Annotated in this window: 51 protein-coding genes and 1 pseudogene (2 of these 52 running past the window's edge); 25 read left to right on the forward strand and 27 right to left on the reverse strand. The window is 71.7% G+C overall.

The features are described from left to right. The 5 genes in view from CP980_RS28410 to CP980_RS28430 are tightly spaced (at most 42 nt apart) and all read left to right on the forward strand, a layout consistent with a single transcriptional unit that may run on beyond the window. Positions 1-9,411: the 3' portion of a non-ribosomal peptide synthase/polyketide synthase gene (locus tag CP980_RS28410; RefSeq protein WP_150529349.1), read on the forward strand. The gene continues 8,829 nt to the left of window position 1, outside the view; 9,411 of the gene's 18,240 nt are visible here — the last part of the coding sequence; its start codon lies off the left edge, out of view; its stop codon occupies positions 9,409-9,411. Continuing rightward, the gene (ccrA, locus tag CP980_RS28415) at positions 9,408-10,673 is read left to right on the forward strand and encodes a crotonyl-CoA carboxylase/reductase (RefSeq protein ID WP_150529350.1); all 1,266 of its coding nucleotides are present in this window, start codon (positions 9,408-9,410) and stop codon (positions 10,671-10,673) included. The genes CP980_RS28410 and ccrA overlap by 4 nt, the downstream gene beginning before the upstream one ends. A 42-nt stretch (positions 10,674-10,715) precedes the next feature. Next, positions 10,716-10,925, forward strand: coding sequence for an MbtH family protein (locus CP980_RS28420; protein WP_150529351.1), 210 nt, complete (start codon positions 10,716-10,718; stop codon positions 10,923-10,925). A 5-nt stretch (positions 10,926-10,930) separates the two neighbouring features. After that, positions 10,931-12,205 (forward strand): cation:proton antiporter, encoded by a 1,275-nt coding sequence (locus CP980_RS28425; protein WP_150529352.1) that lies wholly within the window; start codon positions 10,931-10,933, stop codon positions 12,203-12,205. 38 nt (positions 12,206-12,243) lie between these two features. After that, complete coding sequence (locus tag CP980_RS28430; RefSeq protein WP_167535886.1) at positions 12,244-13,230, forward strand: phytanoyl-CoA dioxygenase family protein; 987 nt, start codon at positions 12,244-12,246, stop codon at positions 13,228-13,230. A 141-nt stretch (positions 13,231-13,371) separates the two neighbouring features. Here CP980_RS28430 and CP980_RS28435 read toward each other — a convergent pair whose 3' ends face one another. From CP980_RS28435 to CP980_RS28445, 3 genes are all read right to left on the reverse strand, one after another. Then, positions 13,372-14,550, reverse strand: coding sequence for an acyl-CoA dehydrogenase family protein (locus tag CP980_RS28435; protein ID WP_229906969.1), 1,179 nt, complete (start codon positions 14,548-14,550; stop codon positions 13,372-13,374). Between the two features lie 43 nt (positions 14,551-14,593). Then, positions 14,594-15,739, reverse strand: coding sequence for a CaiB/BaiF CoA transferase family protein (locus tag CP980_RS28440; protein ID WP_150529354.1), 1,146 nt, complete (start codon positions 15,737-15,739; stop codon positions 14,594-14,596). A gap of 122 nt (positions 15,740-15,861) precedes the next feature. After that, the gene (locus CP980_RS28445) at positions 15,862-16,665 is read right to left on the reverse strand and encodes a sulfotransferase family protein (protein ID WP_150529355.1); all 804 of its coding nucleotides are present in this window, start codon (positions 16,663-16,665) and stop codon (positions 15,862-15,864) included. Between the two features lie 305 nt (positions 16,666-16,970). Here CP980_RS28445 and CP980_RS28450 point away from each other — a divergent pair, with 305 nt between their 5' ends. Beyond that, positions 16,971-17,960, forward strand: a complete 990-nt coding sequence (locus CP980_RS28450) for a polyprenyl synthetase family protein (protein WP_167535887.1) — start codon at positions 16,971-16,973, stop codon at positions 17,958-17,960. Here the strand turns inward: CP980_RS28450 and CP980_RS36755 are convergent. Continuing rightward, positions 17,957-18,154, reverse strand: a complete 198-nt coding sequence (locus CP980_RS36755; protein WP_373312870.1) for an integrase core domain-containing protein — start codon at positions 18,152-18,154, stop codon at positions 17,957-17,959. The genes CP980_RS28450 and CP980_RS36755 overlap by 4 nt on opposite strands. Between CP980_RS36755 and CP980_RS36760 the strand changes: the two are divergent. From CP980_RS36760 to CP980_RS28480, 4 genes and pseudogenes are all read left to right on the forward strand, one after another. Continuing rightward, positions 18,124-18,228, forward strand: a pseudogene (locus tag CP980_RS36760) (IS5/IS1182 family transposase); the annotation flags it as partial. The gene CP980_RS36755 and the pseudogene CP980_RS36760 overlap by 31 nt on opposite strands. A 743-nt stretch (positions 18,229-18,971) precedes the next feature. Continuing rightward, positions 18,972-19,118 carry a hypothetical protein gene (locus CP980_RS28470; RefSeq protein WP_308439362.1) on the forward strand — a complete coding sequence of 49 codons (147 nt, stop codon included), beginning with the start codon at positions 18,972-18,974 and terminating at the stop codon, positions 19,116-19,118. 27 nt (positions 19,119-19,145) lie between these two features. Next, positions 19,146-19,895, forward strand: a complete 750-nt coding sequence (locus tag CP980_RS28475; RefSeq protein WP_150529357.1) for an ABC transporter permease — start codon at positions 19,146-19,148, stop codon at positions 19,893-19,895. A 40-nt stretch (positions 19,896-19,935) separates the two neighbouring features. After that, the gene (locus tag CP980_RS28480) at positions 19,936-20,370 is read left to right on the forward strand and encodes a hypothetical protein (protein ID WP_132758705.1); all 435 of its coding nucleotides are present in this window, start codon (positions 19,936-19,938) and stop codon (positions 20,368-20,370) included. On the opposite strand, the gene mug is transcribed toward CP980_RS28480, so the two are convergent. From mug to CP980_RS28505, 5 genes are all read right to left on the reverse strand, one after another. Further along, the gene (gene mug, locus CP980_RS28485) at positions 20,367-20,930 is read right to left on the reverse strand and encodes a G/U mismatch-specific DNA glycosylase (protein ID WP_132758706.1); all 564 of its coding nucleotides are present in this window, start codon (positions 20,928-20,930) and stop codon (positions 20,367-20,369) included. The genes CP980_RS28480 and mug overlap by 4 nt on opposite strands. Continuing rightward, the gene (purB, locus tag CP980_RS28490; protein WP_099893936.1) at positions 20,927-22,360 is read right to left on the reverse strand and encodes an adenylosuccinate lyase; all 1,434 of its coding nucleotides are present in this window, start codon (positions 22,358-22,360) and stop codon (positions 20,927-20,929) included. The genes mug and purB overlap by 4 nt, the downstream gene beginning before the upstream one ends. 71 nt (positions 22,361-22,431) lie before the next feature. Beyond that, a complete protein-coding gene (locus tag CP980_RS28495) occupies positions 22,432-23,223 on the reverse strand; it encodes an SGNH/GDSL hydrolase family protein (protein WP_123515536.1) in 792 nt (263 codons plus the stop codon). 69 nt (positions 23,224-23,292) lie between these two features. After that, positions 23,293-24,318 (reverse strand): hemolysin family protein, encoded by a 1,026-nt coding sequence (locus tag CP980_RS28500; RefSeq protein WP_150529358.1) that lies wholly within the window; start codon positions 24,316-24,318, stop codon positions 23,293-23,295. Beyond that, positions 24,315-25,664 (reverse strand): hemolysin family protein, encoded by a 1,350-nt coding sequence (locus CP980_RS28505; RefSeq protein ID WP_132758710.1) that lies wholly within the window; start codon positions 25,662-25,664, stop codon positions 24,315-24,317. The genes CP980_RS28500 and CP980_RS28505 overlap by 4 nt, the downstream gene beginning before the upstream one ends. Positions 25,665-25,870: 206 nt before the next feature. Here CP980_RS28505 and CP980_RS28510 point away from each other — a divergent pair, with 206 nt between their 5' ends. Next, positions 25,871-26,293: a GNAT family N-acetyltransferase gene (locus CP980_RS28510; protein WP_132758711.1), complete on the forward strand. Its 423-nt coding sequence runs from the start codon at positions 25,871-25,873 to the stop codon at positions 26,291-26,293. A gap of 44 nt (positions 26,294-26,337) precedes the next feature. On the opposite strand, the gene CP980_RS28515 is transcribed toward CP980_RS28510, so the two are convergent. Continuing rightward, positions 26,338-27,003: a class I SAM-dependent methyltransferase gene (locus tag CP980_RS28515; protein ID WP_132758713.1), complete on the reverse strand. Its 666-nt coding sequence runs from the start codon at positions 27,001-27,003 to the stop codon at positions 26,338-26,340. Between the two features lie 234 nt (positions 27,004-27,237). Here CP980_RS28515 and CP980_RS28520 point away from each other — a divergent pair, with 234 nt between their 5' ends. Then, complete coding sequence (locus CP980_RS28520) at positions 27,238-27,861, forward strand: hypothetical protein (RefSeq protein ID WP_150529359.1); 624 nt, start codon at positions 27,238-27,240, stop codon at positions 27,859-27,861. Positions 27,862-27,883: 22 nt separating this feature from the next. Here the strand turns inward: CP980_RS28520 and bioD are convergent, their stop codons facing one another. Genes bioD through bioB form a run of 3 tightly spaced genes read right to left on the reverse strand, consistent with a single transcriptional unit; the run spans position 27,884 to position 31,164 of the window. After that, on the reverse strand, positions 27,884-28,603 hold the full coding sequence (gene bioD, locus CP980_RS28525; RefSeq protein ID WP_150529360.1) for a dethiobiotin synthase: 720 nt from the start codon (positions 28,601-28,603) through the stop codon (positions 27,884-27,886). Between the two features lies 1 nt (position 28,604). Continuing rightward, on the reverse strand, positions 28,605-29,918 hold the full coding sequence (locus CP980_RS28530) for an adenosylmethionine--8-amino-7-oxononanoate transaminase (protein ID WP_132758718.1): 1,314 nt from the start codon (positions 29,916-29,918) through the stop codon (positions 28,605-28,607). Next, a complete protein-coding gene (gene bioB, locus CP980_RS28535; RefSeq protein ID WP_099893945.1) occupies positions 29,911-31,164 on the reverse strand; it encodes a biotin synthase BioB in 1,254 nt (417 codons plus the stop codon). Before bioB ends, CP980_RS28530 begins: the two co-directional genes overlap by 8 nt. Before the next feature lie 156 nt (positions 31,165-31,320). On the opposite strand from bioB, the gene CP980_RS28540 reads away from it, so the two are divergent. Then, complete coding sequence (locus CP980_RS28540; protein ID WP_099893946.1) at positions 31,321-32,493, forward strand: 8-amino-7-oxononanoate synthase; 1,173 nt, start codon at positions 31,321-31,323, stop codon at positions 32,491-32,493. 4 nt (positions 32,494-32,497) lie between these two features. Here the strand turns inward: CP980_RS28540 and CP980_RS28545 are convergent, their stop codons facing one another. Further along, positions 32,498-32,728 carry a DUF397 domain-containing protein gene (locus CP980_RS28545; RefSeq protein ID WP_132758722.1) on the reverse strand — a complete coding sequence of 77 codons (231 nt, stop codon included), beginning with the start codon at positions 32,726-32,728 and terminating at the stop codon, positions 32,498-32,500. Positions 32,729-32,740: 12 nt separating this feature from the next. Then, positions 32,741-33,628, reverse strand: a complete 888-nt coding sequence (locus CP980_RS28550) for a helix-turn-helix domain-containing protein (protein WP_099893948.1) — start codon at positions 33,626-33,628, stop codon at positions 32,741-32,743. A 196-nt stretch (positions 33,629-33,824) separates the two neighbouring features. Between CP980_RS28550 and CP980_RS28555 the strand changes: the two genes are divergently transcribed. After that, positions 33,825-34,274: an ATP-binding protein gene (locus tag CP980_RS28555; RefSeq protein ID WP_132758724.1), complete on the forward strand. Its 450-nt coding sequence runs from the start codon at positions 33,825-33,827 to the stop codon at positions 34,272-34,274. 25 nt (positions 34,275-34,299) lie between these two features. On the opposite strand, the gene CP980_RS28560 is transcribed toward CP980_RS28555, so the two are convergent. Continuing rightward, on the reverse strand, positions 34,300-34,701 hold the full coding sequence (locus CP980_RS28560) for a VOC family protein (protein WP_229906970.1): 402 nt from the start codon (positions 34,699-34,701) through the stop codon (positions 34,300-34,302). Positions 34,702-35,004: 303 nt separating this feature from the next. Here CP980_RS28560 and CP980_RS28565 point away from each other — a divergent pair, with 303 nt between their 5' ends. The 7 genes from CP980_RS28565 (at position 35,005) to CP980_RS28595 (ending at position 41,495) form a co-directional block, all read left to right on the forward strand. Continuing rightward, the gene (locus CP980_RS28565; protein ID WP_150529361.1) at positions 35,005-35,307 is read left to right on the forward strand and encodes an urease subunit gamma; all 303 of its coding nucleotides are present in this window, start codon (positions 35,005-35,007) and stop codon (positions 35,305-35,307) included. 14 nt (positions 35,308-35,321) lie between these two features. Next, complete coding sequence (locus tag CP980_RS28570; RefSeq protein WP_099893952.1) at positions 35,322-35,633, forward strand: urease subunit beta; 312 nt, start codon at positions 35,322-35,324, stop codon at positions 35,631-35,633. Continuing rightward, entirely contained in the window at positions 35,626-37,347 is a 1,722-nt protein-coding gene (locus CP980_RS28575; RefSeq protein WP_150529362.1) for an urease subunit alpha, read from the forward strand. The genes CP980_RS28570 and CP980_RS28575 overlap by 8 nt, the downstream gene beginning before the upstream one ends. Before the next feature lie 30 nt (positions 37,348-37,377). Beyond that, a complete protein-coding gene (locus CP980_RS28580; protein ID WP_150529363.1) occupies positions 37,378-38,052 on the forward strand; it encodes an urease accessory protein UreF in 675 nt (224 codons plus the stop codon). A 48-nt stretch (positions 38,053-38,100) separates the two neighbouring features. Then, positions 38,101-38,787 carry an urease accessory protein UreG gene (gene ureG / locus CP980_RS28585; RefSeq protein ID WP_132758732.1) on the forward strand — a complete coding sequence of 229 codons (687 nt, stop codon included), beginning with the start codon at positions 38,101-38,103 and terminating at the stop codon, positions 38,785-38,787. 32 nt (positions 38,788-38,819) lie between these two features. After that, entirely contained in the window at positions 38,820-39,635 is an 816-nt protein-coding gene (locus CP980_RS28590) for an urease accessory protein UreD (protein WP_150530383.1), read from the forward strand. Between the two features lie 195 nt (positions 39,636-39,830). Beyond that, positions 39,831-41,495: an alpha/beta hydrolase gene (locus CP980_RS28595; protein WP_132758734.1), complete on the forward strand. Its 1,665-nt coding sequence runs from the start codon at positions 39,831-39,833 to the stop codon at positions 41,493-41,495. 51 nt (positions 41,496-41,546) lie between these two features. Here the strand turns inward: CP980_RS28595 and CP980_RS28600 are convergent, their stop codons facing one another. The 6 genes from CP980_RS28600 to CP980_RS28620 all read right to left on the reverse strand — a co-directional run bounded on the left by CP980_RS28600 (position 41,547) and on the right by CP980_RS28620 (position 47,049). After that, a complete protein-coding gene (locus CP980_RS28600) occupies positions 41,547-42,257 on the reverse strand; it encodes a lysophospholipid acyltransferase family protein (RefSeq protein WP_132758736.1) in 711 nt (236 codons plus the stop codon). Positions 42,258-42,550: 293 nt separating this feature from the next. Further along, positions 42,551-42,709, reverse strand: coding sequence for a hypothetical protein (locus tag CP980_RS35285; RefSeq protein WP_165937333.1), 159 nt, complete (start codon positions 42,707-42,709; stop codon positions 42,551-42,553). A gap of 32 nt (positions 42,710-42,741) precedes the next feature. Continuing rightward, positions 42,742-43,704: a cytochrome c oxidase assembly protein gene (locus CP980_RS28605; protein WP_150529364.1), complete on the reverse strand. Its 963-nt coding sequence runs from the start codon at positions 43,702-43,704 to the stop codon at positions 42,742-42,744. 107 nt (positions 43,705-43,811) lie between these two features. Next, the gene (locus tag CP980_RS28610) at positions 43,812-44,837 is read right to left on the reverse strand and encodes a 6-phosphofructokinase (protein WP_150529365.1); all 1,026 of its coding nucleotides are present in this window, start codon (positions 44,835-44,837) and stop codon (positions 43,812-43,814) included. 213 nt (positions 44,838-45,050) lie between these two features. Next, entirely contained in the window at positions 45,051-45,779 is a 729-nt protein-coding gene (locus tag CP980_RS28615; protein WP_132758742.1) for a type 1 glutamine amidotransferase, read from the reverse strand. 31 nt (positions 45,780-45,810) lie between these two features. Next, complete coding sequence (locus tag CP980_RS28620) at positions 45,811-47,049, reverse strand: MurT ligase domain-containing protein (protein ID WP_099893962.1); 1,239 nt, start codon at positions 47,047-47,049, stop codon at positions 45,811-45,813. 122 nt (positions 47,050-47,171) lie between these two features. Here CP980_RS28620 and def point away from each other — a divergent pair, with 122 nt between their 5' ends. Further along, positions 47,172-47,735 carry a peptide deformylase gene (gene def, locus CP980_RS28625; protein ID WP_123515566.1) on the forward strand — a complete coding sequence of 188 codons (564 nt, stop codon included), beginning with the start codon at positions 47,172-47,174 and terminating at the stop codon, positions 47,733-47,735. 24 nt (positions 47,736-47,759) lie between these two features. Here def and CP980_RS28630 read toward each other — a convergent pair whose 3' ends face one another. After that, entirely contained in the window at positions 47,760-48,404 is a 645-nt protein-coding gene (locus CP980_RS28630) for a TetR/AcrR family transcriptional regulator (RefSeq protein WP_099893964.1), read from the reverse strand. Between the two features lie 204 nt (positions 48,405-48,608). Here CP980_RS28630 and CP980_RS28635 point away from each other — a divergent pair, with 204 nt between their 5' ends. Beyond that, positions 48,609-49,841, forward strand: coding sequence for an acyl-CoA dehydrogenase family protein (locus CP980_RS28635; protein ID WP_132758997.1), 1,233 nt, complete (start codon positions 48,609-48,611; stop codon positions 49,839-49,841). Between the two features lie 25 nt (positions 49,842-49,866). On the opposite strand, the gene CP980_RS28640 is transcribed toward CP980_RS28635, so the two are convergent. Continuing rightward, entirely contained in the window at positions 49,867-50,634 is a 768-nt protein-coding gene (locus CP980_RS28640) for a hypothetical protein (RefSeq protein WP_229906971.1), read from the reverse strand. Between the two features lie 67 nt (positions 50,635-50,701). After that, positions 50,702-51,139, reverse strand: coding sequence for an SRPBCC family protein (locus CP980_RS28645; RefSeq protein WP_150529366.1), 438 nt, complete (start codon positions 51,137-51,139; stop codon positions 50,702-50,704). A 155-nt stretch (positions 51,140-51,294) separates the two neighbouring features. Between CP980_RS28645 and CP980_RS28650 the strand changes: the two genes are divergently transcribed. Beyond that, complete coding sequence (locus CP980_RS28650) at positions 51,295-51,480, forward strand: DUF5999 family protein (RefSeq protein ID WP_030158228.1); 186 nt, start codon at positions 51,295-51,297, stop codon at positions 51,478-51,480. 144 nt (positions 51,481-51,624) lie between these two features. Here the strand turns inward: CP980_RS28650 and CP980_RS28655 are convergent, their stop codons facing one another. Both CP980_RS28655 and CP980_RS28660 read right to left on the reverse strand, forming a co-directional pair. Further along, entirely contained in the window at positions 51,625-53,727 is a 2,103-nt protein-coding gene (locus CP980_RS28655; protein ID WP_150529367.1) for an ATP-binding protein, read from the reverse strand. An 83-nt stretch (positions 53,728-53,810) separates the two neighbouring features. Then, positions 53,811-54,767 (reverse strand): fibronectin type III domain-containing protein, encoded by a 957-nt coding sequence (locus CP980_RS28660; RefSeq protein ID WP_229906972.1) that lies wholly within the window; start codon positions 54,765-54,767, stop codon positions 53,811-53,813. 230 nt (positions 54,768-54,997) lie between these two features. On the opposite strand from CP980_RS28660, the gene CP980_RS28665 reads away from it, so the two are divergent. Beyond that, positions 54,998-56,264 carry the 5' portion of an ABC transporter substrate-binding protein gene (locus CP980_RS28665; RefSeq protein WP_150529369.1) on the forward strand. It continues 326 nt past the right edge of the window, so only the first 1,267 of its 1,593 coding nucleotides appear in the window; its start codon is at positions 54,998-55,000; its stop codon lies off the right edge, out of view.

A 56,264-nucleotide genomic window follows, 5' to 3' on the forward strand; every position in this document is an offset into this window, starting at 1 on the left:
GTGCTGGGCAACGGGCTGGAGCTCTTGCCGGTCGGCGTCGAGGGCGACCTCTACGTGGGCGGCGCCGGCGTCGGCCGCGGCTACCTCGGCGACCCGGCGAAGACGGCGGCCGCGTTCCCGCCGGACCCGTTCTCCGCAACCCCCGGCAGCCGCATGTACCGCACGGGAGACCGTGTCCGGCGCCGCGCGGACGGCCAGCTCGAGTTCCTCGGACGCCAGGACCACCAGGTCAAGATTCGCGGACGCCGTGTCGAACTCGGAGAGATCCAGGCCGCCCTGCGTACCGCCGCCGGTGTTTCCGATGCCGTGGTCGTGCTCGTCCCGGCTCCCGAGGGACAGCCGCAGCTCGTCGGCTACGTGGCGGGAACCGCAGATCCGCAGGCGGTACGCGCACGGGCCATGCGTCTCCTGCCGGAGTTCATGGTGCCGGCGGTGGTGGTGGTGCTGGACGTGCTGCCGTTGTCGGTGAACGGCAAGGTCGATCGTGCTGCGCTGCCGGTGCCGGAGTTCGGTGTGGGTGGGGTGGGTCGTGGTCCGCGTAGTCCGCAGGAGGAGATCTTGTGCGGGCTGTTTGCGGAGGTGCTGGGTGTTGGGCGGGTCGGTATCGATGACGGGTTCTTCGAGCTGGGTGGTCATTCGCTGTCGGCGACGCGTCTGGTGAGCCGGGTGCGTTCGGTGTTGGGTGTGGAGTTGCCGGTGCGGGCGCTGTTCGAGGCGCCTACGGTGGCGGGTCTGTCGGTGTGGGTGCGGGAGTCGGGTGCGGTGGCGCGGGCGCCGCTTGCGCCGGTGGCCCGTCCCGAGGTGCTGCCTTTGTCTTTCGCTCAGCGCCGGCTGTGGTTCCTCAACCGGCTGGAGCACGGCGAGGCCCGGTACAACATGACGTTGTCCCTGCGGCTTTCGGGGGTGTTGGACCGTGCTGCGCTGGGTGTCGCTCTGCAGGACGTGATGGGCCGTCATGAGAGTCTGCGGACGGTGTTTCCCGAGGTGGACGGGGTGCCGCAGCAGGTGGTGCTGGACGCTGCGTCGGTCTCGTCGGAATTCGATGTGGTCGAGGTCGACGAGGCCGGCCTGGCCGATGCGCTCACGGGCGTGACGGTGGCCGACTTCGACCTGACCTCGGAAATCCCGTTGCGGGCACGGTTGTTCGCGCTGGGGGCGGATGAGCATGTGCTGGCGGTGGTGATGCATCACATTGCTGGTGACGGCTGGTCGGTGGGTCCGTTGGCGCGTGATCTGGCGGCGGCGTACGCGGCGCGGTGCGAGGGCGAGGCGCCGGTGTGGTCGGCGCTGCCCGTGCAGTACGCGGACTATGCGCTGTGGCAGCGGGAAGTCCTTGGCAGTGAGGATGATCCGGAGAGCGCGGTCTCGCGGCAGCTCGCGTTCTGGAAGAGCAGCCTTGAAGGCCTCCCCGAGGAGATCTCCCTACCGGTGGACCGGGTGCGGCCGCTGGAGCCGAGTCACCGTGGTGGTTCGGTGCCGCTGGCGCTGGGTGCCGGGAGTCATCGTGCGCTGCGTGCGTTGGCCCGTGAGGGCGGGGCGAGCATGTTCATGGTGGTGCAGGCGGCTGTGGCGGGACTGCTGAGCCGGCTGGGGTCGGGTACCGACATTCCGATCGGTGCTCCGATCGCGGGCCGCACCGATGACGCGCTGGAGGACCTGGTCGGGTTCTTCGTGAACACCCTTGTCCTGCGGACCGACACCAGCGGGGATCCTTCCTTCCGTGAGTTGGTGGGCCGGGTGCGCGCCGCGGATCTGGCGGCGTACGAGAACCAGGACCTGCCGTTCGAGCGGCTGGTGGAGGTCCTCAACCCAGCCCGGTCGCTGGCCCGCAATCCGCTGTTCCAGGTGATGGTGGCGTTGCAGAACCTGGACCGGCCGGTGGCGGAGTTCGCGGGTCTGCGGGTGCGTGGTGCGGATGCCGGCGGGGTGACCGCCAAGTTCGATCTCTCGTTCCACATGGCGGAGCGTTTCGGTGCGGACGGCAGTGCTGCGGGCATCGAGGGGGTTGTCGAGTACTCCGAGGACCTGTTCGACCGGTCCACGGTGGAGTCGCTGGCGGCCCGGCTGATACGGCTGTTCGAAGCGGCGGTCGCCGATCCGGACCGGTCGCTGACCGGGCTGGACATCCTCACGCCCGCCGAACGCCACCAGCTCCTCACCACCTGGAACGACACCGACCAGGAGGTGTCCGCCGCCACCCTCCCCGTTCTCTTCGAAGCGCAGGCAGCCCGTAACCCGAAGCACCCGGCGGTCGTGTTCGGCGACACCGTACTGTCGTACGCCGACTTCAACGCCGCCGCCAACCGTCTCGCCCGGCTCCTGGCCGCCCGCGGTGCCGGTCCCGAGCGGATCGTCGCCCTCGCGCTGCCGCGGTCCGCGGACCTCGTGATCGCGATGTACGCCGTGGCGAAGACCGGCGCCGCCTACCTGCCCGTCGATCCGCAGCAGCCCGCGGCCCGTACCCTGGCCGTGCTCGACGAGGCCCGGGTGGTGCTCGCGGTCGCTGACCGGGGCTTCAGCGACACCCTGTCGGGCGAGGGCGCCACCCCGTGGCTCGTGCTCGACGACCAAGACGTACAGCGGGAGCTGGCCGAGCAGGCAGCGGCGGACCTGACGGACGAGGAGCGCACCACGCCCCTGCTGTCACAGCACCCGGCCTACGTCATCTACACCTCCGGCTCCACCGGTCGGCCGAAGGGCGTCGTGGTCTCGCACGAGGCCATCGTCAACCGGCTGCACTGGATGCAGGACACCTATCCGCAGGGCCCGCAGGACCGGGTCCTGCAGAAGACGCCGGCGGGCTTCGACGTCTCCGTCTGGGAGTTCTTCTGGCCGCTCCAGGTAGGCGCGACCCTCGTGGTCGCCAAGCCGGACGGACACCGGGACCCTGCCTACCTCGCCGGTCTCATCCAGGACCGGCAGATCACCACGGCGCACTTCGTGCCGTCCATGCTGAGCGCCTTCCTCTCGGAGGAGACCGCGAGACGGTGCGACAGTCTGCGCACGGTCTTCAGCAGCGGCGAGGCCCTCCCGCCGGAGACGGCCGAGGCGTTCCGTTCCCTCCTCGGTGCCCGGCTGCACAACCTCTACGGCCCCACGGAGACGGCGGTTGACGTCACGCGGTGGGAATACCGGGCCGAGCCGGGCACCACCCGCGTGCCCATCGGCGCACCGGTCCGCAACACCCGCGCTTACGTCCTCGACGACGGCCTGGGCCCGGTTCCCCTCGGAATCGCCGGTGAGCTGTACGTCGCGGGCACGCAGCTGGCGCGCGGGTATGTGGGTCGTCCGGGTCTGACGGCGGAGCGGTTCGTGGCGGATCCGTTCGGTGGTCGTGGTGGCCGGATGTACCGGACGGGTGATGTGGTGCGGTGGCGTGCGGATGGGAACCTTGAGTTCCTGGGGCGTGCCGACGACCAGGTGAAGATCCGCGGCTATCGCATCGAGCCGGGCGAGATCGAGTCGGCGCTGCTGTCCTGCCCGGGTGTCGCCCAGGCCGTCGCGGTGGTCCGTGAGGACCGGCCCGGAGACCGGCGGCTCGTCTCCTACGTCACCGCGGACACGGACGCCGCACTCGACGGCGAGCACCTGCGTACCACCGTTGCGGACGTGTTGCCCGACTACATGACGCCGGCCGCCGTCGTGGTCCTGACCGAGCTGCCCCTTACCGCCAACGGAAAGCTGGACCGGAAGTCGCTGCCCGCCCCGGAGCAGCGGGCCTCGGTCTCCCGCGCACCCAGCGGCCGCCGCGAAGAGGTGCTGTGCGCCTTGTTCGCCGAGGTCTTGGGCCTGCCCCGGGTGGGCGTCGACGACGGGTTCTTCGCACTCGGCGGCGACAGCATCGTAGCCATCCAGCTCGTGAGCAGGGCCCGCCGGGCAGGCGTGATCATCTCCCCGAGGGATGTCTTCCGCCACCAGACCGTCGCCCAGCTGGCCCTGTTCGCCACGGACGAGGAGGAGCTCGGCTGGGCGCACGAGGTGGAAGACCCAACCGACGCAGGCGGGCAGGCGTTCCCCACCCCGATCGCCGAGTGGCTGCGGGAGACCGGCGGACCGGTGTCCGGATTCAACCAGTCGACCCTGCTGGCGGTCCCCGCGGCATCCGGCGAGGACGTATGGCTGACCGCCCTGCGCGCGGTCGCGGACCGGCACGAAGTACTGCGTGCCCGACTGCACCGGTCCAGCGAGGACTGGCGCCTGGACATCGCACCCGCCGCCGCGTTCGACGTCCGGTCCTGGCTGCACCGGGTGGACATCACCTCCGTACCGCCGGCCGAACTGAACCAGGTCGTGCGCGCCGAGGCCGTCGCAGCCGTCGGCCGGTTGGACCCCGACGCGGGGACCATGACCCAGCTGGTGTGGTTCGACGCGGGAACCGCGTCCCCCGGCCGGCTGCTGTGGATCGTGCACCACCTGGCCGTGGACGTGGTGTCCTGGCAGATCCTGGTGCCGGACCTGCGGGCCGCGTTCGAAGCCGTATCGGCTGGCGAGCCGGCGCGGCTGGCCCCCGTGGGCACCTCCTTCCGGCGCTGGTCGCAGGAGTTGTACGAGGAGGCCCGCCGCAGCACGCGTACCGCGGAACTGGAGCGGTGGGCGGCGCGGCTCGCACCCGGCGAGCCGAGGCTCGGCGTCGCACCCGACCCCGCGCGTGACACGTACGACACGGCGCTCACCTTCACCCTGGAGCTTCCGGAAGAGGAGACCGCGCGGCTGCTGTCCGCCGTGCCGGTCGGCTTCCGCGCCGGCATCGACGAGGCGCTGCTCGCCACGCTCGCGCTGGCCGTCGCCGAATGGCGGGAACGTCGCGGCCATGGCCGGGGCACCGCCGTGCTGGTGGACGTCGAGGGGCACGGGCGGGAGGACGTCGTCCCCGGCGCGGACCTCTCGCGGACGGTCGGGTGGTTCACCAGCCTGTACCCGGTCCGCCTCGACCCGGCCGTCGACACCGCCGACGCATGGGCGGGCGGCCCCGCCGTCGGACAGGCACTGAAGCAGGTCAAGGAGCAACTGCGCGCCATGCCCGACCACGGCATAGGCTTCGGCCTGCTCCGGTACCTGAACCCCGGCACCGCGTCCGCGCTGGCCGGACTCGCCCGGCCCGCCATCGGCTTCAACTACCTGGGTGCCCGCGGTGCCGGGTCCGGCGGGGAATCCGTCTGGACCACGGCCGCGGACCTCCGGGTGGAAGTTCCCGCCCGGGACGCCAAGGCGCCGTTCGCGCACAGCCTGGAGATCAACGCCGCCACGCGGGCGACCTCTGACGGCGTGCGGCTGGGCGCCGCGCTGTCCTGGCCGCAGGCACTGTTCACCGCGGAAGAGATAGCCGACCTGGCTGACTTGTGGCTGAAGGCGCTCATCAGTCTGGCGGCGCACGCGGCCACCCCGACCGCCGGCGGCCTCACCCCGTCCGACCTCCCCCTCGTCGACCTCGGCCAGGCGGAGATCGACGCACTCGAGGCCGGCGAGCCGGGCGTGGAGGACGTCCTGCCGCTGTCCCCCCTCCAGGAGGGACTGCTGTTCCACTCTCTGTTCGCACAGGACGAGGACGACGTCTACGCGGTGCAGCTGTCCGCCGACGTGGAAGGGGCCTTCGACAGCGAGGCATTGCAGGCCGCCGCCCGTACGCTGCTGCGCCGCCACCCGAACCTCCGGGCCGGCTTCCGGCACCAGGCATCCGGCCGTGCCGTGCAGGTCGTACCGCGCCATGCCGAAGCGGAGTGGCACGAGCGGGACCTCACCGGCCTCCACGGCGAGGAAGCGCGCACGGAGCTGGAGGAGTTGCTGGAGGAGGAGCGCACCCGCAGGTTCGACCTCGCGGTGCCCCCGCTGCTGCGGTTCATGGTGATCCGTCTGGGCGAGGACCGCCACCGTGTGGTGATCACCCACCACCACATCCTCCTCGACGGCTGGTCCATGCCGTTGTTCCTGGCCGAGCTGCGCAAGCTGTACGAGCTGGCCGGCGACGACTCGACCCTGCCGCTCGTGACCCCGTACCGCTACTACCTGGAATGGCTGTCCGGCCGGGGACAGGAGGAGAGCCTTGAGGCATGGCGGAAGGAACTCGCCAGCCTCGACGAGCCGACCCGCCTGAGCGCCGCCGAACTGCGCCGGGTTCCGGTGATGCCGCAGTGGCTCAAGGCGGACCTTCCCGCCGGCCTGTACGGCGCCCTGCGGAAGCGGGCGGCGGAACACGGCGTGACGCTGAACAGCGTGGTCCAGCTGGCCTGGGCGGTCCTCCTTGGCAAGCTCACCGGCCGTGACGACGTCGTCTTCGGCACGACCGTCAGCGGCCGGCCGCCGGAGATCCCCGGCATCGAGTCGATGATCGGACTGTTCATCAACACCATCCCCGTACGGGTCCGGCTCGACCCCGCGGAGAGCTGGGCGCACGCACTGACCCGGGTGCAGGACGAGCAGGCCGCGATGACCGGCCACCACCACGTCGGCCTGCCGGAGATTCACAAACTGGTCGGTCTCGGAGAACTCTTCGACTCCATCGTGGTGTTCGAGAACTATCCGGTCGACGTCACCCGCAAGGACAACGCCGACGGCGCCCACACCGTGGGCTCCCTGGGCAAGGACGCCGGCCACTACCCGCTGACTCTGGTGGCCGCACTGACCGGCGACGGACTGAGGCTGCGTCTCAACCACCGCCCCGACGTGATCGAACCCGCTTTCGCGGAGCGCCTTCTCGGCTGGTTCCAGCAGGTACTGCACACGCTCGCCGATGATCCCCGTCGGCCGGTCGGCCGGGGGGAGCTGGCCGGGCCCGCCGAGCGCCGGCAGCTCCTCACCGCCTGGGGGACCGGCGCCGAGCACCACAGCTCGGACGATGACACGCTCGTCGAAGGCTTCGCGCGCAGGGTGGAACAGCAGCCAGGCGCGGTAGCCGTGCGCATCGGCACGCGGGAGGTGTCCTACGCGGAACTGGACGCCCTCGCGAACCGGGTGGCCCATGACCTGATCGCCGCCGGGGCCGACCCCGAGAGCAGGGTCGCGGTGCTGTTCGACCGCTCCCTCGACCTGCTGGCCGCTGCCCTCGGGACGCTCAAGGCGGGCGCGGCCTACGTGCCCCTGGACCCGGAGAGCCCCGCGGTTCGGTGGACGGCCGTGACCGGCCACAGCGGCGCCACCGTGCTGCTCACCGGGCCGGACCGCGCGGACCGTCTCCGGAGCCTGCCGGACCTTCCGGCCAAGGTGCTGGTCGTGGACACCGGACGCGGCGGCGATGCGCTGTCCGCGACGGCCCCCGTCGTGCCCGTGGCACCGGAGCAGCTCGCCTACATGATGTTCACTTCCGGCTCCACGGGAACCCCGAAGGGCGTCGCGGTGACTCACCGCAACGTCGTGAACCTCGTGGCCGACGCGGGATGGGACGAACCTGCCACGGAGCGGGTCCTGTTCCACTCGCTGCACGCCTGGGACGCGGCGACCATGGAGTGGTGGGTTCCGCTGCTCCGCGGCGGTTCCGTCGTCGTCGCACCCCCCGGCCGACTGGACCTCGCGCAGCTCCGTGAGCTGATTGTGCGCGAGCGGATCACCGGGCTGTGGCTGTCCGCCGGACTCTTCCGGCTGTTCGCGGAGGAGGACCCGGCATGCCTGGCGGGCGTCCGCGCGATCCGCACCGGCGGCGACGTGGTGTCCGCGACCGCGGTCCGCAGGGTGCTCGACGCCTGCCCGCGGACCCTGGTGATCAACGGCTACGGGCCCACGGAGACGACCGTGCTCACGGCCCGGCACCCGATGCGCAGCGGGGACCCGGTTCCCGACTCCGTGCCGATCGGACGGCCGTGGGGCGGATCCCGGCTGTACGTCCTCGACGGACAGCTGCGGCCGGCTCCGGCCGAGGTCACCGGCGAGTTGTACGTCGCCGGAGCCGGCGTGGCCCGCGGCTACCACGGCGACGCCTCGCACTCGGCCGTACGGTTCGTGGCCGACCCGTACGGACCCGCCGGAGCACGGATGTACCGCACCGGCGACCTGGTGAAGTGGCGGTCCGACGGCACGCTGGAGTTCATCGGCCGCAGCGACTCCCAGTTCAAGCTGCGGGGCTTCCGTATCGAACCCGCGGAGATCGAGACGGCGCTTGCCGCGCTGCCCGGAATCGGCACGGCCCTGGTCACCGTCCGCGAGGACAGGCCGGGCGGCCGGATGCTGGTGGCCTACGTCACGGCTCAGTCGGGAGCCACGGCCCCGGCACCCGAGAGGCTGTCGGCGGCGCTGGCACAGACTCTGCCGGCGCACATGCTGCCCTCGGCCTACGTGACGCTGGGCACCATCCCGCTGACGGCCGCCGGAAAGGTGGACAAGGCAGCCCTGCCTGCTCCCCGCCACGGGGACCCGGCAGGCGGGGAAGGCCGCGGACCCCGGTCCGAACGCGAAGCCCTGGTCTGCCGGATGTTCGCCGAGACACTCGGGGTGTCCCGGGTCGGCATCGACGACAACTTCTTCGAGCTGGGCGGGGACTCGCTCCTCGCCGCGTCCCTCCTGGCCCGCCTGCGGGACCGGATCGACTCCCGGCTCACCATCGCGATGCTCTTCGAGGCCCCCACGGTCGCACGGCTCCTGGACCGGGCCACGGGCCCGGACGTCGGTGACGGCCTCGGGATCGTCCTCCCGCTGCGTACCGGCGGTGACGAGCCGCCGCTGTTCTGCTTCCACGCCGGAGGCGGCCTCGGCTGGCGGTACACGGAGCTCCTGCACCACATCCCGGACGGGCGGCCGCTGTACGCACTGCAGGCACCGGCCTTCAGCCGGCCCGGTGAGCACGCCTCTTCCGTCGCCGAGCTGGCGGACCTGTACCTGCGGCACATCCGAACGGTGCAGCCGGAAGGGCCGTACCACCTGCTCGGCTGGTCCTTCGGCGGGCTCCTCGCCCACGCGGTGGCCGGCCTGATCAGGGCTGACGGCCAGGACGTGGCACTGCTCGCCGTGCTCGACTCCTACCCGGCCGGGAAACCCAGACCGGCGGAGCAGCCCGCGGAACACGATGTGCTGCACGCCCTGCTCGAAGCCGTGACCGGGGAACCGACCCGGACGGCAGCGGCCGACGGGGCGTCCGCCGGCGGTCCGCTCACCATCGAGACGGCCACCGCACTGCTGCGCCGGAGCGAACTGCCCGCGGCCCGGCTGGTGGAGCGCAACCTGGCCACCCTCGTCCAGACCTATCGGAACAACGTGGCGCTCCAGGGCGCGCACGCGCCGGCCTTCTACGACGGGGACATGCTCCTCTTCGTCGCCGCCGGCGAGGAGCACCCCGGCACCTGTGAGGACTGGAGGCCGTACATCGGCGGGACCGTCACGGTCCACTCTGTTCCCTGCGAGCACCGCGACATGCTGCGGCGGGAAGCCCTCAGGCAGATCGCTGCCCCACTCAACGCCGAACTGCGGCCGCGGCCGGCCCGCGCATGACCACCGAGGAGAACACGGTGAAGGAGCTGTACGAACCCGGGGAGATCCCTCCCCTGGGGCATGTCCCCAGCCACATGTATGCCGCTGTCATCCGCCCCGAGCGGTACGGACAGCCTTCTCAGGCCATGCAGGTGGAGACCGTACCGGTCCCCAAGGCGGGCCGCGGCCAGGTCGTGATCATGATGATGGCGGCCGGTGTGAACTACAATGGCGTGTGGGCGGGACTCGGCACACCGGCCGATGTCATCGCGGCCCGGCGCAAGCAGGGCGATCCGGACGACTTCCACATCGCGGGCTCCGAGGGGTCCGGGGTGATCTGGGCCGTGGGCGAGGGAGTCCGCCAGTACAAGGTGGGCGACCACGTCATCGTCGGCGGTGTCTGCTGGGACGAGTCGGCGCCCGACATCCGCCTCGGAGTCGACCCCATCGCCTCGCGCTCGCAGCGCGCCTGGGGGTACGAGCTGAACTACGGCTCCTTCGCCCAGTTCACGGTCGCCGACGAGTACCAGTGCCACCTCAAACCGGCACACCTGACCTGGGAGGAAGCCGGTTGCTTCCTCGCCGGGGGATCGACCTCGTACCGCCAGCTATGCGGCTGGGCGCCGAACGTGGTGCGCCCCGGTGATCCGGTGCTGATCTGGGGCGGCTCGGGCGGTCTCGGCTCCATGGCGATCCAGATCGTCAAGCACTTCGCGGGCAGGCCCATCGCCGTGGTCTCCGACGAGGCAAAGGCGGAGTACTGTCTCAAGCTCGGCGCCGAAGGCGTCATCAACCGCAGCGACTTCGCCCACTGGGGTCGGCTGCCGGACTCCGACGACACCGAGGCGTACGCGACCTGGCTGAAGGGCGCCCGCGCCTTCGGCCGCGCCTTCTGGGACGCGCTCGGGGAACGCCGCTCGCCCCGCATCGTCTTGGAACACCCGGGCGCGGACACGTTGCCGACCTCCGTCTACCTGTGCGACCACGCCGGAATGGTCGTGACCTGCGCGGGCACCAGCGGCTACAACGGCGACCTGGACCTCCGCTACCTGTGGATGTTCCAGAAGCGGCTTCAGGGTTCGCATGCCGCGAACGTCCAGGAGACGAAGGCGATCATCGACCTCGTCGGTTCGGGCCGGATCGATCCCTGCCTGAGCAGCACTCTCCCGTTCCGGGACATCGCCCACGCACACCAACTCGTCTACGAGAACCGCCACCCGGCCGGAAACATGGCCGTCTTCGTCAACGCGCCCGCCGCCGGCCTGACCGGCCTGCCGGCCTGACACGCGCGCATCCGCCATCCGCTCCCAAGAAGGAGAAATGTCATGAGTAACCCGTTCGAGAACCCCGAGGGCACCTACCTGGTCCTGGTCAATGACGAAGGCCAGCACTCCCTGTGGCCGGACTTCGCCGAGATCCCCGACGGATGGGACGTGGCCAAGACCGCCGACACGCGCCAGGCCTGCCTCGACCACATTGAGCAGAACTGGACCGACATGCGGCCCAAGAGTCTCATCGCCGCGATGGGAGGCTGACAGGGATGTCGGCCGACATCCTGACGAAGTTCCTCCTGTGCGCCGCCACGATGATCGCCGTGTGCAGGCTGCTCACCGCTGTCATGGCCCGGCTGAACCAGCCGCCCGTGATCGCGGAGATGCTCACGGGCATCGCTCTCGGCCCGTCCTTGTTCGGCCTGCTGCTGTCGGACGTGCAGAAGTGGATGTTCCCGGACCAGTCGCGACCCGTTCTGTACGCTCTGGGCCAGCTGGGCATCGCCGTCTACATGTTCCTCGTGGGGCTGGAGTTCAGCAGCTCGCTGACCCGGGGCAGTGGACTGCTCCGACGCTGCCTCTCCGTCTCCCTGGCGGGCATCTCCGCGCCCTTCCTCCTCGGAGTCGGCGTCACCGCCTGGCTCTTCAGTAGCCGGCCGGATTTGGTCCCCGACGTCGGCAGCACTTCAGGTGCCCTCTACATCGGCATCGTCGTCTCCATCACGGCGCTGCCCATGCTGGCCCGCATCATCGAGGAGCGCGGACTGCTCGGCTCCCGGACGGGTACGATCGCACTCGGCGCAGGCGCCCTCGACGATGTCATCGCCTGGCTGGGCATCGGCCTGATGCTCACCTTCACGGCCACTGGCGAGGTCAGCCCCGTCGTCACCGCCCTCGGCTTCGCGGCTTTCGTGGCGGTCCTGTTCGGTGCGGTCCGCCCCGGCGTTCGGTGGTACATGGCCCGGACGGACGACGAGCAGGGCACCGGCTTCCTCGCACTCCTCTGCGCCCTGCTGTTCGCGGCGTGCGCGACAACGGAGTTCCTCGGACTCCATGTGGTGATCGGTGCCTTCGCCCTGGGGCTGGCGTTCCCCAAGAGCGAGGCGCTGTCCCGGTGGTCGGCGACCGTCCGCCCCTTCGCCGTGGGCGTGCTTCTGCCCTTCTACTTCGTCTACACCGGCCTGCGGACCGACATCCAACTGCTCGGCTCCGCAGCCATGGTGACCGGAGTGCTCCTCTTCCTGGCCGCGTCCGTGCTGGGGAAGCTCGGCGCGTGCACGGCCGCCCAGCTGTGGCACGACCGGGACTGGGTGCAGGCCGCCCAGGTCGGGGTGCTGATGAACACGCGCGGTCTGATCCAGCTCGTCGCCCTGAACATCGGCCTGGAAGCGGGCCTCATAACCAGAACCGTGTTCGCACAGTTGGTCGTCGTGGCCGTCATCACCACGGTCATGACGAGTCCGGGCCTGAGCCTGCTCGAGAAGTGGCAGCGGAAGCGGCGAGTCAACGCGTCGCCACCCGCGGAGCTCGCCCGCGTTTCCTGACCGACTTTCAAGATAGATTCAATGTGAAAGGCATGAGGATGACGACCGAAATGTCCCCCCGCGACGCCCTGGAGAAGAACGGATTCGTGGGACCGTTCCCGCGATTCGCCTCGGAGGACACCATCGGGGAACTTCGCGAGTTCTTCCGCGACGTGCTCGACAACCAGCCCGTCCACCCGCTGTACAACCGGTACTCGGTTCGTGACTGGCACCTGATCAACGAGAAGGTGCGTGAACTCCTGACCGCCCCCGAGCTCATCAAGTCGCTGGAGCAGGCGACCGGCGCGGACTCGCTGGTCCTCTGGCGCAGCAAGCTCTTCGAGAAGTTCCCCGGCGACGGCGCCATCGACTGGCACCAGGAATACGGGTACTTCGACGGCGAGGAAGTGGGCGGCCACCGGCCGGCGCTCTTCCCGATGAACCCGTCGAGCCAGTGGAGCTGGACGCTCTGGCTCCCGCTGACGGACGTCTCCGAGGACGACGGCGTGATGGAGTTCGTCAAGGGGTCGCAGAGGTCGGCGTACCCCAAGCGGATGGTCACGCTCACCGAGTCCGGGGCCTATGTTGATCCGCGGAACCGGATCAAGACCAAGGAAGAGCTGCTGACCCGGGCGAAGAACAACAGCCTGATCCTCGACATCGACACCCGCCGGGTGTTCGACGGTGTGGACCCCGCCCAGCACTCGCTCGACGACCTCTTCGACCTCCTCAGCGAGCGCTGCGCCGGCCTGCTGGCCGTAGTCACGGAGCCCTTCGAACTGGCACCCGGGGCCACCGAGACCATGCCGATGAACGCGGGTGAGTACATCATCTTCACCGAACGGTGCATGCACCGCTCCCGCGCCTCCAAGCCGGACGCCCGGCTCCGCCTGGCCGTGAACGCGCGCTACACGCTCGGCGACACCTGGGTCTACCCGCAGCGCACCACCGGCGACACATTCGACGGCTCGAACCTCGATATCAAGCAGCACAAGTGCATACCGGTGCTGGGCGACGGCTTCAACCCTGCCAACGCGTACCTCTGACGGAACTCCGTCCCTGCCACGGCCCGTCCCGCCCGGTACAACCGGGACGGGGCGGGCCGCAGCCGTACCCCGGTGCCGGGAGTCGGGAACACCACGAAGGCGTGTCCGAGGTATCGGACACGCCTTGTTCAGGAGGGGTGGTCAGTACGACTTCGGTAGGCCGAGGGTGTGGTGCGCCACGAAGTTGAGGATCATCTCGCGGCTGACCGGCGCGATCCGGGTCACCCTGGAGAGGGGCAGCAGCGCGGCGAGGCCGTACTCGGTGGTGAGCCCGTTGCCGCCCAGCGTCTGGACCGCCTGGTCGACGGCTCGTACCGCAGCTTCGGCTGCGGCGTACTTGGCGATGTTGGCGGCTTCGGCGGCCGCCTGGTCGTGCTGCTGGTCGTACAGATGGGCGGCCTTGCGCATCATCAGACCCGCGAGTTCCAGTTCGATGTGGATCTGGGCGAGCGGATGGGCGATGGCCTGATGGGCGCCGATCGGAACCGACCAGACCTGGCGGGTACGGGAGTACTCCACCGCCGTGTTCAGGGCGCGCCGGCCCATGCCGACCGCGAACGCGGCCATCATGACCCTCTCGGGGTTCAGGCCGGCGAACAACTGCGGCAGACCCGCGACCTCATTTCCCACCAGGGCTTCGGCGGGCAGCCGAACGTCATCCAGGAAGAGCTGGAACTGTCGTTCGAGAGCGGAGAGTTCTATCTCCACCTCCCGGTATTCGAATCCCGGTGTGTCGTGCTCCACGATGAACAGGCAGGGCTTCAGCCTGCCGTCGGTGCCGCCGCTCGCGCGGCCGACGACGAGGGTGGCATCGGCCGTGTCCACGCCGGAGACGAACACCTTGCGGCCGGTCAGGACCCAGCCTGTGCCGTCCCGGCGCGCGGTCGTCGTGATCCGGTGGCTGTTGGACCCCGCGTCGGGTTCGGTGATCCCGAATGCCATCCGGACCGTTCCGTCGGCCAGACCGGGCAGCCACCGCCGCTTTTGCTCAGCGGTACCGAACCGGCTGATGATCGTGCCGCAGATGGCCGGTGACACGGCGAGCATCAGCAGGGGGCAGCCCGCCGCGCTCAGTTCCTCCAGCACGATGGACAGTTCGGTGATACCACCGCCACCGCCGCCGAACTCCTCGGGGAGATTGACGCCGAGGTAGCCGAGCTGCCCGGCCTCGGCCCACAGCTCCTCGGCCCACAGCCCGTCGGCGGACCGGTCGTGGCGGCCGGCGAGGCCCGCGATGGCTGCGCGCAGTGCCCGTTGTTCGGCGGTTTCCAGGAACACGCTGCCCACCGGGCCGGTCTGGGTCATCGGGTCGGTGCTCATCTCGTCAGGATCCCTTCGGGGGCCCGGGCGGTAGCCCGCTTCGTCACAGGTTCAGCTCGGCGAGGACCTCGGCGGTGTGATCACCGTGTCCGGGAGCGGCGCCGCGCAGGGAATGGAGCCCGGATCCGAACAGGACAGGGAAGCGCACCTGCTGCCTGGGTCGTTCGGTGGCCGAACCGGGCAGGGTGCCCACCAGCCCGCGGGCGGCGACGTGTTCGTCTGCGAAGACTTCGGCGGAGGTCTCGTAGACAGGCGCCCACGGCAGGTCCAGTTCGGACAGTGCCGTGGACCACCAGGCGAGATCACGCTGTGCGAAGACCTCTTCGAGCAGCGCCCGCACCTCCCGCTTGGCGCGCGTCCGGTCCGCGCGGCAGTCGTACCTGCCGTCGGCGAGAACCGGGAACTCCCGGGCGAGGGACAGCCGGAAAGTGAGCCAGAACTTGTCCTCAAAGGTCGCGAAGGCTATCCGGCGCCCGTCGGCCAGTAGGAACACGTCGTTGTCCCCTGTGACGAGCGGACTGTCGGTCGGGCTCCTGCTTTCCTTCAACGGCGGGGCGAGCGCACCCGACCAGGCAGCGGCCGCTTCGTGTAGCGACACGTCCAGGTGCTGACCCTCGCCCGAGAGCCGGGCTGATGAGACCGCCACCGAGGTGGCGAGCGCGGCGTACATGGCCCCCGCCATGTCCGCCACCCGGACGCCGACCCGGTCGACGATCGCGTCCACGCGGTGCGGCACCGCGAAGAAGCCCGCCAGGGCCAGGAAGTTCAGGTCGTGGCCGGGCCGCCCGGCGTAGGGTCCGGTCTGGCCGTAGCCGGTGATCGAACAGAGCACGATGCGGCGATTGGCGGCGCGCAGCTGCTGGTAGCCGAGTTCCATGCTCTCCAGCACGCCGGGGCGGTGGCTCTCCACGACCGCGTCGCTGCGCTCCACGAGACGCAGCAAGGTTTCCCGACCGGCTGCCTCGCGTAGGTCCAGCACGACCGACCGCTTGTTGCGGTTCAGCGCAGCGAAGGCATCGGGGTCCACGGCCCTGCCGTAGTCGCCCCCATTCGGGCTCTCGATCTTGATGACGTCAGCGCCGAGGTCCGCCAACATGAGGGTGGCAAATCCGCCCGGCAGCAGTCGGGAAAGGTCAAGGACGCGCAGCCCGCGCAGACCCGGCCAACCAGCCGTGGGTTCGACCGGCATGGGAACCTCCTCGCAAACGCCGCCCTCCCTGCGATTGCGGCCTCCGTGACAGCACCGTACGGGCGGGACTGTGTAGCAGACTTGATGGTTCCTGCACGGCCGTCTGCCGGTGCTGCCCCGCCCTATGCGTAGCCCAAGGCCTTGCATTGGCCGGCCAGGTCTGCGGGGACCTCATCGATGGCCGGCAGGCGGCGGTGGGGTTGGATGACTCCGGAGGAGATCCTCTCGCGCCAGTCTCCGAGGAACATCCGGAACGATCCATGGTCGTGACTTCCGTAATTCAGCATCTCGGCCTCCCACGGAACCCCGAGGTAATCGCAGATGGTCTTCGTGACGACGTCCGGGGAGGTCGTCAGGTCCTCGTACCGGACGGTGATGCCGTCCAGGTGGGCGCGGGCCTCCGCGACCGCTTCGAGCATCGGGGATATCTGCGCGACGGCGCTGCTCCGCACCTTTGCCTCCACTTCCTCGGGGGTTTGGGAAAGTGATATGTCGGCCAACTGGTCGCGGAAGATCTCGGAGAGCGATTCCAGGACGTGCACGGGATGGCGGAGCAGGAATATGTACCTGGCGTGAGGCCAGCACTCGGCCAGCCTCTTCCACATGGCGACGTTCCCCGGCGTCTTCTCCACCAGGACGCTCTTTCCGCTGGCCTTCAGCTGGTGATCGAGAAGGCGATCCCAGAGCATATGCTCCAGTTCGGTCGCGGTGAGCCCCATTTCATCCGTCGCCGCAGCCGCGGGCTTGGTGTCGATCTCGACCCGCAGGCCGCCCAGGTGCATCTCGTGGTCGGCGTGCAGCTGGGAATGCGAATTGAGTACGCACCGGAGCAGTGTCGATCCCGACCGCACGGTCGAAATGACGAAGACCGGAGATTCCACGAGTCTGGAGGAAGGGGCCTTGCGTGCGTCCGCGGGCGTGTTCACAAGAAACTCCTTGGCAATCGATGGCGATCAATGAGAGTGAGCAGGACTCGATCCGGACACCGTGATGGAAGGGGACTCTCGGTTGCCCGAAGGACGCTCCAAGACGCTACAAGGGAGGGGCAGGCCATGGCTGGACCTGCTCTGTACCCGAAGCTGCCTCTTTCGGGAGCGCGTGCCGCATGCGAGAAATACCTGTACTCCTCTGCCGTGCACCGCATCAAGGAGCTCAAGTGCCCTCGACCCTTTCACCGCGCCACACGACCAACGCCCCATCTCGCCGATGGCGTGACCGACTCCTGACTCGAGTGGACGAGCGGATCGAGCAGTTCCTCGCCACGGAGCGGCAACGGTGGGCAGCATTCGACCCGGACTCGGTCGAAGTACTCGACTGCGTGGTCGGCATGTTCGGCAGCGGGGGGAAACGGCTGCGCCCCGCGTTCTGCATCGCCGGCTACCTGGCGGCCGGTGGTGACCCGGACGACCCGGCGATCGTCGACGTGGCGGCGGCGCTAGAACTGCTGCACAGCTTTGCCCTGCTGCACGACGACGTAATGGACGCCTCGGAGCGACGTAGGAACAGGCCCACGGCCCACGTGCTCCACGAGGAGCTGCATGGGCAGCGCGGCTGGCGAGGCGAGGGCCGCCGGTACGGCGAAGCGGTCGCAGTCCTCGGCGGCGATCTCGCCCTGGTGTACGCGGAGCGCCTGCTGGCGGACTGTCCGCCCGGCGTGCGCCGGATCTGGGGAGAGCTGTGTACCGAACTCGTGGTCGGGCAGTTCCTCGACCTCCGCAGTGCGGCCCAGTTCGAGGCCGATCCGGAGCGGGCCCGCTGCATCGCCCTGTTGAAGTCCGGCCACTATACGGTCTCCCGGCCCTTGACACTCGGAGCCGCGCTGGCAGGTGAGGAGAGGCTCCTGGCGCCGTTCGAGGAGTACGGCATGGCGGTGGGCGAGGCGTTCCAGCTCAGGGACGACCTGCTGGACTTCTTCGGTGACGCGGTGCTGACTGGCAAGCCCGGCCAGCTGGACCTCCAACAGCACAAAATGACGCTGCTGATGTCACTAGCCCTGCGAGATCAGCCAGTGGTCCAGGCGCTATTCGCCGGTGACGGCACGACCCCAGATCCGGACGTCCTGCGCCATCTGCTCAACGCCACCGGAGTACGGGATCGAGTGGAGGAGGTGATCGAGGAACGAGTGATCGCGGCCGGCCGTGCCATCGATGGCACTCTCACCCCTGAATGGGTGGCCGAATTCCTCGCCATGGCTAACGAAGCCGCGTACCGCAACGGCTAGGTGTGTTGTCCGGAGTGGTTGGTGGCGCGGCTGGCGGGTGTTTGGCCTGCGACGCCGGTGTGGGGCCGGTGGTAGTTGTGCCAGTCGATCCAGTCGGTGAACGCTTCCTGGCGTTGCCGGTCTGAGGTGTAGGGGCGCTGGTAGGCCCATTCGTGCGTGAAAGAAAGGGGGCGCCGACACCAGCCCGTCGCCAGTCGACCGGCGGAAGGCGGGCAGCAAACACCACCTCCAACGCTCCGGTGCTTGCTTATTGTCCGGGACCTCTCGTACAGCAAGTCGAGATACTCGCGCTCCGCCCGTCCGAGCATGATCAGCAGGGGCATGCCAGGGGTGGCGAGGCTGGCAGCCTTCGGCCGAAGGAGTTTAGGCCAGTTCTGCACGCCAGCGCGACGCTGGAAGTCCGCGGGGTGCACGCTGCAGGGACGCACGTCGCCGTGCGGCATGTCCACGCCATCCGCGAGCGGAGGTGTGTCGCGCATCGGGTCCTTGATGTGCCTGCCCGTGGGCGTGTGCGGCCGTTTTCCGGCGGCGCGAGCTCGCCGCTGGATGGCCAGATTACAACTCTCCCCGCCTATAAGGATGCCGTCACCCGCAGGCTGGGTGTGCCGAGTGAGGAGTGCCGCTGCGCCGATCCCGCAATGCGCCGCATTTTGAGCGGGGCCCGTCTGCTGTCGGTAGGGCGTGCCCGATCGAGTCGTGTAGCTTCCGCGCGATGCGGGTGCGCTCCAACGGCTGCTCGGTGCGGGCTTTGAGGACGGTGAGCAGCTCGGCGGGCGAAGGTCCCGGCCGCCGGCGCGCGATCGCGCTGACCAGCTCTCCCGACAGCACCACTATGAGGATGAGGGGGACCAACGGCACAGGCACGAGGAAAGCGGCGGCCCGACGGGGGGGCCATGAGGTCCGAATTGAGTGGTTCGACCGTGCCGCTGTCGGTCGGATCCGGTCCGCCTCCGGGCGGCCCTCGCACGGGACGGATTCGAGCTGGCCGCCGCCGAAGGCGATCGCTGGACCGTGGAGGGCATACGGGCCGAGCGGCTCGGCGGCATGGCCGCCCGCGAGGGCATCCCCGTGCTGGAGCTCTCCGACGAACGCGCCTCGCTGGAGCAGGCGTACCTCGACCTGACCGCCGACCACGCCCAGTTCGCCGCCACCCACTGACTTCCGCCTACCCCAAGGAGGCTCGCCATGAGCGCCGCTCTGCCCACCGTCCCCGTCGTGCACTCGGAATGGATCAAGATACGGTCCCTGCGCGGCACCTTCGGGGCGTTGATCGCCATTCTCGTGGCCACCGCCGGGATACAGGCACTGGCGGCCGCCGCCATAGGCCGACAGGAGGCGGGCAGCCTGGGGGAGGACCCACTGCTCGGAGCCTTCTACGGCATCAACTTCGGCCAGATAGCGGCCTTCACCTTCGGGGCGAGCGCGCTGGCCGCCGAGTTCCACAACGGAGCGCTGCGGACGACGCTGACCGCGGTGCCGAACCGGACCCGCTTCTACCTGTCGAAGGTCGCCGTGGTGGGCGGGCTCGCCTTCCTGGTGGGCCAGGTCGCCGGACTGCTCACCTTCGTCCTGGGCCAGGCGTTCATGGGGCGGCACGCATTGTCGCTGGGGGACCCGGGCACCTTGCGGGCCGTTTTCGGCAGCGGCGTGTACCTGACGCTCATGGCCCTGTTCGCGGCCGGACTGACGGCGGTGCTGCGCAGTGCGGCGATCGTGCTGAGCGTGCTCATACCCTTCGTCGTCATGGTGCCGTTCATCATCGGCCAGGCAGCGGGCGGTGTCGCGGAGTTCCTGCCGGACCAGGCGGGACAGCTCGTGCTGCACGGGGCGTCCACCGGTCGGCTCGGTCCCTGGAGCGGCCTCGCGGTGCTGGCGCTGTGGGCGGCGGCCGCGCTGGCCGGCGGCTGGCTGGCGGTGCGTCGGCGCGACGCGTGACGCCGGGCCAGTTGTCAGACCCCGGCGCGATACTGACGGCATGACCACGGCAGAGCATCTCGACACGATCGACCGGCTCCGGGCGCGGGCTTTCCCCGACGTCCGGGGCAGGTCCGAAGTGGGCACCAGCGGGCCCGGTTACCACCTCGCCGAGCTCGGCGGGAGCCGGTGGTACGGGGACGAGGACGCGGCCGACCGCCTGGCGCACGAGGACCAGGTGTCCGCCGAGTTCGAGGCTCTGGCCCAGCGGCTGGAGGAACGCTGGGGCGAGCCGGACCGGCTCACGCTCGCCGGTCTGCGGCTGCGGACGGAGGCCGGGGAGGCGGCGCAGCCGTGGCAGGAGATCGGCGACACCAGCGACCACCTCCACCTCTGGCGGGTCGGGGACCGCTGGGTCGCCGTCTACGAGGCCCGGTGGGGAGCCGACCACTCGCCGCAGCTGATGGCCGCGGTGACCGTGATCGACCCGCCCTAGGGGGTGTCCGGCTCCGCTTCGGGGGTGTGCTCGGCGGCCGTGCGGAGGCGGGCGTACTCCTGGGCCATGGACTCCGCGGTCCAGTGGGCGTTGAGGCCGCTGGGGTTGGGGAGGGCCCAGATGCGGGTGGAGCCGATGGTCCGCTCCTGGGGGCCGATCTTGGCCTTCGGCTCCCCGAAGGCCGTGCGGTAGGCGGTGACTCCGACGACCGCCAGCCAGTGCGGGCGCAGCAGTTCCACCTTGGCGGTCAGGATGCGGCCGCCCTCGCGGAACTCCTCGGCGCTCAGCTCGTCGGCCCGGGCCGTGGCGCGGGCAACGACGTTGGTGATGCCCAGCCGGTAGGACAGCAGCTCCTCCTGCTCCGCGGGTTGCAGGCGGCGCGGGGTGAAGCCGGACAGATGCAGGACCGGCCAGAAACGGTTGCCGGGGCGGGCGAAGTGATGGCCCGTCGCGGCGGAGAGGAGACCGGGGTTGATCCCGCAGAACAGCACACGCAGACCGCCCGCGACCACGTCCGGGAGGACGCGGTCACGGGCGGCGTCGAGCTCCTCGGGGGTCAGAGGATCGACCCCGGCGCGTACCCGGCGGCCTCCGGGTGCTGCTTGGCGATCGCCTCGATACGAGAGATCACCGCGGCGACCTGGTCACCGGCCGCGCCGGTGAAGGACAGCTTGTCGGCCATCAGGGCGTCGAGCTGGGCCCGGTCCAGCGGCATCCGCTCGTCGGCGGCCAGCTTGTCCAGCAGCTCGTTGCGCTCGGCACCCTGCTCGCGCATGGCGAGCGCGGAGGCCACGGCGTGCTCCTTGATGACCTCGTGGGCGGCCTCGCGGCCGACACCCGCCCGCACAGCGCCCATCAGGACCTTGGTGGTCGCGAGGAACGGCAGGTAGCGGTCCAGCTCGCGGGCCACGACGGCCGGGAAGGCGCCGAACTCGTCGAGGACCGTCAGGAAGGTCTCCAGCAGTCCGTCGAACGCGAAGAACGCGTCGGGCAGGGCCACCCGGCGGACCACGGAGCAGGACACGTCGCCCTCGTTCCACTGGTCGCCGGCCAGCTCGCCGGTCATCGAGGCGTAGCCGCGCAGGATGACCATCAGGCCGTTGACGCGCTCGCAGGAGCGGGTGTTCATCTTGTGGGGCATCGCGGAGGAGCCGACCTGGCCGGGCTTGAAGCCCTCGGTGACCAGTTCGTGGCCGGCCATCAGGCGGATGGTCTTCGCGATCGAGGAGGGGGCGGCGGCCAGCTGCACCAGGGCGGTGACCACGTCGTAGTCGAGCGAGCGCGGGTAGACCTGGCCGACGGAGGTGAAGGCCTGGGCGAAGCCGAGGTGGGCGGCGATCCGCTGCTCCAGGTCGGCCAGCTTGGCGGCGTCGCCGCCCAGCAGGTCGAGCATGTCCTGGGCGGTGCCGACCGGGCCCTTGATCCCGCGCAGCGGGTAGCGGCCGAGCAGGTCCTCCAGCCGGGCGTAGGCGACCAGCAGCTCGTCGGCCGCCGTCGCGAAGCGCTTGCCCAGGGTGGTCGCCTGCGCGGCGACGTTGTGGGAGCGGCCGGCCATGACCAGCTCGGCGTGCTCGCCGGCCAGCTTGCCGAGGCGGGCGAGGACGGCGACCGTACGGTCGCGGGCCAGCTCCAGCGAGAGCCGGATCTGGAGCTGCTCGACGTTCTCGGTGAGGTCGCGCGAGGTCATGCCCTTGTGGACGTGCTCGTGGCCGGCGAGGGCGTTGAACTCCTCGATGCGGGCCTTCACGTCGTGCCGGGTGACCTTCTCGCGCTCGGCGATGGAGGCGAGGTCGACGGTCTCCAGGACGCGCTCGTAGTCGGCGAGGGCGGCGTCCGGGACCTCGATGCCGAGGTCCTTCTGGGCGCGGAGAACGGCGAGCCACAGCCGCCGCTCCAGCGTCACCTTGTACTCGGGGGACCACAGGACGGCGAGCTCCGCGGAGGCGTAGCGGCCGGCCAGGACATTGGGGATGCGGGGCTTGGCTGTCACGTGTAGGGATTCTACTTGGGCCGCAGCTGTGTGTTTACGCAGGTGGGGACCCCGCCTCGGATTGTGCCTTGCTACGAGAGCCGCTCGGCGGCGACGGCCTCGTACGGCAGCAGTTCCGGGCGCTTGGCCGGGCGGCCGTCCCCGGAGGAGCGGCCCGTCAGCCGTCGGCCGATCCACGGCAGCAGGTGCTGCCGGGCGAAGCTGAGGTCCTGGGTCCGGCGCACGGCCCAGCCCGGCGCCACCGCCGGCGCCAGTTCGGCGCGCCAGTCCTGCTCGGGCGGCAGGCCGAGCGTCTGCCAGACCGCCTCGGCCACCCGGCGGTGGCCCTCGGCCGTCAGGTGCAGCCGGTCCACGTCCCACATCCGGGGGTCGGCCAGCACACCGGCCCCGTACAGGTCGACGACGAGGGCCCCGTGCCGGGCGGCCAGCTCTTCGATGATCCCGAAGAGCTCCTCCATGCGCGGACGGAAGCGGTCCATCACCGGCCCGTTGCGCCCCGGTGAGCGCATCAGCACCAGCGTCTTGCAGGTGGGGGCCAGCAGCCCCACGGCCTCCTCCAGGTGCCCGCGCACCCTGCCCATGTCGACCTTCGGTCGCAGCGCGTCGTTCAGGCCGCCGACCAGCGTCACCACGTCCGCGCCCATCGCCGCCGCGACCGGGGCCTGGTCCTCGGCGATCTGCCCGATCAGCTTCCCGCGCACCGCGAGGTTGGCGTAGCGGAAACCGGGCTCGCGCGCCGCGAGCCGGGCGGCCAGCAGATCGGCCCAGCCGCGGTAGGAGCCGTCGGGCAGCAGGTCGGACATGCCCTCGGTGAAGGAGTCGCCGACCGCGACGAAACTGGTGTAAGAGGCATTCATCTCCATGGCGCAGCGATGCTACCGCGCGGTACCCCGGCCGTGCGGGGCCGGGGCACCGCCGCGGTGGCGGCCGCGTCAGGCGGAGGCCGGCCTGCCGAACAGCTCCCGCAGTACGTCCTCCATCGTGACCAGGCCCGTCATGGCTCCGCCCGAGCCCATGACCGCCGCCAGGTGCGTCCGGCTGCGCCGCATCGCGGTCAACACGTCGTCCAGCGGGGTTTCCGCACGTACCTGGGCGATCGGGCGCAGCGCAGACACCGGGAACGGCTGGTCCCGCTCCGCCCCGTCCGCGTCGAGCGCGTCCTTGACGTGCAGGTATCCGAGGATCCCGGCCTGCGCGTCGATCACGGGGAAGCGGGAGTACCCGGACTCGGCCGACAGGCGCTGCAGGGCCGTAGGCGTCACGCCCTCGCGCGCCACGACGACCCGGTCCAGCGGCAGCACCACATCGGTGACCGGCCGCCGGCCCAGCTCCAAGGCGTCGTGCAGCCGCTCGCTCGCCCGGTCGTCGATCAGACCCGCGTCACTGGAGTCCTTCACGATCCGGGCCAGCTCGTCGTCCGAGAACGTCGCCGCGACCTCGTCCTTCACGTCCACCCGCAGCAGCCGCAGCAGGAGGTTGGCGAAGGCGTTGATCGCGAAGATCACCGGCCGCAGCGCCCGGGCCAGGGTCACCAGCGGCGGACCGAGCAGCAGCGCGGTGCGCACCGGCTCGGACAGCGCCACGTTCTTCGGCAGCATCTCCCCGAAGAGCATGTGCAGGTACGTGGCCAGCGCCAGCGCCACGACGAACGAGATCGCGTGGGTCAGCCCCGAGGGCACCCCGACGAGGTCGAACAGCGGGGTCAGCAGGTGCGCGATGGCCGGTTCGGCCACCACACCCAGCACCAGGGTGCACAGGGTGATGCCCAGCTGGGCCGCCGCCATCAGCGCCGACACGTGCTCCAGCGCCCACAGCACGGCGCGGGCCCGCCGGTCGCCCTGCTCGGCGTACGGCTCGATCTGGCTGCGACGCACCGAGATCAGCGCGAACTCCGCGCCGACGAAGAAGGCGTTGACGACCAGGGTCGCCAGGCCGATCAGCAGTTGGATGACCGTCATCGGTCCCCCTCCCCACCCGTGTCGGAGGACTCCTGCGCCGGGTCGGCCGGGGCGTGCAGCAGCACCCGCGCGGCCCGCCGGCCGCTCGCGTCGACCACGTCGAGCCGCCAGCCGGCCAGCTCCATGCTGTCTCCGACGGCCGGGATCCGGCCGAGCTCGGTCGCTATCAGCCCGGCCAGGGTTTCGTACGGGCCGTCCGGCACGCGCAGTCCGATCCGTTCCAGCTGGTCGGTGCGCACGGCGCCCTCGGCGGAGTACAGGCGGCGCCCGGAGGCGTCCGTACCGGCCGGGGCCAGGTCGGAGGTCTCGTGCGGGTCGTGTTCGTCGCGCACCTCGCCGACGACCTCCTCGACGATGTCCTCCAGGGTGACCACGCCGGCCGTTCCGCCGTACTCGTCGATCACCACGGCCATCGTCTGGCGGCCGGACAGCAGGTCCAGCAGCCGGTCGACCGTCAGCGACTCCGGTACGAGCAGCGGATCGCGCAGCAGCCGGGAGACGGGGTGGCGGTGGCGTTCCTCGGCGGGCAGCGCGAGCACGTCCTTGATGTGGACGGTGCCGACGACGGTGTCGAGGCTGCCCCGGTAGACGGGGAAACGGGACAGGCCGGTCGCGAGCGTCGCGTTGGCCACGTCCTCGGCGGTGGTCTGCACGTCGAGGGCCGTGACCTGGACCCGCGGGGTCATGACGTTCTCCGCGGTCAGGTCGGCCAGGTTCAGGGTCCGTACGAAGAGCTCGGCGGTGTCCTTCTCCAGTGCGCCCGCCTTCGCGGAGTGCCGGGCCAGCGCCACCAGCTCCTGCGGGGTGCGTGCGGAGGCCAGCTCCTCGGCCGGCTCCATGCCGAGCCGGCGGACCATGTGGTTCGCCGTGGTGTTCAGGTGGCTGATGAACGGCCGGAAGGCGCGGGTGAAGACCCGCTGCGTGGTGGCCACGCGCTTGGCGATGGCCAGCGGGGAGGAGATCGCCCAGTTCTTGGGCACCAGTTCGCCGACGACCATCAGGACGACGGTCGACAGCACGGTGCCCAGGACCAGGGCGGTGGAGGAGGCGGCGCCGGCCGACAGCCCCAGGGCCTCGAAGGGGCCCTGGAGCAGGGCGGCGATCGAGGGCTTGGAGATCATGCCGATGACCAGGCCGGTCACCGTGATGCCGAGCTGGGCTCCCGAGAGCTGGAACGTCAGGCTCCGGACGGCTGCGAGGGCGCTCTCGGCTCCGCGTTCGCCGCGCTCGGCGGCCTGTTCGAGCTCACTGCGCTCGACGGTGGTCAGCGAGAACTCGGCCGCGACGAAGGCCCCGCAGGCGAGGCAGAGCAGCAGCGCCACGAGGAGCAGGAGCACTTCGGTCATCGGTCGGTCACCTCCGTCCCATGATCAGCCAGGAGGAGGGGTGTCGCGCGATGTCGGGTACTGGGGGGCTCGCCCATGGGCGGACGCTCACACCTTTCGCTCGGGTCGGCTCTGGAGCGGCCGACTGCTGGTCACCATGGTAAAGGAAAGGCAAAGCGGTCGGACCGTCCTTTCGGCGGAGCGCGACCGGATGATGGGATCCGGCCATGAGTGATCTTCACATCGGCCCCGCGTCCGCCGCGGATCTCACCGCCGTGCTCGACTTCTGGAAGACGGCCGCCGAGGGAACGAGTATCAGTGACGACCTCGCCGGGGTCGAGCGCCTCCACGCCCGCGATCCGCACGCCCTGCTGCTGGCCCGGCGCGAGGGCGAACTCGTGGGCACCGTGATCGCCGGCTTCGACGGCTGGCGCTGCCACCTGTACCGGCTCGCGGTGCACCCCGGCCACCGCCGCCGGGGCATCGGTTCCGCGCTGCTGGCCGCCGCGGAGGAACGGTTCCGCGAGCTCGGCGGACGCCGCGCCGACGCGATGGTGCTGGACCGCAACGAGCGGGCGCAGGGGGCGTGGGCGGCAGGCGGTTACCACCCCGAGGACCACTGGACCCGCTGGGTCAAGCCGCTGGCCTGAACCTCCGCCGGAAGGGTCGTGCGAGACCTCCGGGGCTCGTGGGGCTACGCGGGACCCCGGCGGGCCGTCCCGATCACGCAGTACGAGGTCGGAAGCGCGGGTCCGCGCTCCGGAAGGCGGAAGGCGCGGCACGAGGTGATCCGGAAGCCGGCGTCCTCGATCGCGGCGGCGGGCTCACGGGCGGTGTGGCACCCGCCGAAGAGGCGCGGCCAGACGGTCCGGTCCAGCGTCCGCTGGACGGCGGCCATGCCGGCGGTGGGCGCGCGGCCGTGCTCGAAGAAGCGCAGCTCGGCGTCCGGGCGCAGCACCCGGTGGAGCTCCGAGAGCGCGCGCGGCAGATCCCGTACGGTGCACAGCACCAGGGAGGCCACGGCGGCGTCGAAGGCCTCGCTCTTGACGGGAAGGGCCTCGGCGACCCCCGGCACGACATCCACCGGGACCTCGGCGCGGAGCGCGGCGTCGGCCGCCAGCCTGCGCAGGCTGCGCTCCGGTTCGACGGCGACGACCTCGGAGACGGCGCGCGGGTAGTGGGCGAAGTTCAGGCCGTTGCCCGCCCCGATCTCGATGACCCGGCCCGACACCCCGTGCAGGAGTTCGCCGCGAAGATCGCGTACGCCGCCGCGGGCGTCGGCGGTGGTGCTGAGCCGGGCGTAGAACCGGGCGAACAACGGATGGTCGACGGAGTCCGGAACACGGTGCGGTGAGGGCATGGCGGACCTCCGGCTTGGGCGGGACGGGCGGGCGGACGGCGGGTCACGACGGGTGGCGGCGGGCTGACGGCGGGTCGCGGCCGGCTTTCCGGGCGTGTTCCCCGCCCGCACGCCCCGTAATCGGTGCCCACGGGTGACGGGTGTCCGGCCACCCACTGAGTACCCGTACTCATGTGCCCCGCCCCGTGCGGTGACGACAATCGGCTGATCGCAGGATTCGAGAGCGGAGCCCCCGTGACCTCCCGCAGGACCCCCGCCGGTGCGGTGCTGCTCGCCGCAGGACTGCTCGTACTGACCGCCTGCGGCACCGAGGTGCCCGGGAACGGCAAGGCCGCGGGCCCGTCCCCGCTGCCGTCCCTGAGCCCGACCCCCGACCCCGCCGCCCGGGCGGCCGCCGCGGTCGCCCGCCACGACAGGCTCTTCCCCGAGGTGGCCGCGGCGTGCGCGGGGAAGCCGACCGCCGTCCCGAGCCGGCCGGCCACGCCGGACGACCTGCCCACGGACCCCGAGGCGCGCAAGTACGCCGAGAACCACGGGTACAAGCAGCAGGGCACGCTCACGCCCGCGGCCCAGTGCCGGGGCGACGCGCACGCCGCCCGGATCAGGGCCGCGCTCGGCGGCTCCGACGGGAAGGGCGCACCGCGGACGGCGCAGGAGCTCAGCGCGCTGCTGGCCGGGATGGGCTACGCGGCGCAGACCGTGGACGTGTACGCGTCGAGCGCCGGCAGCCTCTCGTTCGTCCTGTCCGTCCCGGAGAGCGGGCCGTGCGTGACGGGTCGTCTGACCCCGCCGGTGAGCGTGCAGGCGCACGCCGTCTACGTGGAGGGCGGGTGCGCCGAGCCCCGCGGCGGCCACTGACCCCCACCGCCGGGCCCGGTGCTCAGGCCTGCCAGGCCGTCAGGAAGGCCGCCGGAGACCACGATCCCGCGAGGTCGGCGGAGAGCCACGTCGGGGCGGCCTCGCGGAAGGACTCCGGCGACAGGGATCCCGAGGATTCGGGTACGACGCCCACCAGCGGGAGCCCCGAGGACGAGGGGAGGTCGGCCAGGTTGCAGCGGCAGGCCAGGTCCGGCTCCGCCGGCCAGCTGCCGATGACCACGCCCGGCGACGACAGGCCCCGCGCCCGGAGGGCCTCCGCAGTCAGGGTCGTGGAGTTGAGGGTGCCGAGGGCCGGCGGGGTGACCACCAGGACCGGGGCGTCGAGCAGGCGGGCCGCGTCGGCCAGGGTGTGGCCGGCCTCGTCGAAGCGGACCAGCAGCCCGCCCGCCCCCTCCACCAGGACCAGGTCGTGGGAGCGGGACAGCTCCCGGGCCGCGTCCGCGATCTGCGCGGGGGAGAGCGTCGGCAGCCCGGCCCGCCGGGCCGCCGTGTCCGGGGCCAGCGGTTCCGGATAGCGGGCCAGTTCCACCGCCGTGACCGAAGGACCGGCGAGGCGGACCACCTCCGCCGCGTCGCCCGGAGCGCCGGGTTCCATACCCGTCTGAGCCGGCTTCAGGACGGCCACCGAGCGGCCCGCCGCCACCGCGGCGGCCGCGACCGCCGCCGTGACCACCGTCTTTCCGATCTCCGTGCCCGTGCCCGAGACCATCAGTACCGTCATGTCAGCCCTCCTGTGCCGCCGCGCACACCGCGCGGCAGATGCGGGCCACGTCGGCGTCGCCCGTGACGAACGGCGGCATCACGTAGATCAGATCCCGGAAGGGGCGCACCCACACGCCCTCGCGGACCGCGGCCCGCGTCGCCGCGGCCACGTCGACCTGGTGCGTCAGCTGGACCACGCCGATCGCGCCCAGGACCCGAACGTCCCGTACGCCGGGCAGCTCCCGTGCCGGGGCCAGCCCCTCCCACAGGCCCGCCTCGATGCGCTTGACCTCGCGCTGCCAGTCCTGCCCGAGGAGCAGGTCGATCGAGGCCAGCGCCACGGCCGTGGCGAGCGGATTGCCCATGAACGTCGGCCCGTGGGCGAGGATCGGGACGGCGCCCTGCGAGATCCCGTTCGCCACCCGCTCCGTGCACAAGGTGGCGGCCAGCGTGAGGTAGCCGCCGGTCAGCGACTTGCCGAGGCACATCACGTCCGGGGTGATCCCGGCGTGGTCGGCCGCGAACAGGGCGCCGGTGCGGCCGAAGCCCGTCGCGATCTCGTCCAGGACGAGCAGTACGTCGTACTCGTCGCACAGCTCGCGCAGCACCCGCAGGTACCCCGGGTGGTGGAAGCGCATGCCGCCCGCGCCCTGCACCACCGGTTCCACGATCACCGCGGCCAGCTCGTCCGCGTGGGCGCGGACCAGGGAGCGCAGGTGGTCGGCGTACGCGGGGTCCACGGGCGCGTCGAACCCGCTCGGCGGGGTGTCGGCGAAGAGCTGCTGCGGGAGGATCCCCGACCAGAGCTCGTGCATGCCGCCCTCGGGGTCGCAGACGCCCATCGGCGTCCAGGTGTCCCCGTGGTAGCCGCCCCGCCAGGTCAGCAGCCGGGTCTTGCCGGACCGGCCGACGGAACGCCAGTACTGGAGGCACATCTTCACCGCGACCTCGACCGAGACCGATCCCGAGTCGGCCAGGAAGACGTGCTCCAGGCCGGGCGGGGTGATCTCCACCAGCCGGGCGGCGAGGCGGACGGCGGGCTCGTGGGTGAGCCCGCCGAACATCACGTGTGACATCCGGCCGAGTTGGCCGGTCACGGCCTCGTTCAGCACCGGGTGGTTGTACCCGTGGATCGCCGACCACCAGGAGGACATGCCGTCGACCAGCTCGTCCTGCCCCTGCGCGGGCTCGGCCAGCCGCAGCCGGACCCCCGAGGCGGAGGAGACCACCAGCGGTTCCTGCCGCCCGGGCATCGGACCGTACGGGTGCCAGACGTGCTGCCGGTCCAGCGCGAGCAGCTCGGCGGCCGGCAGCGGGTGGTGCTGATCAGGCATTGGGGGCGAGGTCCGTTCCCGCGCCCCGGCGGCGGACCGCCACCAGGTCCGAGCGGACCTCCCCGGCCGGAGCCTGGGCCGGCGCCCCGGCGGGCACGGGCGCCGGCGCTTCGGCCGCGGCCCGGGCGGGAACGGCCTCGTGGCCCGAGCAGCCGCCGCACGCCGAACCGCAGCCCGCCTCGGCCGCCGAGGAGCCGCACGGGCCCTGGGCCGCCGCCGCCCGGGCCGCGGCCAGCGCGTCCGCGCGGTGCGCCGGCAGGGTCGTCGTACCGGCGCCCTCCACCTCGAAACCGGCGTCCGCGATCATGTCGAGGTCGGCCTGGCCGGCCTGGCCCTCACTGGTGAGGTAGTCGCCGAGGAAGATCGAGTTGGCGATGTTCAGCGCGAGCGGCTGCATCGAGCGCAGGTGCACCTCGCGGCCGCCGGCGATCCGGACCTCCACGTCGGGGCAGACGAACCGGACCATCGCCAGGATGCGCAGGCAGCGCTGCGGGGTGAGGTTCCACTCCTTGGCCAGCGGAGTGCCCTCGAAGGGGATCAGGAAGTTGACCGGCACCGAGTCCGAGTCCAGCTCGCGCAGCGAGTAGACGACGTCGACCAGGTCCTCGTCGCTCTCGCCCATGCCCGCGATCAGGCCGGAGCAGGCCGACAGGCCCGCCGCATGCGCCTTTTGCACCGTGTCGACCCGGTCCGCGTAGGTGTGGGTCTTGGTGATCTGGCCGTACGTGGCCTCGGACGTGTTGAGGTTGTGGTTGTAGGCATCGGCACCCGCGTCCTTCAGACGCTCGGCCTGGCCGTCCGAGAGCAGACCGAGGCAGGCACAGACCTCGACGCCCTCGTTCTGCTCCTTGATGGCCTCGATGGTCTTGCCGACCCGGTCCACGTCGCGGTCCGTCGGGCCGCGTCCGCTCGCCACCAGGCACACGCGCTTGGCGCCGCCCGCGACGCCCGCCGCGGCCGCCTGGGAGGCCTCCTCTGGCTTCAGCCACGTGTACTTGAGGATCTCGGCCTTCGAGCCCAGCCGCTGCGAGCAGTACGAGCAGTCCTCGGGGCAGAGGCCCGACTTCAGGTTGACCAGGTAGTTCAGCTTGACCCGACGCCCGAACCACTGGCGGCGCACCTTGCCGGCCGCGGCCACCACGTCGAGCAGTTCGTCGTCAGAGGTCGCCAGTACGGCGAGCGCCTCTTCGCGGGTCGGCAGCTCGCGCCGCAGCCCCTTGTCCACCAGGGTGTTCAGCAGGTCCATGGTGCCGATCCTGGACCACACCACCACTCCCGGCCAAGGAGAGATCACACAACATGGCCGGAACGGAGTGTGTGGATCGCCACACCTGGCACTCAAGTGGCGGCCGTTAGGGTCAGGCAGGTCTGTGGACTGCCGACAAAAAACGAGGACCCGCCGATGAGCCAGCACAGCCCCGAGCCCGATGACGTGTTCGCCTGGATCGACGACGCGGAGCGGGCCCGTGAGCAGGCCGGACTCGTCCGGACGCTGCGCCCCCGCCCGGCTTCCTCGCCTCTGCTGGACCTCGCGAGCAACGACTACCTCGGCCTGTCCCGGCACCCGGAGACCGTACGCGGCGCCCGTGAGGCGGCCGAGCGCTGGGGGGCCGGGGCCACCGGATCACGTCTGGTGACCGGTACGACCGAGCTTCATGCGGAGCTTGAGCGGGAGCTCGCAGCGTTCTGCGGATTCGAGGCCGCGCTCGTCCTGTCCTCGGGGTACGCGGCCAACCTGGCGGCCGTGACCGCGCTCGGCGACCGCGGCACCCTCGTCGTCTCCGACGCCGGCAACCACGCCTCGATCGTCGACGGCTGCCGGCTCTCGCGCGCCGCGGTCGAAGTCATCCCGCACTCCGATCCGGAGGCCGCGCGCAAGACGCTGGCCACGCACGGGGGCCGCGCGCTGCTGGTCAGCGACTCGGTCTTCTCCGTGGACGGGGACGCGGCCCCGCTCGCCGCGTACGCCGCCGCCTGCCGGGAGCGGGGCGCGGCCCTGGTCGTGGACGACGCGCACGGGCTGGGCGTCCTGGGCGAGGGCGGCCGCGGGGCCCTGCACGCCGCCGGGCTCGCGGGCGCCCCCGGGGTGGTCGCCACCCTCACGCTCTCGAAGTCCCTGGGCAGCCAGGGCGGGGCCGTGCTCGGCCCGGCCAAGGTGATCCGGCACCTGGTCAACACGGCGCGGACCTTCATCTTCGACACCGGGCTGGCGCCGGCCGCCGCGGGTGCGGCGCTGGCGAGCCTGCGCCTGCTCCGGCGGGAGCCGGAGCGCGCCGGCCGGGCCCGCGAGGTGGCCGACCGGCTGTACGGGCGGCTCACCGCGTCCGGCCTGACCGCGGCCCGGCCGGACGCGGCCGTGGTGTCGGTACGGGCCCCGTCGGCCGCGGCGGCACTGCGCTGGGCCGCCGACTGCCGCGAGGCAGGTCTGTCCGTCGGGTGTTTCCGTCCGCCGTCGGTGCCGGACGGCATCTCCCGGCTGCGGCTGACCGCGCGGGCCGATCTCACGGGGGACGAGATCGACCGGGCCGTCGAGACGATCCTGGGGACCGCCCCCGCCGGAGCCACGGACCACTAGGGCGTCACGCGAGCACGTCCACGTCCGCCCGTACGGATGCGAGGAAGCCGTTCCAGGCCGGCCGGGTGAAGAGCACGGCCGGGCCGTCCGTCCGCTTCGAGTCGCGGACGGCCAGCAGGCCGCCGCCACCGAGCGCGGCGGTTTCCACGCAGTTGTTCATTCCGGTGCTGCGGCTGCTCCGCCGCCACCGCGCGCTGTTCAGAAGTCCGCTGGTGGAGAGGGGGGTTGCGGACACGGGGGTGCCTCCTTACGCGTCGTCAGCGAGTGAGCTGATGAGATCCGACGAGTCCTGGGGCGGTAGGGCGTGCGCCTGGATGGTGCGGAATGCGGCGCTGTACGCCTCAAGGTCTTCCTTCCGCTCCAGGTAGAGGCTACTCGTCAAATGGTCGAGTACCACCACATCCAGATCGGCGATGTTCGGAAATGAGAAAATTACGAACGGTCCTGTAAGGCCGAGATGGCCCCCCACGCTGAACGGCAGTACCTGCAGGCTCACTTGGGGCAACCGGGCCACCTGTACCAGATGCCGCAATTGCGCCGCCATCACCCCGGGCCCGCCGATCTGCCGCCGCAGCACCGCCTCGTCCAGCACGGCGCTCAGCTCCAGCGGCGGAGCCGCCCGCAGCACCGACTGACGGGCCAGCCGTACGTCGACCAGCGCGTCCACCTTGGGCTCCGGCAGCCCGCCCAGCGCAGCCCGGGTCACCGCCCGCGCGTACTCCGGGGTCTGCAACAGCCCCGGCACCACCGAGAGCTCGACCGTACGGGCCGAACGGGCGCTCGCCTCCAGGCTGATGAAGTCCCGGTACTCCTGGGGCAGCAGGCCCCGGTAGTCGTGCCACCACTGGCGCCCGCGCCCGGCCTCGCCGACGCCCGGCCCGGGCCCCGCCGCCGAGGCCGACAGGGCCTCCAGCAGCGCCCGCTGCTCGGGGCTGACCACCTCCGCGTACACATCGAGGAGGAGCCGGATGTCCTCCGGTTTCACGCCACTGCGCCCCGTCTCGATGCGGCTGATTTTCGACTGGTGCCATCCCGCGATCCGGGCGGCCTCACCACTGGTGAGCCCGGTCCGGTCGCGCAGGGCGCGCAGTTCCTCGCCGAGCTTGCGCCGACGCACCGCGGGACCGTGCTGCATACCCGCCTCCTTCCACCGGCACAGCTCGCACCAGTCTGCCGTCCAAATACGCTCTTCCGTAGCAGAGTTCACTGCATTGAGCGACAGATATATGCATATCTTGGGGGAACGGCCGCGCCGACGGGACGATGGGTGGCACTCTGGCGTCCAGCACAGATCCGGGGCGGTTCGCCCCGGTGGGAAAGGGACCGTCGCCATGGCAGACCACCAGGAAGCATCCGTCACTCTGCCGAGCGATCCCGCCTCGGTCGCCACCGCCCGCCGCTACGTCGCGGAGGTGCTCGGTGAATGGGGACTGCCCGACGAGGCCGACACCGCCGACAGCGTCCGGCTGATCGTCTCGGAGCTGGCCACCAATGCCGTCCAGCACACCTTCGGCCAGTCGCCCACCTTCACCGTCGACGTCCGCCTGGAGCGCGGGGAGTGGCTGCGCGTCGGGGTGACTGACAGTCACCCGCGCTGGCCCAGGCGCCTCCCGGCCGCCGTCCAGCAGGACAACGGCCGGGGAATGGTCATCATCCGCTGGCTCACGGCCGAAGCCGGCGGCCGGCTCTCCGTCAGCCCCACCGAAGACGGCGGCAAGACCGTCTGGATCGCCCTGCCCTGGCCCGTCGGGGCTCCCGCGAAGAGCGTCTCCGGCTGTTGACGCGGACGCGGACGCGGACGCGGGCTCAGCCCTCCCCGCGCTCCGCGGCGCCGCGCTCGATGCACAGCTCGTTGCCCTCCGGGTCGGCGAGGACCACCCAGCCGAGGCCGTCCTCCCGGCGCCGGTCGTCCACCAGCTTCGCCCCGAGCCCGATCAGCCGCTCGACCATCTCGTCCCGCGTGCCGCTCGGCGGCTGGATGTCCAGGTGGACGCGGTTCTTCAGGGACTTGGCGTCCGGTACCCGGATGAACAGCAGGCCCGGAACCCCGGGCTGCCCCGGGTCGAGCAGGATCTCCTCGTCCCCCTCCACGTCGTTCGGATGGATCGGGAAGCCGGTCACCTCGGACCAGAACCCGGCCGTCCTGTACGGGTCGAGGGCGTCGAAGGTGATGTGCCGTACGGGATTGGCGAACATGCGTCTCCTCATGGGTGGCCGTATACGGAACCGCGCCCGGGCGGCCCGCGGGTCGACGCCCCGGAGTTGAACCGGGTGCCTCCCCGAAACGTGGGTTAACGCGGCGGAAAAGCGCGGCGCCTAGCGTGGCGGGCACGACCTTCCGTCAATGATCACCCATCCTTCGGCAAAGAGGCGGTGGTCGGGGCGGAAAGCCTTCCCCTGCATTGGGCAAGAGACGCTTGGCTCGGATATGTGCAGGTCAACAAAGTGTTGAAGGCCGTTAGGGTCGGCCCGGCGCGACGCTGATCTGGTCCCGGAAACTTGGTGATACGAGTGCAACTGACACCGCACGAGCAGGAACGGCTGCTCATCCACGTGGCCGCGGACGTGGCCGAGAAGCGCAAGGCGCGCGGCGTCCTGCTCAACCACCCCGAGGCGGTCGCCCTGATCACCTCGCACATCCTCGAAGGAGCCCGCGACGGGCGGACCGTGGCCGAACTCATGGCTTCGGGCCGCACCGTGCTCCGCCGCGCCGACGTGATGGACGGGATCCCGGAGATGATCCACGACGTCCAGGTCGAGGCGACCTTCCCGGACGGAACCAAGCTCGTCACCGTCCACGACCCGATCGTCTGAAGGGGGGAACCCGCATGATCCCCGGCGAAATCGTCCACGGGGACGGCCCGGTGCGCCTCAACGAGGGCCGGCCCGTCACCCGCCTCACCGTGCTCAACGCCGCCGACCGGCCCGTCCAGGTCGGCTCCCACTACCACTTCGCCGAGGCCAACCCCGGCCTCGACTTCGACCGCGCGGCCGCCCGCGGGCTGCGGCTGAACATCGCCGCCGGCACCGCCGTGCGCTTCGAGCCGGGCATCCCGGTCGCGGTGGAACTCGTACCGCTGGGCGGGCTGCGCACCGTACCGGGCCTGCGCGGGGAGACCGGGGGGCCGCTCGATGGCTGAGCTCGACCGGCGCGCGTACGCCGACCTCTTCGGGCCGACCGCGGGCGACCGCATCCGGCTCGCCGACACCGACCTCTTCGTCGAGATCGAGCAGGACCTCAGCGGTGGACCCGGACGCTCCGGCGACGAGGCCGTGTTCGGCGGCGGCAAGGTGATCCGCGAATCGATGGGCCAGGCCCGCACCACGCGCGCGGAGGGCGCTCCCGACACCGTGATCACCGGGGTCGTCGTCCTCGACCACTGGGGCATCGTCAAGGCCGACCTCGGCATCCGCGACGGCCGCATCTGCGGCATCGGGAAGGCCGGCAACCCCGACACCATGGACGGGGTGGATCCCGCGCTCGTGATCGGCCCCGAGACCGAGATCATCGCGGGCAACGGGAAGATCGTCACGGCGGGCGCCATCGACGCCCACGTGCACTTCATCTCGCCGACCGTCATCGACGAGGCCCTCGCCTCCGGCATCACCACCCTCGTGGGAGGCGGCACCGGTCCCGCCGAGGGCACCAAGGCCACCACCGTCACCCCCGGACCCTGGCACCTCGCCCGGATGTTCGCGGCCCTGGAGTCCTACCCCGTCAACATCGGCCTGCTGGGCAAGGGCAACACCATGTCCCGCGAGGCCATGTACTCACAGCTGCGCGGCGGCGCCCTCGGTTTCAAGATCCACGAGGACTGGGGGGCCACCCCCGCCGTCATCGACGCCTGTCTCGGCGTCTGCGAGGAGACCGGCGCCCAGGTGGCCATCCACACCGACACCCTCAACGAGGCCGGATTCGTCGACGACACCCTCGCCGCCATCGCCGGGCGGACGATCCACTCGTACCACACCGAGGGCGCGGGCGGCGGGCACGCACCCGACATCATCACCGTGGTCTCCGAGCCGAACATCCTGCCCAGCTCCACCAACCCGACCCGGCCGCACACCGTCAACACCATCGAGGAACACCTCGACATGCTGATGGTCTGCCACCACCTGAACCCGGCCGTCCCCGAGGACCTGGCCTTCGCCGAATCCCGGATCAGGCCCTCGACCATCGCCGCCGAGGACGTCCTGCACGACCTCGGCGCGATCTCCATCATCTCCTCCGACTCCCAGGCCATGGGCCGCGTGGGCGAGGTCGTGATGCGCACCTGGCAGACGGCCCACGTGATGAAGAAGCGGCGCGGCTTCCTGCCCGGCGACGGACCGGCCGACAACCAGCGCGCCCGCCGCTACGTCGCCAAGTACACGATCAACCCCGCCGTGGCCCAGGGCCTCGCGCGGGAGATCGGCTCGGTGGAGACCGGGAAGCTGGCCGACCTCGTGCTCTGGACGCCCGCCTTCTTCGGGGTCAAGCCTGAAGTGGTCATCAAGGGCGGCCAGATCGCCTACGCGCAGATGGGCGACGCGAACGCCTCCATCCCGACCCCGCAACCGGTGCTGCCCCGCCCGATGTTCGGCAGCCACGGCCGGGCGCCCGCACTGAACTCGGTCAACTTCACGGCGCAGGCGGCGCTCGACGACGCGCTGCCCGAACGGCTCGGCCTCGGCAAGCAGTTCGTCGCGATCGAGAGCACCCGCAAGGTGACCAAGGACGACATGCGCAACAACGACGCCATGCCAAGGGTCAAGGTCGACGCCGACACCTTCACCGTCACCATCGACGGCGAGGTGGTGGAGCCCGCGCCCGCCGCGGAGCTGCCCATGGCCCAGAGATACTTCCTCTTCTGACATGGGGTCGCCGACGACGGGCGTAGCCCCGTGAGCCTCGCCGCCCTGCTCGTACTCGCCGACGGGCGCTTCCCCGCCGGGGGGCACGCCCACTCCGGCGGGGCCGAGGCCGCCTGCAAGGCCGGCCGCATCCACGACGCCTCCACCCTGGAGGAGTTCTGCCGCGGCCGCCTCCACACCGCCGGACTCACCGCCGCCGCCCTGGCCGCCGCCGCTGCCCTCGGGCTGGACCCGGCGGTCCTCGACGCCGCGGCCGACGCCCGCACGCCGTCGCCCGCGCTGCGAGCCGCGGCCCGGAGGCTGGGCCGGCAGCTGCTGCGCGCCGCCCGGGCCACCTGGCCCGCCGCCGAACTCGACGCGCTCGCCGCGGCCTTCCCGCGCGGCGCGCACCAGCCGGTGGTGCTCGGGCTCACCGCCCGGGCGGCCGGGCTCGGGCCGCTGGAGGCCGCGCACGTGGCGGCGTACGAGAGCGTGAGCGGACCGGCGACGGCGACGGTACGCCTCCTCGGCCTGGACCCCTTCGAGGCCAGCGGGGTCCTGGCCCGCCTCGGCCCCGAGCTCGACGCCCTCTCGGCCCGGGCCGCGCGGGCGGCGGACCGGGCCCGCCGGGACGGCCCGGACGCCCTGCCCGCGGCCTCCTCACCGCTGCTCGACATCACGGCGGAGATCCATGCCGACTGGCCGGTACGGCTGTTCGCCTCCTGACCGGCCCTCCCACGGCCCTTCGACCACCTCCACGACTTGGAGATCCCCATGCACCTCGACCACGGCGTGACCTACCCCCAGCGCCACACCCACAGCGCCGAGCCGGTGCGGGCGGACGGCTCGCGCCGCGCCCTGCGCATCGGACTCGGCGGACCCGTCGGCTCCGGCAAGACCGCCACCGTCGCCGCGCTCTGCCGCGCCCTGCGCGCCGAGTTGTCCATGGCCGTCGTCACCAACGACATCTACACCCGCGAGGACGCCGAGTTCCTGCTCCGCGAGGCCGTCCTGCCGCCCGAGCGGATCAGCGCGGTCGAGACCGGCGCCTGCCCGCACACCGCCATCCGGGACGACATCTCCGCCAACCTGGAGGCGGTGGAGGAGCTGGAGGAGACGGTCGGTCCGCTCGACCTGATCCTCGTCGAGTCCGGCGGCGACAACCTCACCGCGACGTTCTCCCGCGGCCTCGTCGACGCCCAGATCTTCGTCATCGACGTGGCGGGGGGCGACGACATCCCGCGCAAGGGCGGTCCCGGGGTCACCACCGCCGACCTGCTCGTCGTCAACAAGACCGACCTCGCCCCCTATGTGGGCTCCGACCTGGACCGGATGGCGCGCGACGCCGCCGCGCAGCGCGGCGAACTCCCGGTGGCCTTCCAGTCGCTGCGCGGTGCGCAGGGCGTGGCCCCGGTGGCCGCGTGGGTGCGCGAGCGGATCGCCGTCTGGGCCGCCCGGTGAGTCCTACGGTGGCCGCCGCGCCCCCCGCCGCCCTGCCGGCCCCGGCTCCGCCCGGCCCGGTTCCGCCGGCTCCGCCCGGCCCCGCCACGACGCCGGCCGGGGTCCGGGCCACCGCCCGGATCGCCGCCGTCGCCGACGGCCGCGGCGGCACCGCCCTGCCCCTGCTGGCCGGGGAGGGACCGCTCGCGCTGCGCCGCACCCGGGGCGCGGGAGCCGAGGCCGGCGTGATGCTGGTCGGCGCGATGAGCGCCCCGCTCGGCGGGGACCACCTCACGGTGGAGGCCGCCGCCGGGCCCGGGGCCCGGCTCGCCCTGGGCTCCGCGGCCGCCACCCTCGCGCTGCCCGGCCGCGGCGGGGAGCCCGCGCGGTACGACGTACGGCTGACCCTGGCTGAGGACTCGGCGCTGCGGTGGCTGCCGGAGCCGCTGGTCTCCGTAAGCGGCAGCGACCTGCGGGTCCGCACGCGCGCCGAACTCGCGCCCACGGCCCGGCTGCTGCTGCGCGAGGAGCAGGTGCTGGGCCGTTGGGGGGAGGAGCCGGGACTGCTGCGCAGCCGGCTCACCGTGACCCGGGGCGGGGGCCCGCTGCTGGACCAGGAGCTGGCCTGCGGGCCGGGGGCGCCCGGTGGCTGGGACGGTCCGGCGGGGCTCGCGGGCCACCGGGCGCTCGGTCAGCTCCTGGTCGTCGACCCGGCGTTCGCCGGATCGGCGCCGGCCGCCGCCGTACTCGGGGAGTTCGCGGCCGTCACCCCGCTGGCCGGTCCCGCCGTCCTGGTGACGGCTCTTGCGCCGGACGCCCTGCGGCTGCGCGAGGTACTCGACGCGGCGTGTCGCACCTATGGCTGGTAACGGCTGCGCGAACCTGGGACGAATGGGACACCGCTCAGCGGTACACGCCTCCCCGGTTATCGGGTTGGCAAAGAACAGGACCTCGCTCTGTTGTCAGGTGTAGGTCAGGCGAAAGGATCGCCCCTGTTCGACCGACCGACCGACCCGACCAACCCGGCCCTCTCCGGCCGGGTCTGACGCAGGGGGAACAACCACGTGATACGTACTGCGGCGCTGGGGAGCGCTGCCACTCTGATCACCGGAGCACTGGCCGCGGGCCTGCTGCTGGCCACGCCGGCCGCCGCCGCCCCGACCGGCCAGAACAGCGGGTTCCCGGAGGCGCTGGGTGTCCAGCTCGCCGCCGCCCGCGCCGCCGCCACCGGAGTCGAGTGGAAGGACTGCCCCGCCGACTGGGGCTTCGAGGCCCCGATCCAGTGCGGCTGGGTCAAGGTCCCGCTGGACTACTCCAAGCCGTTCGGCAAGACCATCGACCTCGCCGTCGACCGGATCGGCAGCACCGGCACCAAGGAGGAGCGCCAGGGCGCGCTCGTCTACAACCCGGGCGGCCCCGGCGGCTCCGGCATGCGCTTCCCGCGCCGGGTCACCACCAAGAGCCCGCTGTGGGTCAACACCTCCAAGGCCTACGACTTCGTGGGCTTCGACCCCCGCGGTGTCGGCCACTCCGCCCCGATCTCCTGCATCGACCCGCAGGAGTTCGTCAAGGCGCCCAAGGCCGACCCGGTCCCGTCGGGCGAGGCGGACAAGCGCGCCCAGCGCAAGCTGGCCGCCGAGTACGCGGACGGCTGCAAGGAGCGCAGCGGCGAGATGCTGCCGCACATGACCACGCCGAACACCGCGCGCGACCTGGACGTCATCCGGGCCGCCCTCGGTGAGAAGAAGCTGAACTACCTCGGCGTCTCCTACGGCACCTACCTGGGCGGCGTCTACGCGACGCTCTTCCCGACCCACGTGCGCCGCATGATCGTCGACAGCGTGGTCAACCCGGACACGGACAACATCTGGTACCAGGCCAACCTGGACCAGGACGTCGCCTTCCAGACGCGCTGGAACGACTGGCAGGACTGGGTCGCCAAGTACGACTCCGTCTTCCACCTCGGCGACACCCGCGCCAAGGTCGAGGCCAAGTACCAGCAGCTGCGCGCTCAGGCCAAGGCCAACCCGCTCGGCGGCGTCGTCGGCCCGAACGAGCTCATCGGCTTCTTCCAGGGCGCCCCGTACTACGACTCCTCGTGGGTCCCGGTCGCGCAGGCGTTCAGCGCCTGGGCCGCCGGTGACGAGAAGCCGCTGATCGAGGCCATCGCCCCGGACATGTCGGACACCAAGGGCAACGCGGCGTCCGAGAACAGCAACGCCGTCTACACCGCGGTCGAGTGCGCCGATGCCAAGTGGCCCACCAGCTGGGCCAAGTGGGACCGGGACAACACGAAGCTGAACGAGAAGTACCCCTTCCTCACCTGGTCCAACGCGTGGATGAACCTGCCCTGCGCGACCTGGAAGTCCAAGCAGAGCAACCCGATCGAGGTCGGTGCCAAGCGCGGTCTGCCGCCGGTCCTGATCGTCCAGTCCGAGCGTGACGCCGCCACGCCGTACGAGGGTGGCGTCGAGCTGCACCGCCGCCTCGCCGGTTCGCGTCTGATCACCGAGCAGAACGCCGGCTCGCACGGTGTCACCAGCCTGGTGAACCCCTGCATCAACACCCGGGTGGACGCCTACCTGCTGACCGGCAAGGTCGACGCCAAGGACGTGAAGTGCGGCCCGCACGCCACACCGGTTCCCCCGGCCCCGGCCGCGGCCCGCTCGCTGGAGAAGGCTCCGGCCTCGGCGCTCCCGGCGCTGGAGGAGCTGCCGGCCGTCCGCTAGCGGACGGCGCCGGCGGAGCGGCACCGTAGGAGAATCAGCACGGGAGAAGGCTCAGCGCGTCCTGCGCCGGGCCTTCTTCCGCGCTTCCTCCTCCTCCGCCTTGACCTCGGCGGCGTACCGGTCGACGTACTCCTGGCCGGACAGGCCGAGGACCGCGTACATGATCTCGTCGGTCACGGCCCGCAGAACGGCCCGCTCGCCCTCCAGCCCGGCGTACCGGGAGAAGTCCAGCGGCTCGCCGAAGCGGATGGTGACGCGCCGGATGTTCGGGATCTTCTGCCCGGGCGGCTGGATCTCGAAGGTCCCGACCATCGCGCACGGTACGACGGGCACCCCGGCCCCGAGCGCCATCGCGGCCACGCCCACCTTGCCCTTGTAGAGCCGCCCGTCGTGGGAGCGGGTGCCCTCCGGGTAGATGCCGAGCAGCTCGCCCCTGGCCAGCACGCCGAGCCCCTCGCGCAGCGCGGCCTGCCCGGCGTCCTTGCCCGAGCGGTCCACCGGGATCTGCCCGGCGCTGCGGAAGAAGAACGCGGTCAGCTTCCCCTTCACGCCGGGTCCGGTGAAGTACTCGGCCTTCGCGAGGAAGGTGATCCGGCGTTTCAGGATGGCGGGCATCAGGAAGTGGTCGGAGAACGACAGGTGGTTGCCCGCGACGATCGCGGCCCCCTCCTCGGGGATGTTCTCCAGTCCCTCGATGCGCGGCCGGAACAGCAGCCGGAGCAGCGGACCGAGCAGCACGTGCTTGAGCAAGCTGTAGAACACCGGGGCGTTTTCCCTTCACCTGGGGTCAGGTCAGTGTGCCGGACACGGTGCCGGATGGGCATGGCGAACCAGAATCCCACCGGCCGGCACAGGACGACCGCGGTCGGCGGACCGGCCCGGGGCGGGCTCAGGACCAGCCGGGGAGCCTGACTTCCTTCGCCTCATAGCACGGACGGCGTCGCCGGGGGTTCATGTGAGGACCGATCGGAATCGGCCGAAGGAGCCGGGCCTGGCAAGGGGGGCGCCCGCGGCGGGAGGGGCGGAGGGATCGGACGGGGCGCGCAGGCGCCGGTTCAGGTCTTGCGGGAGGCTGCCATGCCGGCGGTCAGCAGGCCGAGGACGACCCAGCCGAACCACAGCCAGCCATTGCTGCCGAGGGCCACGGAGTACGTGGCGACGGCCACCAGAGCGGCGAAGGTCATGACGGCCATCGCCTTAACGGATCCGGTCATGCCCCATGGTCGCGCGCGAAGGTGCCGGCGCGCTACTGGCCACGCGCTTGGAGCGAGGCGAGATAGGAGTTGTACGCCTCCAGCTCCTGGTCGCCGTCACGGTCCGCGGCCCGGTCCGCGCGCTTCGCGGCCCGCTGCTCGGAGTGGTACCACTGGTAGACCAGCGCGATCAGGACCAGCACGGACGGGATCTCGCTGAAGGCCCAGGCGATGCCGCCGCCCCACTGCTGGTCGAGCAGCGGGTCGATGCCGAGGGAGGCCGGCGGGTTCGCGTACGTCTTGATCATCGGCTCGCTCGCCATCATCAGGGCGATGCCGAAGAAGGCGTGGAACGGCATGCCGGCGAAGAGCTCCAGCATCCGCATCACGTAGCCGGGACGGTGCGGGCCCGGGTCCACGCCCATGATCGGCCAGAAGAAGACCAGGCCGACGGCCAGGAAGTGCACCATCATGCCGATGTGCCCGGCCTTGCTCTCCATCAGGAAGTCGAAGATCGGGGTGAAGTAGAGGGCGTAGAGGCTGGCGATGAACAGGGGGATCGTGAACACCGGGTGGGTGATCACCTTCATGTACCGGCTGTGCAGCAGCATCAGCAGCAGCTCACGGGGGCCCTTGTGGCCGCGGGCGGCGGGCGGCAGCGCGCGCAGCGCCAGGGTCACCGGCGCGCCCAGCAGGAGCAGGATCGGGGAGAGCATGCTGATGACCATGTGCTGGACCATGTGCACGCTGAACATGACCATGCCGTAGTCGTTCAGCTTGGTGCACATCACCAGGGCGACGCTCAGCACTCCGGCGGTGAAGGCGATGGTCCGGCCCGGCGGCCAGGCGTCCCCGCGGCGGCGCAGCCGCACCACGCCCCACAGGTACAGGCCGAGGCCGACCAGCGAGCCGATCAGGAAGAACGCGTCGAAGGAGAACTCCAGCCCGCGCCCGAGAGTGAACGGCGGCAGGTCCATGTTCATGTCCATGTCCATGCCGTGACCGCTGTGATCCATCTGTTCACTCCCTTGACCTGTGGTGCCCCACCACAGTAGTGCCGCCCCCGGGCGCGAACGCGTCCGGGGGCGGCACTACGGGATATCGCAGCAGAAGGGGGGAAACATCACAGAACGTTCTGCGCCTCGGAGTAGCGCTCCGCCGGGACCGTCTTCAGGGTCTGCACGGCGTCGGCGAGCGGGACCATCTCGATGTCGGTGCCGCGCAGCGCGGTCAGCATCCCGAACTCACCGCGGTGCGCCGCCTCGACCGCATGCCAGCCGAAGCGGGTGGCCAGGACCCGGTCGTACGCGGTCGGCGTACCGCCGCGCTGGACGTGGCCCAGGATGACCGGACGGGCCTCCTTGCCCAGGCGCCGCTCCAGCTCGACGGCGAGCAGGTTGCCGATGCCGGCGAAGCGCTCGTGCCCGTACTGGTCGGTGCCGCCCTCCTGGAAGTCCATGGAGCCGGCGCGCGGCTTGGCGCCCTCGGCGACCACGACGATCGCGAACCGCTTGCCCGCCGAGAAGCGCTCGCCGACGATCGCCGTCAGCTCGTCGATGTCGAAGGGGCGCTCCGGGACGATGATGGCGTGTGCGCCGGCGGCCATGCCCGAGTGCAGTGCGATCCAGCCGGTGTGGCGGCCCATGACCTCGACGACCATCACGCGCTGGTGGGACTCGGCGGTGGTCTTCAGCCGGTCCAGGGCCTCGGTGGCGACCCCGACGGCGGTGTCGAAGCCGAACGTGACGTCCGTCGAGGCGATGTCGTTGTCGATGGTCTTCGGGACGCCCACGATCGGCAGACCGGCCTGCGAGAGCAGGTTGGCCGCCTTCAGGGTGCCCTCGCCGCCGATCGGGATGATGGCGTCCAGGCCGAGGTCGGCGACGTGCCCGCGGGCCCGCTCCACGCCGTCGCGCAGGTGCGCGGGCTGCACCCGCGAGGAACCCAGGATGGTGCCGCCGCGGGCCAGGATGCCGGCCACGGCGTCGAGGTCCAGCTTGCGGTAGTCGCACTCCAGCAGGCCGCGCCAGCCGTCGTGGAAGCCGATGACCTCGTCGCCGTGGTCGACGACGGCGCGGTGGACGACGGAACGGATGACGGCATTGAGGCCGGGGCAGTCGCCGCCGGAAGTGAGCACACCAATGCGCATGGCAGGAAGACCTTTGCAACGTGGGCCGACGACCGGACCACGTCGTCCGGTTGGAACTACGGCCACCCTACAAGTGGTGGAGAGGTGGGCTGAACCATCCTCCACATGCTGGTCGTACTCGTCGTACGAAACCACGTCGGCCCGGTTCCCCCAAGGGAAAACCGGGCCGAACACATGATGGCGGGGCCGCCCCGATGAGCGGTCCGCGCGGTGCTACGCGGGCTGGGTCGCCGCCGCGATGCGCTCGGCGCGCAGCGCCTCGTACCAGCGGTCGTCGATGGGCGGCAGCGCGTTCACGTCGAGGGCCAGCTTCAGCAGCAGGTCCGCGATCTGCGGGTTGCGGGCCATCACGGGACCGTGCATGTAGGTGCCGAAGACCGTGTCGTTGTACGCGCCCTCGGTGCCGTCGCCGGTGCCGTTGCCCCGGCCCATCGTGACCCGGGCGAACGGGCGGGCCGTCGGGCCGAGCTGGGTGACGCCCTGGTGGTTCTCGAAGCCCGTCAGCTGCGGCAGGTTCAGGCGCGGGTCGATGTCCGCGAGGACGTCGCCGACGCACCGCTCGCCCGTGCCGCGCACGGTGACCACGTCCAGCAGGCCGAGGCCCTCCTGGCGTTCGCCCATGTCGTTGACGAACTCGTTGCCGAGGATCTGGTAGCCGGCGCAGACGGAGAAGACGATCGCCCCGTTCGAGACGGCCCGCTCCAGACCGCCGTCGCGCAGCAGGCGCTCCGCGGCGAGCCGCTGCGGGCGGTCCTCACCGCCGCCGATCAGGTAGATGTCGCCCGACGTGGGGATGGGCTGGTCGCTGCGCACGTCCACGCGCTGCACGTCCAAGCCGCGCTGGCGGGCCCGGCGCTCCACCACGAGGGCGTTGCCCTGGTCTCCGTACGTGCTCAGCAGGTCCGGGTAGACCCACACCAGACGCAGGCTGTTGTCGCTCATGCTCTTTTCCTCTGCGGTTCAGGTGAGAGTTCTAGTTGCCGACGCGGCGGCGCACGTCCTGGAAGGCGGTGTAGTTGGCGATCAGCTCGATCTGCCCGGGCGGCGCCAGCTGCACGGCCTCGTCGAGGGTCTCGCACACGCGGAAGTCCAGGCCCGCGACCTCCAGGCGGACCGCGAGGTCCAGCTTGCGGTCGCCGATCACGAAGATCGGGTGCCCGGCCAGCCGCGGGTAGTCCACGTCCCACAGCCAGGAGGTGTCCGTGCCGTCGGCGCCGCGCGCGTTCACCGAGAGGATCACCGGGGTCGGCGGCGGGTCGATCAGCGAAAACGTTTCGAGCCAGCCCGCCGGGTTCTTCGCGAGCAGCAGGCGCAGCTCACGGCCCTGGAAGGTGATCACGTCGTAGCGGCCGGCGACGGCCTGCACCTGGTACATGCGCTCCAGCGCCACCTGCGGCGGGACGCCGAAGACGGCGGCCACGGCGGCCGAGGTGGCGGCGTTCGCCTTGTTGGCGCGGCCGGGCAGCTGGAGGTGGATCGGCCAGGCCGAGCCGTGCGGGTCCAGTACGTGGTCCCCGGACAGCACCCAGCTCGGGGTGGGGCGCCGGAACCCGCACTCGCCGCAGAACCAGTCGTCCCCGGGGCGCTGCATGACGCCACCGCAGGAGGGGCACGACCAGGCGTCGTCCTTCCACTCCTGGCCGGCGGCGACCCACACCACGTTCTGCGAGGAGGAGGCCGACCACACGATGAGCGGGTCGTCGCAGTTGGCGACGATGACGGCCTTGGAGCCCTGGAGGCCCTCGCGCCACTTCTCCGCGAGCATGCGGGTCTCGGCGGCGCGGTCCAGCTGGTCGCGGGAGAGGTTCAGCAGGGCGATCACCTTGGGGGTGACGTCCCGGGCCACTCCGGCGAGGTACTTCTCGTCCACCTCGATGACGCCGTACTTGGCGTCCGAGCCGCCCGCGAGGGCGGAGGTGATGCCGGCCGGCATGTTCGCGCCGAGGGCGTTGGAGACGACCGGACCGCTGGCCCGCAGGGCCTCGGCGATCAGCCGGGTCGTCGTGGTCTTGCCGTTCGTCGCGGAGACGAGGACGACGTCGAGATGCTGCGCGAGCGCTCCGAGGAGATCGGGGTCGAGTTTGAGTGCGACCTTCCCGCCGATCACCGATCCGCTTCCGCGTCCCGCGGCCCGCGACACCGCCGCCGCGGCCTTGCCCGCCGTCACGGCCAGCTTGGCCCGCGGCGAAAGCGGCTCTGTGTTGCCTGCCATCGTCCCTTGTCCTCCTTGCGTCGGTCGGCCCCAGCCTATCCAGTACCGGCCGGGGCCTTGACCGCGGCGCCCCAGGGCGCCGCAGATCTCCTCATATATTCGCCCGTCGTACCCTTACGGCCATGCGACAGCGCCCCATCCCCGGTACCACCGGCCTCGTCCGCACCATGAGCCTGCTGGGCGACCCGGTGCTCCACTCGCCGTGCGAGGAGGTCACCGCGTTCGGTCCGGCCCTCGGCCGGCTCGTCGAGGACATGTTCGCGACGATGTACGCCGCCGAGGGCGTCGGCCTCGCCGCGAACCAGATCGGCGTCGGGCAGCGGGTGTTCGTGTACGACTGCCCCGACGACGAGGACGTGCGCCACGTCGGGCACATCGTCAACCCCCGCCTCGTGGCGGCCGACGGGGACGAGTTCCGCGGCCCCGAGGGGTGCCTGTCGCTGCCCGGTCTGGAGGCGGGCACCGTCCGGTTCGACCGCGCGGTCGTCGAGGGGGTCACCTCCGACGGCGCGCCCGTACGGATCGAGGGGACCGGCTTCTTCGCGCGCTGCCTCCAGCACGAGTGCGACCACCTCGACGGCACGGTCTACGCGGACCGGGTCACGGGTCTGCGTGCCCGGCGGCTGCGGCGGGCGATCCGCAAGACGCCGTGGGGCGCGCGGGCCGCGGCGGCCGCTCGGAGCTGAGCGGCGGTTCCCGCCCGGGAGCCCCTAGAACCCCGGGCCGTCCACGCGGTTGCCGGCCGTGGCCAGCCGGCCCCACAGCAGGTCGGTGAGTCCGGTGACCAACTCCGCGCGCTCGCAGGGGCGCTCGCCGAGCCACCAGTCGCCGGCGGCGTGCATCATGCCGACGATCCCGTGGCCCCAGATCCGGGCCAGGCGCTCGCCGCCGGGGCCGAGGTCCACCCGCTCGCCGATGACGTCGGCGAGCTCCTCGCCGAGCCGGCGCAGCAGCGGGGCCGAGTGCACGCCCACGTCGAAGCCCTTCTCGGCGGCCTGGGAGTCCTCGGCGGGATGCATGAGGAACCGGTAGACCTGCGGCCGGGCCTCGATGGCCGCGAGGTAGGTGTCGAGGGTGGACTCCACGCGGCTGCGGCGCTCGGCGGGGGCGTCGAGCGCGGCCCGCAGCGAGTCGAGCAGCGCGTCGGTGTGCCGGACGGCGAGGGCCTGGTAGAGCCCGGCCTTGTCGCCGAAGTGCCGGTAGAGGATCGGCTTGGTGATGCCGGCCTCCGCCGCGATGGCGTTCATGGACGCCTTGGGCCCGTCCCTGAGGACGACCCGGTCGGCCGCTTCGAGCAGCTCCCGCCTGCGGCGCTCGGCCGTTCCCGGTTCGCCGGCCTGCTGAGTGGTCTCCATGACGTGTTTCTCTCCCCGCCCTTGCGATGGTGCGTGACGCCCACGCAACGTAACACCCCGCACACCCTCGCGATCGAATCGGCCGCCGCGCCCCCGGCTCGGCCGTGACGCTGCTTGACAGTGGCTACTCACCGGTAACACACTGTGGCCACCGTATGGGTTACCGCTAGTAACACACTGGTGGACGCACAGCTGGAGGGGAACATGGCGGAGTTCACCATGGAGCTCAATGACGACCAGAAGCAGGTACGCGACTGGATCCACGGCTTCGCGGCCGAGGTGATCCGGCCCGCCGCCGCGGAATGGGACGAGCGCGAAGAGACTCCGTGGCCCGTCATCCAGGAGGCCGCGAAGGTCGGGATCTACTCGCTCGACTTCTACGCCCAGCAGTTCTTCGACCCTACCGGCCTGGGCATCCCGATGGCCATGGAGGAGCTGTTCTGGGGCGACGCGGGCATCGCCCTGTCGATCGTCGGTACCGGGCTCGCGGCCATCGGCGTCGTCGCCAACGGCACCGAGGAGCAGATCGGGACCTGGATCCCGCAGATGTACGGCACCCCCGACGACGTGAAGGTCGCCGCCTTCTGCTCCTCCGAGCCGGACGCCGGATCCGACGTCGGCTCGATGCGCACCCGCGCCGTCTACGACCAGGCCAAGGACGAGTGGGTGCTCAACGGCACCAAGACCTGGGCGACCAACGGCGGCATCGCCAACGTCCACATCGTCGTCGCCGTGGTCGACCCCGACCTCGGCACCAAGGGCCACGCCTCCTTCATCGTGCCGCCGAACACCCCGGGCCTGTCCCAGGGCCAGAAGTTCAAGAAGCACGGCATCCGCGCCTCGCACACCGCCGAGGTGGTCCTGGAGGACGTCCGCGTCCCCGGCTCCTGCCTGCTCGGCGGCAAGGAGAAGCTGGACGAGCGGCTCGCGCGGGCCCACGAACGGGCCAGGGCCGGCGGCGCCGGCGAGCGTGTGAAGAACGCGGCCATGGCCACCTTCGAGGCCTCCCGCCCGGCCGTCGGCGCCATGGCCGTCGGCACGGCGCGCGCCGCGTACGAGGTCGCCCTCGACTACGCCAAGACCCGTACGCAGTTCGGCCGTCCGATCATCGACAACCAGGGGGTGGCCTTCCAGCTCGCCGACATGCGGACCTCCATCGACGCGGCGCGGCTGCTCGTGTGGCGGGCCTCCTGGATGGCCGTCGCGGGCAAGCCCTTCACCTCCGCCGAGGGCTCCATGTCGAAGCTGTTCGCGAGCGAGGTCGCCAAGAAGGTGACCGCGCAGGCGGTCCAGATCCTCGGCGGCAACGGCTTCACCCGCGAGTACCCGGTGGAGCGCATGCACCGCGACAGCGCCATTTACACCATCTTCGAGGGCACCAGCGAGATCCAGCGCCTCGTGATCGCCCGCACGATCTCGCAGATGCCGATCCGCTAGCGGCCCGGCGCCGACCCGCCGTGCCTCACGACCGGGTCCGCCCGTGCACGGGCGTGAGGCACAGCGAGTGCGGGTCCTCGACCCACTGGTCGGGGACGCTGATCAGGTCGCCGTCGGCGCAGTCCGCGCCGCCGGTGCCGCGCTCCTTGGTGACCAGGTACGCGGCCAGCGGGGAACCGCAGGGCTCCGGAATCAGCTTCTCGTTGCGCAGTTGGTCCGCGTCGCGCACGCACGTCCCGATGGCCGGCCCGGTCGGCGGCCCGTCGTCCCCGGCCGCCAGGCCCAGCAGTACGAGGAGGGGCGGCGCCAAGGCGATCAGCACGGCCGCCGTCAGGAAGACCAGCGCCGGCGGCCGGCGCCACAGCGGCCTGCCGGGGCTCAGTGAGGGCACGATGGCGCCGGCGGGGGGAGCGAGCCTGAGGAACCGCGACCGTGCGCCGAGGTTCATCAGCAGGGTGACGGGCGTGATGAACACGGAGAGCGGGCCCCACCAGCCCTGCCACAGCGTGTCCGCGGACATCTTCCGGTAGGTGGCGAGCCCGCAGTCGCGGCAGAACGGCCCCTCCTGGCGCAGGAACCGCATCAGCACCAGCATGCCCTGATGCCCGCGCACGGTGGCCCGCGCGGCCGGCTGGGCCCCGCACACGCGGCAGCCGTACGGGGCCTGCGGCACCGGCCCGTGGCCGTACGGGACCGCCTGCGGCGGCACCCCGTACGGGAGGTGGGGGCCGCCCTGCTGCGGGCCGTACGGGTGGTAGGGGCCGGCGCCGTGCTGCGGTGGCGGAGTGGCCACGGATCTCTCCTCGGGTCTCGCGGTGATCAAAGGGTGCTCGGTGATCACGGCACCCTAGCCCGCGCCGTCATGCCCGCAGCAGCCGGGCGAGGGCCCGTGAGAAGAGCAGCCGGCCGGCCGCCGCGACCAGGGGGTCGAAGCGGCGGCCCAGGCCGCGTACGCGCAGCTCCTCGCGCCACTCCACCACCGATCCGCCGGCCGGACCGGGGCGGACCTCGATCTCCGCCCAGCCCGTGACCGCGCGGCCGCGCTTCTCCAGCCGGACCAGTCCCGGCGAGGCGTCGGCCGGGGGCCGCCAGAGCACGACTTCCATGGGGTCGTCGAACGTGATCCTGCCCACTCCCGTGCGCGCCGTGAAGCGCGTTCCGGCGCGCGTGGGCGGCGCCGTCCCGATGATCGTCCGCGTGAGCGGAACCTGGGCGCCGTGGCGTTCCCAGTCCGTGACCCGCAGCCACGCGGCGGCGGGCCGGAGAGGGGTTCGGTGAACGATCCGAATACCGGGCATGAGCGCATGGTAAGCGGGCATACACACCCTGAACTGGATCCCCGATATGGGTTCCGTCCGGGGGCGGCGATCAGCAATACTCACCGCCACCGTGGATCGCGGATTCGACCGGGTGACCACCGGCCCTCCCGCCCCACACTGCGAGGAGGTGCGCCATGTGCTCCCACCAGCCCCCCTGCCCGTCCGCCGACAGCGCCGACCACGACGCCGCCCGCACCGTGGCCTTCCGCCCAGAACAGGGCTGGAGCCTGCTCTGCAACGGCCTGGTGGTCTTCGACGACACCGGTGAGCTGCTCCCCGACGGCCGTGCGGTGGAACCCCGCCGCCCGGCCCTGGTCTGAGCGAGGAGGCCGCATGCGCCAGCAGCTGATCCGCAAGCCCGTCCCCAAGCCCGCCCCACGAGACCTGGACCTGCGCACACCGTCGGGCAGACCCCTCCCGTACTGACGGGAGCCCCGGCGTTACGCGGCCCCACCGGCTGGAGTTCAGCCGGTGGACGCCGCCGCGCCCCCCAGGAACGCGGCCTCGAAGGCCTCGTCGCCGATCGCCGCGCGGGCCTGCCGCTCGCCCAGGTCCCGCAGGGCCGTCAGCGAGGGTGACCCCATCTGCGGCCGGCCGACCGTGCGCCACCAGGCGTGTCCGGTGCCCAGCAGCCGCGCCGCGAGTTCCCCGTCGCCCAGGGCCGCCACCGCCGCCGCGAGCACGTCCAGGCCGAGCGCGATGCCGAAGCGGTCGCCGAGCAGCCGCTTCCCCGAGAGCATCGCCCGTACGTGGCGCGCCGCCTCCCCGTGGCGGCCGAGCCCGAGCGCGGCGACCGCCAGGATGTAGTCCGCGTACGCCCGCAGCCAGCGCTCGCCCAGCTCCGCGCAGGCCTCGCGCAGCCCCCGGGCCTCCTCGGCGGCCTCCTCGAAGCGCTCCAGGTCGCACAGGGCGTAGCCGGTGGCCAGCCGGCACAGCAGCCAGCCCGGGCCGCTGGTCCGCCCGCCGTGGCCGGCCCGCGCCCGCGGCCCCGCCAGCTCCAGCGCCCGTACGGGGTCACCGGGCATCAGCACCGAGACCCCGTGCAAGTAGGCGGCGCGCAGCTCCGGCTCGGGATCCGCCAGCCGGCCCGCCGCGCGGGTGCACTCCGCGCCCAGCTGCCGGGCCGCCTCCATGTCCCCTTGGAGCAGGGCGGTCAGTCCGAGGGCCCACACGGCCTGGGCGTAGGCGGCTCCCGTGCCGGGGGCCGTGCGCAGCGCCCGCTCCAGGAAGCCGCGGCCCTCGTGGACGTGCCCGCACGAGAACCAGAAGAACCACAGGGCTCCGGCCATCTCCAGCGCCGCCGCCGGATCCGCGCCGAGGAGGTGCTCCAGCGCCGTGCGCAGCTGTGCGTGCTCGGCCGTCATCCTGCGGTACCAGTCGACCTGTTCGGGGCTCATCCAGCCCCGGTCGGCGGCCTGGCAGAGCGCCGCGTACCAGTGGGCGTGCCGGTCGGCGACGGTCTGCACCTCGCCGAGCTCGGCCAGCCAGTCGTGCCCGTACTCGCGGATGGTGTCCAGCATCCGGTAGCGGGCGCCCGCCCCCCGCTCCCGGGTGCGCCGTACGACGGACTTGGCGACCAGGCCCGCCAGGACCTGCTCCACCCGGGAGGCCGGCAGCGGTCCGCCCGAGCACACGGCCCGGGCGGCGGCGATGTCGAAGTCCCCGCTGAAGACGGACAGCCGGGCCCACAAGAGCCGTTCGACCGGCTCGCACAGTTCGTGGCTCCAGCCGATCGCGGTCCGCATCGTGCGGTGCCGGGGCTGGAGCACGCGCCCGCTGTCGGAGAGCACGGCGAAGCGGGTGCCGAGGCGCTGAGCCATCTGCTCCAGGGTCCACAGCCGCAGCCGGGCGCCCGCGAGTTCGAGGGCGAGCGGGATCCCGTCGAGGCGGCGGCACACCTCGGCCGCGAGCCGCGCCCGTTCGGGGTCGTCGAAGGCCGCGGCGGCTTCCGGGGTCGCGGCCACGGCCCGGGCGCGGAACAGGGCGAGGGCGTCGCTGTCGGGGCCCTCGCAGGGCAGCGGGCAGACTTCGAGGACCTGCTCGCACGGGCTGTCGAGGGGTTCGCGGGAGGTGACCAGGATCGTCAGCCCCGGGGCGGACTGCAGGAGTTCACCCACGAGGTGACGGCATTCGGCGACCATGTGCTCGCAGGTGTCGAGGACGAGGAGCAGGTCCTTGTCGGCCATCCACGCGCACAGCTCCTCGTCGAGGGGGCGGGCGGAGTGGTCGGCCAGGCCCACCGCGTGGGCGACGGTCATGGTGAGCAGGGCGGGGTCGCGCAGCGGCGAGAGCTCCACCCACCAGACCCCGTCGGGACGGGCCTGTACGCGATCGCTGACGGCGCGCAGGGCGAGGCGGGACTTGCCGACGCCGCCGACGCCGGTGAGGGTGGTCAGCCTGCGGGAGCGCAACAGGCCGTGGAGCTCGGCGAGTTCGCTCTCCCGGCCGACGAAGCCCGGGGGGTCGGGCGGCAGGTTTCCCGGCGAGGGGCACGGAGCCGACTCGGGATCGCCGTCGGCCTCCGGGGAATCCGGCCGTTTTCTGTTGAACGCGCACTCACCGAACACGGGTGTATTGTGCGCGATCTTATGGCCCGGCCGTGCCGTTCCGTCCGGATTGCCGTCACCTCGCCGACGGGCTGCCGCGTGGCTCACGCCACGAGTACGATGCTCCGCTCCGCCGAGAAGGCGCCCCAGTTGCCGTCGGGCAGGCGGGCGCGCAGTTTGAGCGTCCACCGGGTGCCGGCCGGTTCGGTCACGGTGAGCCGGTGCTCCACCCCTGCGGCTCCTGAGGCGGGCACGGCGCCGGCGCCGAACTGGATGACGGTGACGGGCTTTCCGTTGACGTGGAGTTCGTACGCGGTGGTCGGGCGGCCGGTGTCCGGGGCGGTCCACGTCAGCGTGACGGCGCCGGGGGAGGCGGTCGCGGTGAACTCGGCGGGCGCGGTGCCCGGGCCCTGCCCGGCGGAGGGCGTGGTGGTCACGTCCACCGGCGGTCCGTCGGGGGAGGAGTTGTCCGCTCCGTCGCGGGCCCGGACGGTGAAGGTGTAGGCGGTGTCGGGCTGGAGGCCGGTCAGGGTGGTGGAGGTCTCGCCGGGGCCGGTCGTGTGGATCCGGACGCCGCCCTGGTAGACGTCGTACGCGGTCACGCCGGTGTCGTCGCTCGCCGGGGCCCAGGAGAGCGTGGCGGACCGGGGCCCGTCGGCCCGGCCCGTGGTGCGGGCGGGGGCGGTGGGGGCCTGGCGGTCCTCGGGCTTGTCGGCCGGGGTGGTGGCCCGGGCGGAGGCGCTGGGGGCGGAGGTGTTCCCGGCGGCGTCGCGGGCCCGGACCGTGAAGGCGTAGGCGGTCTGCGGGGTCAGGCCGGTGACGTCCACCATCGTCTTGTCGGCCGGGAGTTCGCGCACCAGCCGGTCCGCCTGGAAGACCTGGTAGTTGGTCACGGCGTCGGCCGGGTCCGCCGCCTGCCACATGACGTGGACGGAGGTGGCGCTGCCGGCCTGGGCGGTGATCCCGGCGGGGGCCGCCGGGGGCGTCGTGTCGGCGGAGGAGCAGGAGGTGAGCCCGGTGGCGGCCAGGCAGAGGGCGAGCAGGGGCGCGGTGCGTCGCACGGGGGGCCTTCCTCGGCTTCCGCTTCCTGGTAAAGGTCTAGACATATATGGCACGGGTGCGGGTGGCGCGGCAAGCCCCGTGCGCGGCGGACCCCGGCCGCGGGCCGATGTGACCGGGTTCGTGTTCTTCTGATCCCGTCTGGCATTATTGCGATCTCTTTGCAATAGCGGTCGATCACGAACTGCTCGAAAACGGCAATACGAGAACGGCAATACAGGATGTGCACAGCATGACGGCCCGGACAGCACGGGGAGGGGCCAGGGCGACGCTGGCCGCCGCACTCATCACGGGCGTGGCGGCCTGCTCCGCCCCCGGCTCCGCTGCCGGCGGGGGCGCCGACGCGGCCGTGGTCGGCATCGCGAACGAGCCCGAGACCCTCAGCCCGTTGCTGGGCTACGGCAAGGACGGCAACTCCAAGATCTTCGACGGGCTGCTCACGCACGACGCGGACATGAAGCTGAAGCCCGCGCTGGCCGAAGCCCTGCCCGAGGTCTCCGCCGACGGGCTCACGTACACGTACAGGCTGCGCCGGGGCGTGAAGTTCAGCGACGGGGCGCCCTTCACGGCCAAGGACGTCGTCTTCACGTACCGCACGATCCTCGACGCGAAGACGAACAACGCCTCGAAGACCGAGCTCGACGCGATCGCCGAGGTCGAGGAACAGGGCCCCGACGCCGTCGTCTTCACGCTGAAGTACCCGTACGCGCCGTTCGCCGAGCGCACCGTGCTGCCGATCGCTCCCGAGCACATCGCGGGCCGCCAGGACGTCAACAGCGGCGAGTTCACCGCCAAACCGGTCGGTACCGGACCGTACGTGCTCGCCGCCTGGTCAAGGGGCGAGAAGCTCAGCTTCACGGCGAATCCGGCGTACTGGGGCGGCGAGCCCGCGGTGAAGAAGTTCACCATGGCCGTCATCAAGGACGACGACGTACGCGCCACCCGGCTGCGCTCCGGCGAGCTCGACGCGGCGATCCTGCCGCCGGACCTCGCCAAGGGCTTCAAGGACGACAAGGCGCGCACCACGTACGCCGCGAAGTCCTTCGACTACCGCAACGTGACCCTGCCGACCCACCACCCGGTCACCGGCGACCCGGCCGTCCGCCAGGCGCTGGACATCGCCGTGGACCGGACCACCATGGTCGACAAGCTGCTGGCGGGCGCGGGCAAGCCCGCCTACGGGCCCGTCCCCACCGGCAGCCCCTGGTTCACCGCCGGCACCGAGCGCGCGTACGACCTCGACCGGGCGAAGAGGATCCTCGACGACGCCGGCTGGAAGGCGGGCGAGGACGGCATCCGCGCCAGGGACGGGGTCCGCGCCTCCTTCCCCCTCTGGTACACCTCCGGCGACAAGATCCGCCAGGACCACGCGCTGGCCTTCGCCTCCGACGCCAAGAAGGCCGGCATCGAGGTCAAGACCGAGTCCGGGACCTGGGAGGTCATCGAGCCCCGGATGAAGACCGACGCCGTCCTCGCGGGCGGCGGCTCCCCGGCCGACC

This window comes from Streptomyces vinaceus, assembly GCF_008704935.1.
In the GTDB taxonomy this organism is placed as follows: Bacteria; Actinomycetota; Actinomycetes; order Streptomycetales; family Streptomycetaceae; genus Streptomyces; species Streptomyces vinaceus.

What these genes read in the sequence shown, in the direction of transcription:
- ccrA (WP_150529350.1), top strand. Translation starts at nt 9,408, where the DNA reads ATGACCACCGAGGAGAACACGGTGAAGGAGCTGTACGAACCCGGGGAG.
- CP980_RS28420 (WP_150529351.1), top strand. Translation starts at nt 10,716, where the DNA reads ATGAGTAACCCGTTCGAGAACCCCGAGGGCACCTACCTGGTCCTGGTC.
- CP980_RS28425 (WP_150529352.1), top strand. Translation starts at nt 10,931, where the DNA reads ATGTCGGCCGACATCCTGACGAAGTTCCTCCTGTGCGCCGCCACGATG.
- CP980_RS28430 (WP_167535886.1), top strand. Translation starts at nt 12,244, where the DNA reads ATGACGACCGAAATGTCCCCCCGCGACGCCCTGGAGAAGAACGGATTC.
- CP980_RS28435 (WP_229906969.1), bottom strand. Translation starts at nt 14,550, where the DNA reads ATGAGCACCGACCCGATGACCCAGACCGGCCCGGTGGGCAGCGTGTTC.
- CP980_RS28440 (WP_150529354.1), bottom strand. Translation starts at nt 15,739, where the DNA reads ATGCCGGTCGAACCCACGGCTGGTTGGCCGGGTCTGCGCGGGCTGCGC.
- CP980_RS28475 (WP_150529357.1), top strand. Translation starts at nt 19,146, where the DNA reads ATGAGCGCCGCTCTGCCCACCGTCCCCGTCGTGCACTCGGAATGGATC.
- CP980_RS28480 (WP_132758705.1), top strand. Translation starts at nt 19,936, where the DNA reads ATGACCACGGCAGAGCATCTCGACACGATCGACCGGCTCCGGGCGCGG.
- CP980_RS28495 (WP_123515536.1), bottom strand. Translation starts at nt 23,223, where the DNA reads ATGGAGATGAATGCCTCTTACACCAGTTTCGTCGCGGTCGGCGACTCC.
- CP980_RS28500 (WP_150529358.1), bottom strand. Translation starts at nt 24,318, where the DNA reads ATGACGGTCATCCAACTGCTGATCGGCCTGGCGACCCTGGTCGTCAAC.
- CP980_RS28505 (WP_132758710.1), bottom strand. Translation starts at nt 25,664, where the DNA reads ATGACCGAAGTGCTCCTGCTCCTCGTGGCGCTGCTGCTCTGCCTCGCC.
- CP980_RS28510 (WP_132758711.1), top strand. Translation starts at nt 25,871, where the DNA reads ATGAGTGATCTTCACATCGGCCCCGCGTCCGCCGCGGATCTCACCGCC.
- CP980_RS28515 (WP_132758713.1), bottom strand. Translation starts at nt 27,003, where the DNA reads ATGCCCTCACCGCACCGTGTTCCGGACTCCGTCGACCATCCGTTGTTC.
- bioD (WP_150529360.1), bottom strand. Translation starts at nt 28,603, where the DNA reads ATGACGGTACTGATGGTCTCGGGCACGGGCACGGAGATCGGAAAGACG.
- CP980_RS28530 (WP_132758718.1), bottom strand. Translation starts at nt 29,918, where the DNA reads ATGCCTGATCAGCACCACCCGCTGCCGGCCGCCGAGCTGCTCGCGCTG.
- bioB (WP_099893945.1), bottom strand. Translation starts at nt 31,164, where the DNA reads ATGGACCTGCTGAACACCCTGGTGGACAAGGGGCTGCGGCGCGAGCTG.
- CP980_RS28540 (WP_099893946.1), top strand. Translation starts at nt 31,321, where the DNA reads ATGAGCCAGCACAGCCCCGAGCCCGATGACGTGTTCGCCTGGATCGAC.
- CP980_RS28550 (WP_099893948.1), bottom strand. Translation starts at nt 33,628, where the DNA reads ATGCAGCACGGTCCCGCGGTGCGTCGGCGCAAGCTCGGCGAGGAACTG.
- CP980_RS28555 (WP_132758724.1), top strand. Translation starts at nt 33,825, where the DNA reads ATGGCAGACCACCAGGAAGCATCCGTCACTCTGCCGAGCGATCCCGCC.
- CP980_RS28560 (WP_229906970.1), bottom strand. Translation starts at nt 34,701, where the DNA reads ATGAGGAGACGCATGTTCGCCAATCCCGTACGGCACATCACCTTCGAC.
- CP980_RS28570 (WP_099893952.1), top strand. Translation starts at nt 35,322, where the DNA reads ATGATCCCCGGCGAAATCGTCCACGGGGACGGCCCGGTGCGCCTCAAC.
- CP980_RS28575 (WP_150529362.1), top strand. Translation starts at nt 35,626, where the DNA reads ATGGCTGAGCTCGACCGGCGCGCGTACGCCGACCTCTTCGGGCCGACC.
- ureG (WP_132758732.1), top strand. Translation starts at nt 38,101, where the DNA reads ATGCACCTCGACCACGGCGTGACCTACCCCCAGCGCCACACCCACAGC.
- CP980_RS35285 (WP_165937333.1), bottom strand. Translation starts at nt 42,709, where the DNA reads ATGACCGGATCCGTTAAGGCGATGGCCGTCATGACCTTCGCCGCTCTG.
- CP980_RS28605 (WP_150529364.1), bottom strand. Translation starts at nt 43,704, where the DNA reads ATGGATCACAGCGGTCACGGCATGGACATGGACATGAACATGGACCTG.
- CP980_RS28610 (WP_150529365.1), bottom strand. Translation starts at nt 44,837, where the DNA reads ATGCGCATTGGTGTGCTCACTTCCGGCGGCGACTGCCCCGGCCTCAAT.
- CP980_RS28615 (WP_132758742.1), bottom strand. Translation starts at nt 45,779, where the DNA reads ATGAGCGACAACAGCCTGCGTCTGGTGTGGGTCTACCCGGACCTGCTG.
- CP980_RS28620 (WP_099893962.1), bottom strand. Translation starts at nt 47,049, where the DNA reads ATGGCAGGCAACACAGAGCCGCTTTCGCCGCGGGCCAAGCTGGCCGTG.
- def (WP_123515566.1), top strand. Translation starts at nt 47,172, where the DNA reads ATGCGACAGCGCCCCATCCCCGGTACCACCGGCCTCGTCCGCACCATG.
- CP980_RS28630 (WP_099893964.1), bottom strand. Translation starts at nt 48,404, where the DNA reads ATGGAGACCACTCAGCAGGCCGGCGAACCGGGAACGGCCGAGCGCCGC.
- CP980_RS28635 (WP_132758997.1), top strand. Translation starts at nt 48,609, where the DNA reads ATGGCGGAGTTCACCATGGAGCTCAATGACGACCAGAAGCAGGTACGC.
- CP980_RS28645 (WP_150529366.1), bottom strand. Translation starts at nt 51,139, where the DNA reads ATGCCCGGTATTCGGATCGTTCACCGAACCCCTCTCCGGCCCGCCGCC.
- CP980_RS28650 (WP_030158228.1), top strand. Translation starts at nt 51,295, where the DNA reads ATGTGCTCCCACCAGCCCCCCTGCCCGTCCGCCGACAGCGCCGACCAC.